This window comes from Kribbella sp. NPDC055110 (assembly GCF_053607525.1).
On the sequence record NZ_JBSGTS010000032.1, the window covers coordinates 1 to 57,671 of the forward strand.

A 57,671-nucleotide genomic window follows, 5' to 3' on the forward strand; every position below is an offset into this window, starting at 1 on the left:
ATGGGGCCTCCCGGTCTGGACTGAGGAGCGGAGGGAGCGAAGCGACCGGAGCGACGAGGGAAGACCGGGAGTCACAGCCCCATGACCCGCCGCGCCGGAGGCGTGGCATCCAACACAGCATGCCCTCAACCCTACTTCTGCGGGGACATGGCAGGCTTTGGGGTGTGACTGACCACACCGACCGTCTCGCGGATGCCCGGCTCTACCTGTGCACGGATGCGCGCGAGAAGCAGGGCGACCTCCAACAGTTCCTGGACGCCGCGCTGGCCGGCGGCGTGGACATCGTGCAGCTCCGGCAGAAGGAGATGGAGGCTGCCGACGAGCTGGCCGCGCTGGAGGTGTTCGCGGACGCGTGCCGGCGGCACGGCAAGCTCCTGGCCGTCAACGACCGCGCTGACATCGCGTTCGCCGCGGGTGCCGACGTACTGCACCTGGGGCAGCGTGACCTGCCGGTGCATGCCGCTCGCGCGATCGTCGGGCCCGGTCCGATCGTCGGGCGCTCGACGCACACGTTCAGCCAGGTGAACGCCGCGGTCGACGAGGTGGGTTCGGACTACTTCTGCGTCGGGCCGACCTGGGCGACGCCCACCAAGCCGGGGCGGCAGGCCGCCGGTCTGGACCTGGTGTCGTACGCGGCCGGCCGCAAACAGTCGAAGCCGTGGTTCGCGATCGGCGGCATCGACCTGGAGCGGCTGGACGACGTACTCGAAGCGGGCGCAACACGCGTGGTCGTCGTACGGGCGATCACCGAGGCGGACGATCCGGGGGAGGCGGCCGCCGCGTTCAGCCGGAGGCTTCGGTGATCAACAACCCGAAGGCCGCGCGGATCGTCGCGGTCGTCGTGATCGCCATGCTCGTGATCACCCTCGCGGCGTCGCTGTTCGGTTGTGCGGCCGACAAGAAAGCAGACGTCGACCCGACCAGCGGACTCAAGTACGTCGCCGTGGCGGACCTGCCGAAGGAGGGGCAGGACACGCTGAAGCTGATCGACCAGGGCGGCCCGTACCCGTACAGCCGCGACGGTGTGGTGTTCGGCAACCTCGAGAAGATCCTGCCCAAGCACGACCGCGGCTACTACCACGAGTACACCGTGAAGACGCCGGGGGAGAAGGACCGAGGCGCCCGCCGGATCGTGACCGGCAACGACGGCGAGCGTTATTACACGGACGACCATTACAAGTCTTTCCGCCGGATCGCGGAAAACGGGGGAACTTCATGAGCTCGCTGAGCAAGCTGTTGACCGAAGGGCTGCGGCCCGGTGTCTACCGCTGGCGATCCGCCCCGGACGCTGCCGACGTACGCCGGGATGCTGCCGCCGCCGGGTTCGGGTTCGTCCTGCTCGACACCGGGGAGATCCACGACAAGACCGGGTTCCTCGACCTGTGCGCGACCGCGTTCGATCTGCCGCGCTGGTTCGGCCGGAACTGGGACGCACTGGCCGACTCGCTGAGCGACCGGTCGACGGGCGCACCCGAGGTCGTGCTGTGGACCGGCCTGCGGCACCTGCTCGAACACGACCACGACACGGTCGACGTCGCACTGCAGATCTTCGCCGAGGACACCACGAACTCCGGCCAGCTCCGCGTGCTCATCGCCGAGAAGGAAACGCCCGACCTCCTGAGCTCACTGCCGGTCCTGTAGCTGCTCCGTCAGTTCGCCGAGGTCCGCTGCGAACAACAGATTGCGGCCGCGGTTGCTCTCCCGCACCCAGTCCGCGAGCGGCTTGCTCGCCGCGACCCGCTCCGAGATGTCGCCGACGACGGCCAGGCCCATCTGGTACGTCACGAACTTCTGCGTGATCGCCCCGGCCCGCCCACTGCTCAGCTCGAAGAACTCGTCCCCCAACTGCTCCGGCGAGAACGCGATCCACTCGGCCTGGTGCGCGTAGTGCGCGTCGACGATCAGTTGCACGGCGTCGCTCTCGTCTCCGAGCGTCGTGTCGCTCACGTGGACCTGCACTCCAGCCAGTAGCACCATGTACCCCAAAATACCGTAAGCTCCTCGATTCGGCTATTTATAGGGAATTCTAAGGAAATGCCTTACGCTGAGAAGATGGCCCAGGAGCTGTATTCGGTGGAGCAGGTGGCCAACCAGTTGGGCCTGCACGTCCGTACGATCCGGAACTACGTCCGCGACGGGCGGCTGAAGGCGGTGCGGATCGGGAAGCAGTACCGGATCACCCGCGAGGACCTCGAGGAATTCACCGGTACGCCGGCCGCCGTGATCGCCGTCGACCGCTCCACGCGGCACGTCGAGGCGTCCAGCATCGTCCACATCGACGCGGTCGACCGCGCCACCGCCGACCGCCTCAGCACCCACATCCACGGTGCCCTCAACCAGCCCGAGGCGGTCCACCTCAAGGCCGAGACGATCTACGACGAGGAGCGCGCCGTCCTCAAGGTCATCGTCCTCGGCAACCTTCCCGCCACCGCAGACCTCCTCCGCCTGATCAACCTGCTGGCGGATCAGTAGTCAGACGACGCGCGAGGTCGCCGCGACCGCCAGGTCGGTGAGGGCCTTACGGGCGGTGTCGTCGGCCAAGGGGGCCTGGTCGAGGGCGTCGAGGGCGTCCTCGGTGCGCTCGGTGATGAGGTCTTCGCAGGCCTGTACGGCGCGGGAGTCCTGGAGGATCTCGCGGAGCAGTTGGATCTCGTCGTCGTCGAGGTCCGGCCGCCCGAAGAGCCGGTCGAACTCGGTCAGCTGGATCTCCGACGCGTGGTCGACGGCGTACGCGATCAGGACCGTCCGCTTGCCCTCGCGCAGATCGTCCCCGGCCGGCTTGCCGGTGAGGGCGGGATCCCCGAATACCCCGAGCAGATCGTCGCGCAACTGGAACGCCTCGCCCAGCGGCAGCCCGTATCCGGACAGCGACGAGATCAACTGCGCGTCCCCGCCACCCAGCGCAGCACCGACGTGCAGGGGCCGCTCGATCGTGTACGTCGCCGACTTGTACCGCAGCACCCGCAGCGCCAGATCCATGTCCGACTCGCCACTCGCCTGCGCGAGCAGATCGAGGTACTGCCCGGCCGTCACCTCGACCCGTACGGCGTCGAAGTACCGCTCCGCCCGGGCCAGGGCCGCCGCGTCGAATCCCGACGTGTGCAGCAGCTCGTCGGCCCAGATCAGGCACAGGTCTCCGAGCAGGATCGCGGCGCCGACGCCGAACCCGACCGGATCCGCGCCGTGTCCCGATTTCGCGGACCGTTCCCGCTGCAGCGCCTCGAACCGGCGATGGGCAGCTGGCGCGCCCCGCCGTACGTCCGAGGAATCCATCACGTCGTCGTGCACCAGCGCGCTGACGTGCAGCATCTCCAGGCTCGCCGCGGCGGTCAGGATCGGTAGCGCCGGGTCGCCGCCCGCAGCGCGGAAACCCCAGTAACAGAAGGACGGACGCAGCCGCTTGCCGCCGCTGGTCGCGTCCCGCGCGGCCTGTACCTGCTCGGCCAGCTCCGGCCCGATGGCGCCCAGCCGCTCCTCCTGCCGGTCGAGGAACTCACTGAGCGCCCGCTGGATCCCGCCCGGGATGTCCACATCGTCCACGTCTCGGAGCGTAGTCGGTGGGCAGACGCCAAGGCTCACCGCGGGTAACCTGATCGCCATGGCCAACGGTCTTCCCTCGACGCTTCCCGGCGGTGCGCCGACGATCCGCGAGCTGCTCGCGTCCGGAGACCGATCCTTCTCGTTCGAGTTCTTCCCGCCGAAGACCGCCGAGGCGGAGGAGGTGCTGTGGCGGTCGATCCGCGAGATCGAGCAGCTGCGGCCGACCTTCGTCTCGATCACGTACGGCGCCGGCGGGACAACGCGTGACGGCACCATCCGGGTCACCGAACGGGTCGCGCAGGACACGTCGCTGACGCCGCTCGGGCACCTGACCTGCGTCGCACACTCCCGCGACGAGCTGCGCTCCGTGATCGGCGCGTACGCCGGATCCGGCGTACGCAACATGCTCGCGCTCCGCGGCGACCCGCCGGGCGGTCCGAACCAGCCGTGGGTCGCGCACCCCGAAGGCCTCAACCACGCCATCGAGCTGGTCGAGCTGATCCGTTCGCTCGGCGACTTCTGCGTCGGCGTCGCTGCCTTCCCGGACAAGCACCCGGAGGCGACCTCGCTCGAGGCGGACGCGCAGGTGCTCGCCGCGAAAGCCCAGGCCGGCGCCGACTACGCGATCACGCAGATGTTCTTCGGCGCCGACGACTACTTCCGGCTCGTCGACCGGGCCGCCGCGCTCGGCTGCGACATCCCGGTGCTGCCGGGCATCATGCCGGTCACGAACATCAAGCAGATCCAGCGGATGGCCGACCTCACCGGTATGGCGCTACCGGCCGCCGTCACCGAGCGGCTGCTCGCCGTCGAGGACGACCCGGCCGCCGTCCGCGAGGTCGGCGTCGAGATCGCGACCGAGCTGTGCGAACGCCTGCTGGCCGGCGGCGCACCCGGCATCCACTTCATCACCCTGAACAGATCCACCGCGACGCGACAGGTCTTCCGCAACCTCACAGCCGCCGTCGTATCCTGACGCAATGGCTGACCCGTCGGACCTGTTGATCGACCGCACGCTCGTCCTGCTCCGGCACGCGAAGGCGGTGCCGCCGGAGACCAGGCCGGATCTGCCGGACCTCGACCGCCCGTTGGCCGACCGCGGCCGCGCCGACGCGGGCGCCGCCGGCCGGCATCTCGTTGCCCAAGGCATCGAAGCCGACCTGGTCCTGTGCTCGCCGTCGAAGCGCACCCGCGAGACCTGGAAGTACGTCGCCGAGGCCGGCGTCACCGCGAAGGACGTCTGGTACGACAAGCGGATCTACAGCGCCGACAGCGAAGGGCTCCTCGACGTCATCCACGACGCGCCGGCCGAGGCCCGCACCGTGATCGTGGTCGGCCACGCGCCGGGCATCCCGTGGCTCGCCGACGAGCTGGCCCTGGACGGCACCAGCCCCGAGCGCGTCGAGCTCACCCAGAAGTACCCGACCTCCGGCCTCGCGATCCTGCACCTCACCACCCGCTGGGCCGACCTCTCGGCCAACGACGCCGACCTCGTCTCGTACGTCGTACCGCGCGCCTGACCGTTACGTCCGAAGAAGTGAGGGTGCGCACCCGCACTTCTTCGGACGTAAGCGTCAGCGTCAGGGTAGCCAGCGGGTGGTGCTGTTGACGGTGATCAGGCGCTGGGTGGCGCGGGTGAGTACGACGTACAGCGCCCGTACGCCGCCCAGTGTGTCGCTGACGATCCGGTCCGGTTCGACGACGACCACGGCGTCGTACTCGAGGCCCTTGGAGTCGAGCGGGCTGACCGCGACCACCCGCGGATCGTTCAGCTCGGCGAGCACCGGGTCGACGACCGGGCGGAGCGCCGGCGGCACGATGACGCCGACGGTGCCCTCGACCAGCTGCAGCAACTCCACGGCCGCGTCACCGGCCGCCTCGGCGACCTTGGCGGCGTCGAAGATCCGGTGCTCCGGCTCCACTCCGGTACTGCGAACCGCGTTCGGCAGGTCCGCGTCCGGGATCGACTGCCGGATCACCTCACCGGCGAACGAGTAGATCTCAGCCGAGTTCCGGTAGTTGGTGGACAGCCGGAACGCATGCCGCTGCAGGTGCGACAGCATCGAGTCCATCGCGGCCCGCGCCTCGTCCGGATCCGGCCAGGAGCTCTGCGCAGGATCGCCGACGATCGTCCAGCTGGCCTGCGGCCCGCGCCGCGTGACCATCCGCCACTGCATGGGGGACAGGTCCTGCGCCTCGTCCACCAGCACGTGCGCGTACTCCTCCGGCTCCTCCGCCTCCCGTGCCGCCGCGGCCCGGGTCCGACGCTCGGAGGTGGTCAGTACTTCGTTGACGCCGTCCGACAGCCCTTCGAGCCAGTCGAACTCTTCGTCGGTGTTCTCCACGATCGGAGGACGTCCCAGGAACTCGGTCAGCTCGTCCAGCAACGCCACGTCGGCAATGGTGAACTCGTCGGTCGTACGGATCGCGGTAGCGAGTGCGTCGACCTCAGCGGGGGTCAGGTCGTTGCGGGCCCATCGCTGGAGGCGGCGTGGGTCGCCGAGCCACCGCAGTACCGCTTCTGGGGTCAGCATCGGCCACCACTGGCTGAAGAACGTGCGGAACGCCGGGGTGTCGGTGACGCGGTCGCCGAACGCCTCGCGGTCGCCCAGAGGCCCGTTGCGCAGGTCCTCCGGGAACCGCTGCCACAGTGCCGCGATCAGACCCTTCCGGGCCTCAGCGGCGGCCCGGTTGCGGACGGTACGGCGCAGCGCGTTCCGCCGTACGTTGTCGAGCTGGTTGGCGTCCAGCTCGACCGTGGCGCCGCCGATGAACACCCGCAGGTTCGTGGGCGCGTTCGGCACCCGGTCGCGGGCAGCACGTGACAGCACCGCACGCATCCGCAGCGAACCCTTGACGGCAGCAGCTGCGGCGTTGTCGACCGCAGTGGCCTTCACACCGTCGACCAGCTCGCCCACAGCCCGCAGCGAGACCGTGTTCTCCCCGAGGCTCGGCAGCACCCGCTCGATGTAGGCCATGAACGCGGCTGACGGTCCGACGACCAGTACGCCGCCACGCTCGAAGCGCCTGCGGTCGCTGTACAGCAGGTACGCCGCCCTGTGCAGGGCGACCACTGTCTTGCCGGTGCCCGGTCCGCCGCCGATGACGGTGACGCCACGGGCTGGTGCCCGGATCGCCTCGTCCTGCTCAGCCTGGATGGTGGCGACGATGTCGCGCATCGTGTGCCCACGGGCCCGCGACAGCGACGCCATCAGCGCGCCCTCGCCCATCACCGGCAGGTCCTCCGGCGCCCGCTCCGGCGCCAACAGGTCGTCCTCGAGGCCGACGATCCGCGCGCCCTTGTTCCGCAGGACGCGGCGCCGGACGACCTTCTGCCGGTCCGTTGGGGTGGCGCGGTAGAACGGCTCGGCCGCAGGCGCGCGCCAGTCGATCACCAGCGGTTCGTACTCCGCGTCGCGCACACCGATACGCCCGACGTACAGCTTCTCGAGCGCGTCCGCGGTCGCCGCGGCCGCCTCGTCGTCGCCGTGGTCGGAGTCGAGCCGGCCGAAGACCAGGCCTTCGTGCTCGGCGTCCAGCTCGGCGATCCGGCGCGCGGCCGCGAACACCAGCACGTCGCGCTCGTACAGACCGGTCTGCTCCTCGTCGCGGACCCGCCCGACGTTCTGCGCCTGGCCGCGCTGGTGGCCTTCGACGGCGATCCGGGACGCGGACCGCGCGGCCTCCTCGACCCGGCCGTACACCCGGTCGACATGCTGTTGCTCCGCCGCCAGCTCAGCCCGCTCCACGGTGTCATGGTCGTCATGGGTGTCGTGATCGGCTGATGTGGGGGTTTGATCCACCGAGGTCCTCTCTACGGCCGGGACCCGCCCCGACTCAGAACACAGGAACAACCAATCTTAGTTGGCCTCCTTGTCCAACCCCACAGCGGTCTCAGGCCTTCCCGATGGCGTCGGCCACGATCGCGGCGCCGAGTGTGGTGGCGGGCACACCGGAGCCCGGGTGCGCGCCCGCGCCGACGCAGTACAAGCCCTTCACCGGTGACACGTTGGTGGCCCGGCGGCGGGCGGTCCTGTAGCCCTCCCAGGCCACACCCGCCCACCAAGACGGTGACGTCTGCCGTGACACCACGTTCTCCCGGACAGGCAGGCCACGGGCGACCAAGAGGTCCAGTACGTCGTCAGTCGGGTAGCCGTGGACCAGCACGGACCAGGCCTGGTGCCCGGCGGGTGCTGTACCACCTGTGCGGACGACTACGGGCGGTGTCCCGTGCAGCACGGTCTCGAACGGCAGCTGCGGCACCGGATCCTTCAGACCGAGATGTACGACGTACGCCGCCTGCGCCTGGTGCGTGGACAGGATCCGCTTGCGGGCTTTCTTGGCGACCGGATCGTCGACGAAGGACTCGTACAGGATCCTTGGGTCCACGTCGCTCACGACGATGTCCGCGAGCAGCTCCTCACCGTCAGCGAGCCGTACGCCGGTCACTGCCCCACCTGCGGTCGAGACGGCGACCACCTCTGCACTGGTGCGCACCGTGATCTTCCGCTCGCTGGCGCGTTGCACCAGGGCGTCGGCCAGTGCGCCGAATCCACCTGCGATCGTCCAGCGCCCGAAGGTGCGCTCCAGGTACGACCAGACGCCGACGTACCCCGGTGTGAGGCTGGCGTCCGATCCGCCTTGGGCTGCGAAGTGCCGTAGTACCGCACGGGCGCGGTCGTCGGTCAGCTCGCGCTGCGCGACCTTCTCCAGCGACTGCCACGGCTTGAGGGCGCGAATGGTCTTGATCGGCAGCTTGTCCTCGAGCGGTGGCTCCAGTGACGTCTTGCGGAGGATCTGCCAGGTCTCGCCGTACGCGTCGACCAGTGCGGTCCACTGCTCGGCCACAGGTGCACCTGCCAGGTCGGTCCAGGCTTCTTCTTGTGCACCGCGGTCGCTGACGGGCAGGTCGAGCACGGAGCCGTCAGAGAACATGTGGCGACGTGGCTCGGACACCGGGTCCAGCTGCACCAGACTCTCGATCGGACGGCCGCTCTTGCGGAACAGGTCGCGCAGCGCGGCCGGCAGCGTCGTACTGGCGGCTCCGGCGTCCCAGGTGAACCCGTCCGCCTGTACGCGGCCGAGCGCGCCGCCCAGGTGCTCGTTGCGTTCGCAGATGGTCACCTGGTGACCGAGCTTGGCCAGCCGCACAGCACTCGCGAGACCGGCCAGACCGGCACCCACGACAATCACATTCGCCATTAGGCAACACTTTTCTCTCGCCAAGCCCTGAATCTGACATACCCGCGCCGGATGAACCTGAACGCGAAGTACACCGCGATCAGTCCGAGGATCAGCAGCACCCCGGCGATGACGAGCGCGACCTCCGGGTGGAAGGCGGCCAATGACATCACGCCGGCGACCGCGACGTCCTCCCCGGACGAGGCGGCGATGTTGGTGACCGGCTCGGGGGAGGTGTTGATCGCGAGCCGCAGACTCGCCTTCACCGCGTGCGACAGCAGCGCCACCACGCCGCCGGTGGTCGCGATCAGGGCCTGCTGCAGCGTGCTCGCCTGACCGGACATCAGCGCGGCCAGGACCGCGCCGATCACGGGCCGGACGACGGTCGAGATCGCGTCCCAGGCGGAGTCGACGTACGGGATCTTGTCGGCGACGAACTCGACCGCGAACAGCGCACCCGCGACGATCAGGACCGGGGTCGTGGTCAGCGAGTGCGGTACGTCGCCGGCGCCCGCGAACCGGCCGAGCAGACCGAGGATCAGCACGCAGGCATAGGCGTTCACCCCACTGGCCCAGCCTGTCGTGACGGCCAACGGCAGCGCTTCCATCGTGGTACTCCGTAACCCTCGGCACCGGCATGATTTCGTCAGTATCGAACTCGACAACGTGAGTTTTGGTTAACCGTTGACATCCGCGTCGCCCCGACCCACAGTGACTAGGCTGCCAGTCTGTGTGACCGGCACCCGCCCTACGGGTTCAGGAGAACAATCATGCTGCGTCGTCCGAAGATTCTTGCCGCACTCGCTGCGGTAGCGCTGCCGGCCGCCCTGGTCGGCGTGTCGTTGGGAGGTCCACCAGCCGCGGCCGCACCGCCTGATGCCGCCTCGGCGTTCAGCCAGGCCGCCGCGAAGTACGGCGTACCGGAGCCAGTCCTGCTGGCCGTCTCGTACGCCGAGTCCCGCTGGGACGACCACGCCGGTGCTCCGAGCACCACAGGTGGCTACGGCCCGATGCACCTCACCTCGCTGGGGGACTCCGAGGTCGAGGACCTGTCCGGTAAGCAGAAGGTCGCCACGGCCGAGTCGCTGCAGACGCTGCAGAAGGCGTCCGACCTGACCGGCATCGACGAGAGTGCGCTGCGCGAAGATGCCACCGCCAACATCAGCGGTGGTGCCGCGGTGCTGGCGTCGTACCAGAAGTCGCTCGGCCTCCCGGTCGGCGCGGAGACCTCGCCGGCCGAGTGGTACGGCGCGGTGGCGTCGTACGCCGAGGCCCCGGACAAGGTCGGCGCGGGCGGTTTCGCCGACGACGTCTACTCGATCATGGCCAAGGGCGCGGCCCGTACGACGAACACGGGCCAGCAGATCGTGATGCCGGCGCTCGCCGTGACGCCCGACAAGTCGCAGATCGCCAAGCTGTCGCTGCCGGCCGGTGTGCAGCCCTCCACCTCCGACGTGGAGTGCCCGCCGACCCTCGGCTGCGAGTGGCTGCCCGCGCCGTACTCGGAGTTCGGTGCCGGCGACTACGGCAACCACGACCTCGCCAACCGACCCAAGACCGGCAAGATCGACTACATCATCATCCACGACACCGAAGGCACCTGGCAGGGCGTGCTGAACCTGGTGCAGGACCCGACGTACGTGAGCTGGCAGTACACGATGCGCTCGTCGGACGGCCACGTCTGGCAGCACGTGAAGGCCAAGGACGTCGCCTGGCACGCCGGCAACTGGTACGTGAACATGCACAGCATCGGCATCGAGCACGAGGGCTTCGCGGCCCAGGGCGCCACCTGGTACACCGAGTCGCTGTACCGCAACTCGGCCAAGCTGGTGCGCTACCTGGCCGTCAAGAACAACATCCCGCTCGACCGCGCGCACATCATCGGCCACGACCAGGTGCCGGGCACCGTCCCGTCCACGGTCCGCGGCATGCACTGGGACCCGGGACCGTACTGGGACTGGGAGCACTACATGGACCTGGTCGGCGCGCCGATCTGGGGTAAGTCCGTGCTGCCGGTGCGCACCGGGTCGATCGTCTCGATCAAGCCGGGCTTCGCCGACAACGTCCAGGTAGTCAACAGCTGCGACACGGCCGGTACGCCGTGCAAGCCGCAGGGCACCAACTTCGTCTACCTGCGCCAGGCGCCGGACGACAACGCTCCGCTGGTCAAGGACCTCGGTCTGCACCCGGACGGGTCGAACGGCACCACCCAGGTCTCCGACATGGGCTCCCGGGCCGCAGCGGGTTCGGAGTACGTCGTGGCGCAGCGGGACGGCGACTGGGTAGCCGTGTGGTACCTGGGCGCGCTGGCCTGGTTCAAGAGCCCGGCGTCCGCTCCGGACGCGTTCGCCAAGCCGGGTCTCGTCGTGAAGCCGAAGGCCGGGCTCACGTCGGTGCCGGTGTACGGACGCGCGTACCCGGAGAAGTCGGCGTACCCGGTCGGGATTCCCTACCAGACGGTGACGCCGCTGCAGTACTCGATCGGTGCGGGGCAGGCCTACCCGGTGGGTGACCTGAACATCGAGACCGACTACTACCGTGCGGTGACGTTCGCCGGGGAGCCGCCGGCGGACCACGTCCAGGTGCTCGGGACGGACAAGTACTACCAGATCTGGTTCGGCCACCGGATGGCCTACGTACGGGCCGCTGACGTGGATGTGCGGCCTGCCATTTAGTCTGTCTGCCGTGATCGACGAAGCCGTTCAGCTCTTGCTGGACGGCTTCGTCACGTCGATCCGGGAAGTCGCAGCCGTGGAGGCGGTCTGGCTGCACGGCTCACTGGCGCTGGGGGACTACCAGCTGGGGCGCAGCGATCTGGACGTGATCGCGGTCGTCTCCGCATCACCTTCGGCAGCTGTTGCTGACACGCATCGAGAGCTGATCCGCGCGGACCCGCTGGCCGCCAAGCTGCACTGCTCCTACATGCACACGTCCCAGTTGGCCGATCTCTCGGTCCGGCACCCGACGTTCGCGCAGGGCCGGTACTTCGACCGCCCGGTGACGCCGGTGACCCGCCGAGAGCTTGCCATCGGCAACCGCACGCTCTACGGCCCGGCGCCGTCGGAGCTGCTCCCGCCGACGACCGACGAGGAACTGTTCGCGTTCATCCGCCGCGACCTGCGCGAGTTCTGGCTGCCGGCCACCCGGAAGCGGAGCAACTGGTACGCCGACATCTGGGTCGACCTCAGCCTGCTCACGATCGCCCGCGCACACGTCACGCTGGCCACCGGCGACCTCATCACCAAACGCGCCGCCTTCGACGTCCTGCCCCGCCTCGGGGCGCCCGCCGACGTCGTCGAGGACATCCGGCGCCGCCGCTACGGGACCGACGTGCGGACCGGTCCCTGGTGGCGGCACACCCGCGCCGGCCTCACCCGGCGCTTCGTGCGGACCACAATTCCCGCCGTACTCAGTTCACCGTAATCGGCGTGCCGGCGGTCAGCTCGAGGAGTTCGGCGTACGTCGTCGGGAACACCGAGTGCGGGATGCCCGCGGCGGCCCAGATCACCGGGTACTGCTCGAGCGAGGTGTCGACGTACGTCGGGACGCGGCCCGGATGCCCGACCGGGGCGACGCCACCGATCGACTGACCGGTGTGCTCCTTGACGAACTCCGGCGTGGCCCGCTTCAGCTTCGCGATCCCGAGCTCCGCCGCGACCTTCGCGGTGTCCACCCGGTGCGCACCCGAGGTCAGGATCAGCACCGGAGCGCCGTCACCGTTGAAGATCAGGCTGTTGGCGATCGCCCCGACCTCACAACCCAACTCCGCCGCCGCAGCCGCCGCAGTCGGCACCGCCTCATCCAGAATCACGATTTCCCCGGTCGCACCAGCCGCCGCCAGCACGTCCGCCACCTTCTGCACACTGGGATGACTACTCACCCCGTGAGCTTATGCGCGCACCTCCCCAATGTGTGGGTGAACAGCGGGCCCGTGAGACAGGTTCTGGTGGGTTGGAACCTGGTATTCCCTGTCCGGCGCCCCCAGAAGGTGTCTCTTCCCCCGACAACCGGCCGACCGTGACACATCGGACGGGAGAGCTGTTTAGGCGAGGGCGGCAGCGCCGAACGAGACGTTGAAGCGGTCGCACCAGATGGCGACGCTGCGGTAGGTGTTCAGGTTCAGGTCGTGGGGGAGCGCGTAGTTCTGGTTGCCGTGGTTGGCCTTGAGGCTGCCCAGGTTGCGGTACTGGCCGTCGTCGAAGACGTGCCAGCCTGCGCGGCCGGGCGTCACCTCGGCGTCGCTCAGCCAGACCTTGAGGTCGGGGCCGTCGGAGGTGTCGAGGTTCTCGATCCGGAGGATCCGGCTGCCGTCGGCGAGGGCGAGTACGGCGACCGTGCCGGACGTCCGGTGTTCGTGCGTGATCAGCTTCCCGGTCAGCAGAACCTTCGGCTGCTGGGTCGGCCTTTTCGGCTCGACAGAAACTGTCGGTGGCGTGGTCGACGATGAAGTCGTGGAGATCGGAACAGCGCCGGGCAACGCCTCGTCGACGACCTTGTCGGTGACGAGCCGCCACGGCTGGAAGAGCGGCAGCGCGACCGCTGCCACCACGACGGCGACCGCCGCCGCGGCGATTCCGGCTGTCCGTTTCTGCACCGTTCGTCCCTCCGTTGCTGGATCTCCAGTCTGGCGGCCGGACCGGTCGCCGGGCGGCGCGCCGGGATTACGGGCCGTTGACGATTGTCGGCGGGCGGCGCTACGCTTCCATTGTTCGAACAGATGTTCGATTACCTCGGCCCCGGTTTCGTCGGGAGGCCGGACCGAGGTGAGCCGGGCAGCTGGACGGCTCCGGTGCGGAGTTGCGGCCGCATCGGAATCCGGTGGTCCCGGCGGGCCGGGCACCGGGGTGGTCCTCGACCCCCACCCCGTGCCCACCCGCCGGGCCGCCGGCTCGGGGCCCGGCCCTCGACACCGCATCGGAGCAGAGCCAGACCGGAAGCAAGCGCCGGGTGCGAACAGGAGGCGATGGAGCATGTGGGAGTTCGACGACGCCGTCGAGGTGCACACGGTGCCCGTGGACGGTGTGCAGACCCCCGACCAGTTCCTCTGGCGCGGTCGCCTCTGGCGGGTCCGCACCATCAGGTCCCAGTGGACCGAGACCGCCGCCTGGTGGGAGCGCGGCGTGATCGGCACCGGCCACACCCACGACCCGCGCGCCTACGCCGGTTCGCTCGCGCGGATCGATGCGGCCACCGTCGCCGAGGCGTGCTCAGCAGCCCGTACGACGTCGCGTCCGACCCGGACGCACACAGCCGGCGTGGCAGCGGCGGCCAACCCCCGTTCGCGCCCCGCTGCCACGCTCCCCGCCTCGGACGACAGGACCCCGGCCGCGGTCGGAGTGCTGGACGCGGACTGGGGGCCGGAGCGAGCGGTCTTCCGCGTCGAAGCCGGTTGCGGAAGGCACGGACGGCAGGAGACGTTCGATCTCGCCCACGACCCGGACTCGGGCCGTTGGCAACTGGAAAGGGTGACCGACCGATGACTGTTTCACCGGTATCGCCGGCCGCGGCCGGCGCGGCCAGCCGAGAGCTGTCCCGTGCCCGCGCCGCCCTGGCCGAGGCAACGGAGACCAACGACCACCTGATCCGCTACTCGAGTGCGCACGTCGCGGCGCTCCGGGTCGCGGCGGCGGTCCTCGCCGTCCGCGCCCGGCCGGTCCGCTCGAGCAGAGGCCGCCGGGTCCAGCGCAACGCCTGGGTGCTGCTCGCCGAGGTCGCGCCGGAGTTCGGCGAATGGGCCACGTTCTTCGCCGCCGGCGCCGCCCAGCGCGCCGCCGCCGAGGCCGGCCTGGCGCGCGCCGTCAGCACCCGCGAGGCAGATGACCTGGTGCGCGCCGTCGACACGTTCTACACCCAGGTGGAAGCCAGCCTGCGGCTCTCCACCACCCCGGTGCTCACCGCGACCACCGACCCCCAGTCCGTCCTCACCCAACCCTGGATGCAAGCCAGCTAGGGGGTGCCTGACACGCCCTGGACTCACCCCGCAGTGAGGAGATCCCGACCGTGAGCGAAACGTCGAGAGGCCTGGGTGAGGACCTGTGTGGCCGCGTCCACGCCCTCACCGATGCCGAGTGCTACCTGCCGGACACGCACTACCCACGACCCCACCAGGCGCTGTCCGGCGAGTCCTGGCACGACGGCCTGTGCACGCGGTGCGCCGGCTCCGGCATCCACTCCGAGATCCGGTCCGGCGTTCAATCCGACTTTCTGTGTCCCACCTGCAACGGCACCGCCTTCGAGCCGCTGACCCTCCCCGACACCTACCAGCCCGGCTGAGTCACCGAAAGGTGTCCAGAAAGGTGTTCAAAGGTCGGCCGGACAGCGTCTAAGGTCGGCGGGGTGAGCGGACTTCCGGTGTTGGATGTCGAGGAGCAGCGGGTTCTCGGGAGCTTGCTGGAGAAGCAGAGCACGGTGCCGGCGTCGTACCCGTTGACGGCGAACGCGTTGCGGACGGCGTGTAATCAGACCAGCAACCGTGAGCCGGTCGTCGACTACGACCAGGGCACCGTGGAGCGGACCGCACGGTCGCTGCGCGATCGGGAGCTGGTGCGGATCGTCTGGGCGGACGTCGGGCGGCGGACCTTGAAGTACCACCAGATCCTCGACGAGAAGCTCGAACTCGAGGAGGACGAGCGGGCGCTGATCACGGTGTTGCTGCTGCGTGGCGCCCAAGCGCCGGGGGAGCTGAGGACGCGGACCGAGCGGCTGCACAAGTTCGAGGACCGGAGCGACGTCGAGGCGTGCCTGCGACGGATGGCCGCGCGCCCCGATCCGCTGGTGCGTGAACTGGAACGTCGTGTCGGGCAGCACGATCGCCGCTGGATCCACCTCCTCGGCCCCGTGTCCGAGGCGGAAGCGGTCGCCGTCGTCGAGAGCGTCGACCGCGACACGGTCATCGCCGACGGTGCGGACGAGCGTGATGCCCGCGTGCGTTCGGCGTACGACGCCGTTGCGACGACGTACGCGGACGAGTTGCTGGACGAGCTCGATGCGATGCCGTTCGAACGCTGGCTGCTCGACCGGGTGATTGCCCACGCCAACGGTCAGCCGATCGTGGAGGTCGGCTCGGGCCCAGGTCACGTCACGGCGTACCTCGCCGACCATGGCGCGGATGCGACCGGTGTCGACCTGTCGCCGGAGATGGTTGCCGAGGCTCGTCGGCGCTTCCCACACCTGACATTCGAGGTCGGGGACCTGCGCCGCCTCGGCCGTCCGCCGACGAGCTCCGGGTGGGCGGCGGTTCTCGGCTGGTACTCGCTCATCCACCTGGCCGCGTCCGAGCTTCCCGATGCGATCTCCGCGTTGACGCGGCCGCTCGACCCGGGCGGTTGGCTGGTGCTCGCCCTGCATGCCGGCGAGGAGATCAGCCACGTCGACGAGCTGCTCGGCCACGAGGTCAACCTTGACTACGTCCTCCACGACCCGGCGTACATCGTGAGCGTGGTCGAAGCCGCCGGCCTCACCGACACGGAGTGGTACCTGCGCAGCCCGATCACGACCCGCGCCGAAACCACCCGCCGCCTGTACGTCATTGGCCGCACCCCGTCCTGAGGCAGCAGCTCTCTCTGAATGCTGCCGCAGCTGGACCGGTCGGTGTGTCAGGCCTTGGCGTACGTCTCCGCTGCGAGCGACTCGAACTCCAGGCCGACCGCCGGATCGTTGCCGACGACCCACGCGTCGTGCCCTGGTTCGATGACGTACGCGCTCCCCGGCGCCAGGCGTGCCTTGGTGCCGTCGTCGTGGACGACCTCCATCTCGCCCGACAGCAGGGTTCCGACATGGCGGACCTGGCATGCGTCGCCGCCGATGACCGGACGGATGCACTCGGACCAGCGCCAGCCGGGCTGGAAGGTGATCCGGGCGACACTCGCGCCCGGCAGTTTGACGACGTCGACGCTCGTCTTGTCCGGTGAACGGTGCTCGTCCGGCTCGTCGAAGGACTTGCTGAAGATGGCCATGATCCCTCCCTGGTGATCGGCTGTCCCCTCGCACCAGAGCGTCGCGCTGCGGCGGGCCCGGCGATAGATCCCAGCAGTTATGGACCGCTTACGACAGCGGGCGGGCGGTCGGCGGGATGGACGAGGTGGAGTGGAAGTAGGGTGTGGCGCGGTGGGGTGGTGATGGGGTCCGGCTGGAGGGTTGATGGTGGAGCGGCGGCGGCGCAGCGTGCGGACGGCGTTGGTGGGAGAGGCGCTGCGGGTCGCGTTGGCGGACCGTGCGCGCACCGATCCCAACGCTGGACTGGACCGTGCCGGATCGGACCGTGCTGGACTGGACCGTGCTGGATCTGAGCGTGCCGGCCTGGACATCGTCGATCTGGGTGGCGGGACCGGCGGGTTCGCGGTTCCGTTGGCGGTCGAGGGACATCGGGTGACGGTGGTCGACCCGAGCCCGGACGCGCTGGCCTCGCTGGAGCGCCGCGCCCGGGACGAAGGCGTGAGCGAACTGGTCCGCGGCGTTCAGGGTGATGCGGCCGAGCTCCCCGGGCTGGCAGGGGAGTCGAGCGCGGACGCCGTACTGTGCCACGGCGTGCTGGAGGTCGTCGACGATCCGGTACAGGCGCTGCAGGCGATGGCATCGGTGCTGCGAGAAGGCGGCGTACTGAGTCTGCTGGTTGCGCAGCGCAACGCGGTCGTCCTGGCCCGGGCGCTGGCCGGTCATCTGGCTGAGGCCCGGATCGCGCTGGAGGATCCGGACGGGCGCTGGGGTGCGTCCGATCCGATGCCGCGGCGGTTCGACGAGGCCGGGATCACCGGGCAGTTGGCGGATGCCGGGTTCAAAGTGCATACCGTGCACGGCGTCCGGACCTTCGCCGACCTGGTGCCGTCCGCGTTCGTCGACTCCGAGCCCGGGGCCGCCGACTCGCTGGCCGAGCTCGAGCGGGCGGCCAGCCGGCATCCGGCGTTCCGCGCCCTCGCGACCCAGCTGCACATCCTCGCCACCCGCTGAGCACCAACTGAGCCTGGCCACCAACTGGGCCATCCGTTGACGAGTTCGCGACGGAGGGTGACGAGTGGGCTACCTCCGGCACGGTGAGCGAGTGGTTGCTGTCAACCGGCTGTGAGCGACACGCCGAAGGACACAGGTTTGGGACCGGCCTGGCCGGGGCAGTTGCCGGACCGTGACGCGCTGGACAGCCGGTCAGGGTTTCGTGTGGCGCGGGCGCGGCCTAGACTGAAGGTGGCCTATCGAGATCGCGCTCATCATGGAGGGATCGACGGTGCCCCTCTCGGAAGAAGAGCAGCGCCAGTTCGAGCAGCTCGAACGTGCCCTTGCTGCGGAAGACCCGAAGTTCGTTTCCGCCATGCGTGGGACCAATGTGCGCTTGTACTACAAGCGCCGGGCAGTGCTTGCCGGCGTTGGATTCGTGCTGGGCATCGTGGTGCTGATGACCGGCGCGATCATCCCCAACACGATCATCGGAGTCATCGGCTTCGTGATGATGGTGGCTTGCCTGTACATCGCGGCGCTGAGCATGAAGCGAATCAGCAACGCGGGAGAGTCCGACGACATCCCGCCGCCGTCTCCGCCGACCAAACGGCACCGGACCAAGCACGACTCGTCCGGCAGCTTCATGGAGCGCATGGAAGACCGCTGGCGCCGCCGCCGCGACGAGGATCTCTGACCGCACCGCCGACTCAGGCCCAGAACCACACCCGTGCCCTGGTGGAACGGGTGTGGTTCTTTTTGCGGCAGCACCAGCCCGGCCGGCGGCCCGCTCGGTGCACGGGTCCAACGCCACCCGCTGTAGCAGGTAGTCAGTTGTTGTGTGCGCGCTTCGGGAGTAGGAATGAGCGGAGACGGGCCAGCAGCAGATCGAACTCGTCCAGGAGATCGGACGCCTCGGTCGTGCCTCGGCTGAGGTACCACCGCCAGGACGGCGGTAGCAGCCGCGCCCGCCAGCGACGCCTGGCCCGAGTCCTGGACCAGAGCGCTTGCCGTACGGCGGTTGCGTCGTCGCGAAGGTCCAGCTCGGAGTCCGCGTCCCCGGCGTACCGCAAAGCCTCGATGCCGCGGGCCAACCGGCGCGCGGCCGGGTGGGTCTCCTCGGGAAGCTGGGACGTCAGCCACTGACCGGCCTGCCGTGGCGTCGAGATGTCGGACCAGTCGAGGCCCAGATCCCGCGACGTGTCCCGGATCTCCGCCCACAACCCTTCGGCTCCGACACGTCCCGGCGGTCTCAGGAAACGCCGTCGCCGGGTCAATGTCCGCACCAGCCAGGGGATGCACAGCAGCAGGACGACACCGAGCCCGCCGGCGATCGCCTTGCCGCCGCCGTTGGTGAACCAGTTGCCGGAGTCAACGATCGCCGTACCGTTGTCGTTCGGCAGGTTCGGGTCGGTCTTCGGCTTGGTGATCCCGGGGGTCTCCCGGCCGCCCGGCGTCGACGGCACGCTGGTGGGCGCGGTCGTCGGGCTGGTCGGACCCTCGGTCGAGGCGACCGTCCAGTTCGGCGTGGCCGCGACCCGGGCGGACGGCGTCGGCTCGAACCGGACCCAGCCGATGCCCTGGAAGTACAGCTCCGGCCAGGCGTGCATGTCGTGCATCTTGACCGTGAACTGACCGTCCTTGCCGGCCGTTCCGGGCAGGAAGCCGATGCCGACCCGGGACGGGATCCCGACGATCCGCGCCATCAGTGCCATCCCGGTGGCGAACTGCTCGCAGTACCCTTCCTTGTTGTTCAGCAGGAAGTCCTCGAGCGCGGACATCCCGCTGCCCTTGGCGTTCTGCGTGCTGTAGGTGAAGCCGCCGGCGGTGCGGAACCAGTTCTGGATCAGTACGGCCGCCTCGAACTTGTTGTCCTTGGCTGCCGCGGCGATCTCCTGCGTCTTCTGCTTGATGCTGGCTGGCGTCTTCTGCGGCACGACCATCGTGTACTGGTCCGGGGCGCCGGTGGTGATCGAGTCGTGCAGCTGGTCCGGCGTCGGCTGCAGGTCGTACGACGTCAACTTGTACTTCTTGCCGCCGACGATGGACCCGTTCGACGAGACCACGTCCAGCGCGCCGGCGTCGTACCGCCAGTCACGCTTCAGCGAGATCGAGTGCAGCGGGTACGGGACCGGGACGAATTGGGAGCGGAACGTCCGGGTGACGTCGATCTCCATCGAGGTCTGCTGGACCTTCGTCAGGTCACCGGTGTAGCCGGGCGGCGGGGTCAGGTCGCTGCCGGTCAGCTTGTGCCCGGGGGAGCGTGGCGCGATCCGCCAGGTGTTGCCGTCGAACAGGTCGAGCGCGGTCAGCCGCAGGTACGTCCCGCCGCTCGGGCCGCCCTTGTAGGTGAGCGCGACGACGTTGTCGCCGCGTTTCAGGTTCTTGCCCATGTCCAGCATCGGGTCGGTCGACGAGATACTCGCGCCGATCCCGCTGCCGGTACCGCCGCCGGCCAGGCCGTTGCCGATGACACCTTCCGGCAGCGTCGGCAGCAACGCGGGCAGCAGTGCGGCGATCGCGACCACGGTCAGCCCGATCCGCCGGCCGGCCTGACCGAGCGCCGACGCCTCGACGGGCTCGGCCGCGTCGAGGTGCGAGACGCCCGAGATCCGGCGGCCCCAGCGGCTGAGCCGGCTGCGGCCCTCCGCGGACAGCAGCACGATGTAGCCGATCGCCGGCGGGATGAACAGCAACGCCGGCAGGCCGCCGTGCACGGTCGCGGCCGGCACCGTGTACATGATCAGCAGCAGCAAGCCGGACCACGCGGCCTGCCGGAGCTGTACGGCGATGACGTGGATCAGGAACCCGGTCGCCGAGATCACGGACACCGCGAACAGGGTGAGGTGCGAGTCCTGGGGGAGCGGTGCGCTGAACCGGTTGATCGAGTCCATCGCGTCGACCAGCTGGGAGTTGAACTCGATCGCCGTCGCCTTCAGCGGGAACAGCCCGAACTTCATCGTGCTGTGCAGGAAGAACAGCGACAGCAGCTCGATCAGCACGAGCAGCTGGACGATCGGTACGACGATCCGCGGTGTGCGCAGGTTCTGCAACAGGACCCCGACCCCGGTCACCAGCGCACACAGGAACGCGCTGATGAACAGGAACGGCCCGGAGAACACCGGCGTCAGCACCAGCGACCCAAGAACAGTCGCTCCCCAAGCAGCAATAGAAATCCGCGCGTGGCCGGTCATCGGGCCTCCCGTCCTGGACTGAGGAGCGGAGGGAGCGAAGCGACCGGAGCGACGAGGGAAGGGCGGGAGCTACAGCCCGATGACCCGCCGCGCCGGAGGCGTGGCATATGTGCTGTCATGCGATCCTTCCGCTTCTCAGTCCTAGGCCGGACCACACGGTGGGGAGGTGGTCGCCGCGGCGGACTCTGGCTACTCGCCAGCCGTTGCGGCGCAGTTCGTTCTCGGTGGCGTCCGTGGCGGCGGTCAGGCGGGCCGCCTTCTCGGTCGCTTCGGCGCCGACGGCCCAGCTGGCGGCGTCGAGGACCAGCGCGACCCCGGTCGCCTGGCTGGTCCGCCACCGGTTCAGGGCGGTGACGTCCTCGGCTCCGCAGGCGCCGAGGATCGCGATCACGAGGCTCGGCTCCTGTGCGTGCCGGTCGACGGTCAGCAGCGGCCCGAGCTCGGCGTACTTGTGCTCCTCGACGGTCGCGCACTCGGTCAGCAGCTGCTGCTGCGTGAGCGGCTGGTGCACCGCCGCGGAAGTCCTGTGGGTGATCGCGGACAGCGTGGTCGGCCCGCCGAGCATCGTGGTGACGTAGCCGCGCCGCATCCGGTCGATGCCGATGGAGGCGGCCGCGCTGACCGCCCACTCCAGGCTGGACGACGGACCATGCCCGTGGTGCGAGATCACCCGCGCGTCCAGGAACAGGGAGCACCGGCTCTGCCAGGGCTGCTCCTCGCGACGGACCATCAGCTCACCGCGCCGCGCGGTCGACCGCCAGTGCACCCGGCGCAGGTCGTCGCCGTCGCGGTACTCGCGGACCGTCGCGTCCTCCTCGCCGGCGGCCGCGATCGCCCGCGGCCGGTTCTCACCCGACCCGGCCCGGTCCGCGCCCAGCCGAATCTCGGGAAGCTTGTAGACCCGCGGCGTCACGAGTAGGTGCTGGCTGCGCGTGAACGTCCGGCTCGTCTCCACCAGCCCGAACGGGTCGGCCACCGTCAGCATCAACGGCCCGACCTGAAACAGTCCGCGTACGTCGGACTTGACCGGGTAGGTGACCGTACGACGCCAGTTCGGGCTCACCCGGTCGACGACGAACCGCGGCCGATGACCTAGTACATAAGGAATACGGTCCTCGAGCAGCAGCAGCCCCGCGGGCATCCGGCCCTGGTTGCTCAGTGTCAGCTCCACCGTCGCCTGTGTTCCGACCGGCACCTGGTCCGGCGCGAGACTGCGCCGTACCTGAAGCCGCAGCCGTGTCCGTCCCACGACGAGCGCCGCCACGACGGGCAGCGCGGCCAGGAGGATGCCGACGCGCAGCAGGTCCTTCTGGCCGAGCAGGAGCGCGCACAGTGAGGCAGTGAGACCGGCCGCGACGAACGCCCGCCCTCTGGTGGTCAGTCCGCGCAGTGCCTGCCGCATGTCTCAGTCCCGGCGGGTGCGGGGGAGCGGCACGCTCGCCACCAGCCCGGAGATGATGTCGGCCGCGCCGCGCCCACCGAGATGCGCTTCGGCCGCAGGCAGCACACGGTGCGCGAGCACCGGTACGGCGAGCTCCTGGATGTCGTCCGGCAGCACGAACTCCCGTGCGTCGAGAGCGGCGGCCGCACGGGCCGCGCGGATCAGGTGCAACGTCGACCGCGGGCTGGCGCCCAGACGCAGCTCCTGCGAGCGACGGGTCGCGCCGACCAGCGCAACGGCGTACTCCTTCACCGACTCGGACACGTGCACCGACTGCACCGTCTTCACCAGCCGGAGGATCTGCTGGCCGTCGGTCACCGGCTGCAGGTTCGCCAGCGGGTCGTCGGCCGCGTGCCCGTCCAGCATCCGCAGCTCGGCGGCCGGCTCCGGGTAGCCCATCGAGACGCGGGCCATGAAGCGGTCGCGCTGCGCCTCGGGCAGCGGGTACGTGCCTTCCATCTCGATCGGGTTCTGCGTCGCGATCACCATGAACGGCGCTTCGAGGTGGTACGTCGTGGTGTCGACGGTGACCTGGCGCTCTTCCATGGACTCCAGCAGCGCGGCCTGGGTCTTCGGCGAGGCCCGGTTGATCTCGTCGCCGACGACGATGTTCGCGAACACCGCGCCGGGCTTGAACTCGAAGTCGCGGATCTCCTGGTTGAAGACCGAGACGCCGGTGATGTCCGACGGCAGCAGGTCCGGCGTGAACTGGATCCGGCGCACGGTGCAGTCGATCGACTTGGCCAGTGCCTTCGCCAGCATCGTCTTGCCGACGCCCGGTACGTCCTCGATCAGCAGGTGTCCCTCGGCCAGCAGGACCGTGATGGCGACCTCGACGACGTCGGTTTTGCCCTCGATCACCTGCTCGATGGCCCGGCGGACACGGCCCGCCACCTCGGACAGCTCGTCGAAGTCCCCGGCTCCTGCCAGCGGCGAACTGGTCGCGGTGGTGCTCACTCGGTGTCCTCCCCATTCGTTGACTGCCGACACATTCTCACCCGCTGTAGGGGTCGGGCCTAGAGCCGCGGGAGTTTCGTTACCTGGCGTTTCGGTGTTCATCTCGGGGTTCATCGGCACACGCCCTCACGGCGGGGTCGGAAACTTGCTCCCCCCAAGCGTACGGGCGGCAAAAGCAGTGCGTGCGGCGTACGACGCTCCGACCGCCCGGAAGGTTCACGCACATTCACCCCGACCGGTTCATCTCCGAGCCGACTTTGAGAACCCACCAACCACATTTCCCCGCGGAATCTGGTTGGTGGGTTCTCAAAGTCGCCTCGAAGGCGGCTCGGTGGAGCCAAGTGGAGGAAGGGCGGTGGAGGGAAGTGGAGGGGGAGGCGGTTGAGGCGGCAGCGACACGCGGGAAGGCAGGCGCGGATTCACGCGGCGCGGGGGCGGAATGGGGCGGAAGTTGGTTGACGGTGGTGGAAAGTGGAGTAAGGTGGAGCGCAGTGGAACTGAAGTGGTGGAAAACACCCGCCTGAGTCGGAGAGTCCGCAACGGGGAGGTGGAGCGTGTTCCTCGGAACGCACTTCCCCAAGCTCGACGACAAGGGACGGCTGTTCCTGCCGGCGAAGTTCCGGGACGAGCTGGCCGACGGTCTGGTGATCACGCGTGGACAGGAGCGATCGCTGTCCGTGTGGCCGGAGCGTGAGTTCGTCCAGCTGACCGAGCAGTTGAAGCAGGCTCCGATCACCAACAAGGGTGCGCGGGACTACCTACGGATGTTGTTCGCCGGCGCCTCGAACGAGATGCCGGACAAGCAGGGCCGGGTCACCATTCCACCGATGCTGCGCGACTACGCGTCACTGGATCGCGACTGCGTCGTCATCGGGGCGATGAACCGGGTGGAGATCTGGAACACGGAGAACTGGAACCGGTACTCCCAGGAGCAGGAGCAGGCGTTCGCCGACCTGTCCGAGGAAGTACTGCCAGGCATCTTCTGAACTTCAAGCTGAACAGTGTGCGAGGACCGCGACACACCGACCGTCCGGTGAGATCACGGGTCCGACTTCCGACCTGGAGTGTTGGCGTCACTTCCCCGGCGCCAAGACCAGCAGGTACTTCCCCGGAAGGCGTACCCGCGATCTGACCGGACGGTCTTGTCTACGCACAACACATGACCTGCGGGGGCAGGGTCGCTCCCGCAGTGCAGAGAAAACAGTGCGCAGGGAAGTGACGGGAAGGGTCGAGATGGACGCTGCGGAGCGGCATGTGCCGGTGATGCTGGAGCGCGTTGTCGCGCTGCTGGCGCCGGCGCTCGCGCGTCCGGGTGCCGTCGTCGTCGACGCCACCCTCGGCCTCGGTGGTCATTCCGAGGCGTTCCTGCGGCAGTTCCCCGAGGTCCGGCTGATCGGCCTCGACCGGGACCCCGCCGCGCTGCGCCTGGCCGGCGACCGGCTCGCGCAGTACGCCGAGCGGACCACCCTCGTGCATGCGGTGTACGACGAGTTGCCGCAGGTGCTCGCGGACCTCGACGTACCGGCCATCGACGGCATCCTGTTCGACCTGGGCGTCTCGTCGATGCAGCTGGACGAGGCCGAGCGCGGCTTCGCCTACGCGCAGGACGCGCCGCTGGACATGCGGATGGACTCGACCGGCCCGACCACGGCGGCCGACATCCTCAACACCTACAGCGCGGCCGACCTGGCCCGGATCCTGTTCCAGTACGGCGAGGAGAAGTTCGCCCGCCGGATCGCGGACCGGATCGTCCGGGAGCGGGAGACCGAGCCGTTCACCAACAGCGCGCGACTGTCCGAGCTCGTGCGCAACGCGATCCCGCAGGCGGCCCGCCGGACCGGGGGACACCCGGCGAAGCGGACCTTCCAGGCGTTGCGGATCGAGGTGAACGGCGAGCTCGACGTACTGCGTCGCGCGCTGCCCGCCGCCCTCGGTGCGCTGGCGCTGCACGGCCGGATCGTGGTGATGAGTTACCACTCGCTCGAGGACCGGATCACCAAGCAGTCGTTCGCGCCGGGCACCAAGTCCGACGTACCGGATGACCTGCCGGTGATCCCGGCCGGGCACGAACCGTATCTGAAGCTACTGACCCGGGGCGCCGAACGGCCGACCGAGGAGGAGGTCGCGGTGAACCCGCGCGCCGCCTCAGCTCGGGTCCGTGCCGCCGAGCGGATCCGGGAGAGGGGACTGGTGGCCTGATGAGTACTGTCTTCAGCCCGCAGAAAGCGCGGGTGACGCCGGTCCCGGCCAAGAAGTCGCAGCCGCGGCTGCGAGTGGTGTACGGCGCGCCGTTCCGGCCGCCCCGGATGCCGTTCGTCATCTTCGTGGTGTCGCTGCTGGCCGCCGGACTGGTCGGTCTGCTGCTGCTGAACACGCAGCTGCAGAGCGGCACGTTCGACATCACCAAGCTGAGCTCGCAGGCCGACCAGCTGCGCGACCAGCAGGAGCAGCTGGAGAAGCAGGTCCGGACGCTGGAATCGCCGCAGAACCTGTCCGACCGCGCGCTGCGGCTCGGCATGGTGCCGAACCCGAACCCGGTGTTCCTGCGGCTGTCCGACGGCCGGGTGCTCGGCGTACCGGCGGAAGGCAAGGCCGGGGCCGGTACGGCGATGTTCGGCCCGGGCACGCCGACCGGCAAAGCGACCACCAAGCCGGTCACGCCGGTGAAGCCTGTGACACCGGTGAAGCCAGTGACGCCGGTCAAGCCGGTGACTCCGGTGAAGCCGCAGGCCGGTACTGCCAAGCCGCCCACGAGTACGACCAAGCCGCCGACCGGCACCACGAAGCCGCCGGCCACGACGAAGAAGCCCGCCACGACCACACGGGGATGATCGGATGACGGACCGACGGGGAAACGAGCCGCCACCACGTAAGCGTGGTGCCGCACCGGGCCGGGGCAACCCGCCGAGCAAGGCTCAGCCCCGTCGTCCATCCGCTACGGACAGTGGCCGCACCACCCCGCCACGCCCCGAATCCACCCGCGAACGCCTCCTCCGCAAAGCCGAGGAGGAGCGCCGCGCGGACGCACCGCGGACACGTGCCGAAGGCCGGCCGCGTCCCGCCGGCGAGGCCCGGAAGGCACCTGCCAAGAAGGTTGCGGCCAAGAAGGTTGCCGCGAAGGAGGCCGCAGCCAAGAAGGTCGTCGCGAAGAAGGTTGCTGCGAAGAAGGTTGCGGCGAAGAAGGTTGCGGCGCGGACGACCGGTGGGCGGCCGGTCAAGAAGGTGGCGGCGAAGCGGCCGGTCAAGAAGGGCTCCGGGAGGAAGCGGCCGCCGCAGAACAGGCCTGCGCCGCGGCCCAAGAAGCGGAAGGTGAAGAAGGCGCCGCGGATGTTGCGGCTCGGCCGCCCGGCGCTGCGGCTCCGGATGACGTTCGGCGTGATGGCGTTCGTACTGTCGCTGTTCGCCGGGCGCCTTGTGCTGCTCCAGGGTGTGGACCCGGACAGCTACGCGCAGGCGGCGACCAAGGAGAACGCGCGCTCGTACACCCTGCACGCGAACCGCGGCACCATCGAGGACCGCAACGGTGTCGAGCTGGCGGTCACCGAGGACGCGGTCGCGATCACTGCGGACCCGCAGCAGACCAAGCCTGTGGCGCAGCAGCTGGCCGCGATCCTGGCCCCGAAGCTGACCGGTACGACGACTGCGAAGCTGGTCGCCGCGATGTCCGGCACCGGCCGCTTCACGTACCTCGCGCGCCAGGTGAGCCCGACGATCTGGACCGCGATCCAGGCCGAGATCAAGGCCGCGAACGCGCCGATCGCCGAGCAGAACAAGGGGAAGCCGAAGGAGCAGCAGCTCCCGATGCTGGCCGGCCTGTACACCGAGGAAGACCCGATCCGCAGCCACCCGAACGGCAGCATCGCCGCGACCGTGGTCGGCGTGACCGGTGCCGACGGCAAGGGCCTGTCCGGGCTCGAGTACGGCCTGAACGACAAGCTGTCCGGCAAGGACGGCCAGGCGATGTACGAGGTCGATGCCAAGGGCAACAAGATCCCGAACGCGAACCACACGGTGCAGGAGCCGAAGCCCGGTCTCGGCGTACAGCTGACCTTGGACACCGACCTGCAGTTCTTCGCGCAGAAGCGGATCGAGCAGGCTGTGAAGCAGTACAAGGCCAGCTCCGGCACCGTCGTCGTGATGGACGTGAAGTCCGGCGAGCTGATGGCGATGGCGAACTACCCGACGTTCGACCCGAACAAGAAGTACAAGTCGTCCGACCTGAACAACCCGGCGCTGGAGCGCAGCTACGAACCGGGCTCGGTGCAGAAGGTGGTCACGATGGCCGCCCTCGCCGACGCCGGGATCATCGACCTGAACACCAAGCTGCAGGTCCCCGGCAGCATCGACGTGCAGCGCCGGATCATCAAGGACCACTGGTCGCACGCCACGATGAACCTGACCATCTCCGGGGTGATCGCGAAGTCGTCGAACGTCGGCACGATCATGGCCGCGCAGAAGATGCCGGTCGCGCAGTTCGTGAAGTACCTGCATGACTTCGGCTTCGGCGAGCCGACCGGGCTGAACTTCCCGGGGGAGACCAAGGGCCTGCTGACCCCGGGTGACGAGTGGCCCGAGCTGACCCGGTCGAACGTCGCGTTCGGCCAGGGCCTGTCGGTGAACGCCGTGCAGGAGGCCGCCGCGGTGAACGCGGTCGCGAACGGTGGCGTCTACGTGCCCCCGAAGCTGGTCCGCAACTACGTCGACGCGAACGGCGCCACGGTCCCGAACCAGACCGCGCCGGCCCGCCGGGTGGTCAGCGAGAAGGCCGCCAAGGAGGTCACGACGATGATGGAGGCGGTGACCGCGAAGAAGGGCACCGCGCCGCAGGCCGCGATCGACGGCTACCTGGTGGCCGGCAAGACCGGTACCGCGCAGCAGGTTGTTCCGGGGACCGCCAAGTACGGTGCCTGGGCGACTTCTTTCGCCGGATTCGCTCCTGCGGACAACCCACGGTTCGTGACGTACGTCGTACTCCACGATCCCCAGGGCGCCCGGGGTGGTGGTCTCCAAGGAGGACCGGTGTTCCGAGACGTGATGAGCTACGCGCTGCAGAAGTACGTCGTCCCGCCGACGGGAGCGCAGCAGCCGAACATCCCGCTGACCTGGACCTCATCGAAGCGGTGACGCCCAGTCCGGTGGAAGGCAGCTTGGTGACGCAGGGTCAGATAGGAGTGACGGGGTCCGGAGCGGTAGCCTCAGGGCCCGTGTCCACCCCTACCGCCGCCGGCGGCGCGGTCGCAGCGATCAGGCCTCGGCACGTCGTGCCGGTCAGCCTCGCCGACCTCGCGGCCGTCGCGCACGCACAGGTCCCGGCGCAGAGCTCGATTCCTGGGCGGCCGGCGACCGTGACCGGCGTGTCCCTCGACTCGCGTTCCATCCATCCCGGCGACCTGTACGCCGCGCTGCCCGGAGCGGTCACGCACGGCGCGGAGTTCGTCGCGAAAGCCCAGCAGGCGGGCGCGGTCGCCGTACTCACCGATCCGACCGGTGCGGAACGGGCAGCGGCAACCGGTCTCCCGGTGCTGGTCGTCGACAATCCGCGGAGCGTCCTCGGCGCAGTCGCGTCCCGGATCTACGGCGAGCCGACCAGTGAACTCCGGTTGCTCGGCGTGACCGGCACCAACGGGAAGACGACGACCAGCTTCCTGCTGGATTCCGTACTGCGGGAGCTCGGTCCGACCGCTCTCATCGGGACGATTCAGACGCGGATCGGCGACGAGGTCGTGAAGAGCGTCCGGACCACTCCGGAGGCCACCGACCTGCAGGCGCTGTTCGCGGTGATGCGGGAGCGGGCCGTCGCGTGGTGCTCGATGGAGGTGTCCAGCCACGCGCTGGCGATGGGCCGCGTCGACGGTGCACGGTTCGCGGTCGCCGGCTTCCTGAACCTCACGCAGGACCATTTGGATTTCCACAAGACGTTCGAGGACTACTTCCAGGCGAAGGCCTCGTTGTTCACCCCGGAGCGGTGCGATGTCGCGGTGGTGACGATCGACGACGAGTACGGGCGCCGGCTCGCCGCGCAGACCGTCGTACCGCTCGTCACCGTGTCGACGAAGAGTGATGCCGACTGGACGGTCGCGCACCGGCACCGCTCCGAGCACGGTACGACGGTGCTCGACATCCAGGGGCCGAACGAGACGCTGACCGTGGAGATCGTGCTGCCGGGTGACTTCAACGTCGCCAACGCGCTGCTCGCGACGGCGATGCTGCGGCAGGTCGGCGTACCCGCCGAGGCGATCGCGGCCGGGTTGCGGACCGCCGCCGTACCAGGGCGGATGGAGACGTTCACCCGGGCGGACGGGCTGGCGGTGATCGTGGACTACGCGCACACGCCGGACGCAGTCGCGCTGGCGCTGCGGGCCGCGCGGACCGCGACCAAGGGCCGGCTGTTCGCGGTCATCGGCTGCGGCGGTGACCGGGACCCGTGGAAGCGGCCCGCGATGGGCGCCGAGGCAGCCAAGGCCGCGGACGTCGTGATCGTGACCGACGACAACCCGCGCAGCGAGGACCCGGCCGCGATCCGCGCCGCCGCGCTCGCGGGAGCCCGGGAGGCCGTTCCGGACGCCGACCTGCACGAGATCGGTGACCGCCGGCAGGCGATCGCGTCCGCGATCGAGCTGGCCGGGCCGGGCGACACCGTGGTCGTTCTCGGCAAGGGTCATGAGACGGGCCAGGACGTCGGCGGTGTGATCCACCCGTTCGACGACCGCGAAACTGTGCGTGAGCTGTTGGAGGCAGACCGGTGATCCCTGTCAGTTGCGGCGAGATCGCCGACGCCGTCCGCGGCGAGCTCGTGGGTGTCGAGCCCGCGGCCGTTGTGGACGGCGCGGTGGTGATCGACTCACGAGCTGCCGGACCGGGTGGTCTGTTCGTCGCCCTGCCTGGTGAACGCGTTGACGGCCACGACTTCGTCGATACGGCGACCGCGGCCGGCGTCACGGTCTCGCTCACCACGCGGCCGATCGAGGGCAGCCCGTGCATCGTCGTCGACGACGCGCAACGCGCCCTCGGCGACCTGGCGCGTCACGTGATCGGCAAGCTGCCCGATCTGACCGTGATCGCGTTGACCGGTTCGTCCGGCAAGACCAGCACGAAGGACCTGATCGGGCAGCTGATCAGCCCGTACGGCGAGACCGTGGTGCCGGAAGGCTCGTTCAACAACGAGATCGGGCACCCGCTGACCGCGCTGCAGGCGACCGCGTCGACGAAGTACCTGATCGCCGAGATGGGGGTCCGGAGCCTCGGGGACATCACGTACCTCGCCGGAATCACGCCGCCGAAGATCGGGCTGGTGCTGAACGTCGGCACCTCGCACATCGGCAAGCTCGGGTCCCAGGACAACATCGCGCTGGCCAAGGGCGAGCTGATCGAGGCCGTCAAGCCGGGCGGCACCGCGATCGTGAACGCCGACGACCACCGGGTCGCCGCGATGCGCAGCCGGACCCAGGAGAAGGTGCTGACGTTCGGCGAGGCGCCGGAGGCGGAGATCCGGGCCAGCGACGTGAAGATCGACGGCGAGGGCCGTCCTGCGTTCACGCTGCAGATCGGCGATTTCAGCGCCCCGGTTCAGCTGCGGTTCATCGGCGAGCACTACGTCTCGAACGCGCTGGCCGCCGCGGCGGTCTGCCTCGCGATCGGCCTGACGGCGGAGCAGATCACCGACGGTCTGAACGCTGCGGAGCGGGTGTCCGCGGCGCGGATGGAGCTGACCGAGCGGCCGGACGGGGTGACGATCATCAACGACGCGTTCAACGCGAACCCGGAGTCGACCCGCGCCGCCTTGAAGTCCCTGGCGGCCATCGGCCGGTCGCGTGGTGCGCGCACGTGGGCGGTGCTCGGCGAGATGCTCGAGCTCGGCGACACCTCGGCCGACGAGCACGATGCGATCGGCCGGCTGGTCGTCCGGCTGGATGTGAACCGGCTGCTCGTCGTCGGCGAGGGCGCGAAACCGATCCACCTCGGCGCCTCCCTGGAAGGTTCGTGGGGCAACGAGTCCGCGTTCGTCGCGACCATCCCCGAGGCGCTGGAGCTGCTGCGCGCAGAGCTCCGCGCGGGTGACGTCGTACTGGTGAAGTCCTCGAAGGCGGCGAAGCTCCGCAGCCTCGCGGACGCGCTGGTGGAGGGCGTCCAGTGATTTCGATCCTGTTCGGCGGTGCCGTCTCGATGGTGCTGACCCTGCTCGGCACCCGGTACGCGATCAAGTGGCTGGCCAGCCACGGCTACGGCCAGGAGATCCGCGACGACGGCGTGAAGTCGCACCAGATCAAGCGCGGTACGCCGACCATGGGCGGCACGGTGTTCATCGCCGCGACCATCGTCGGGTACTTCGCGGCGAAGCTGTTCACGATGACGCCGCCGAGCGCCTCCGCGGTCCTGGTGCTGTTCCTGTTCGCCGGCATGGGCGCGGTCGGCTTCCTGGACGACTTCATCAAGATCTTCCGGCAGCGCAGCCTCGGCCTGCGCAGCAAGGCGAAACTGGCCGGTCAGACGATCGTCGCGGTGATCTTCGCGGTGCTGGCGCTGCAGTTCCCGGACGAGCGCGGGCAGCGGCCTGCGTCGCCGTTCATCTCGTTCATCCGCGACATCGGCTGGCTGGAACTGCCGGTCATCCTGGTGATCATCTGGATCCTGCTGCTGATCGCCGGCATGTCGAACGGCGTGAACCTCGCCGACGGCCTGGACGGCCTGGCCACCGGCGCGTCGATGATGGTGTTCGGCGCGTACACGCTGATCTGCATCTGGCAGTTCAACCAGTCCTGCGCGACCGCGCAGGGCGTCGGCGCCAAGTGTTACGAAGTACGGGATCCGCACGATCTGGCGGTGGTCGCGGCCTCGCTGACCGGCGCGTTGTTCGGGTTCCTGTGGTGGAACGCGTCGCCGGCGAAGATCTTCATGGGCGACACCGGTTCGCTGGGACTCGGCGGGGCGCTGGCCGGCATGGCCGTGATGACCCGGACCGAGCTGCTGGTGCTGCTGCTCGGCGGCCTGTTCGTCGTCATCACCGCGTCGGTCATCCTGCAGGTCGGCTACTTCAAGATCACCAAACAGGCCACCGGTGTGGGCAAACGATTGTTCCTGATCGCGCCGTTGCATCACCACTTCGAGATGCTCGGCTGGGAACAGGTGAACGTGGTGATCCGCTTCTGGATCATCCAAGGGTTGTTCGTGGTGATCGGACTCGGGGTCTTCTACGCGGAATGGGTCACAGGATGAGTCTCGAGTCACGCACCGATGACGGTTGGGCGACCACCCGGTTCGTCGTCCTCGGCTTCGGTACGGCGGGCTACGCCTGCGCCGACTCCCTGCTCCAGGCCGGCGCCGAGCACCTCGTCGTACTCGATGACCGCGACACCGAGGCGCTCCGCGAGAAGGCCCAGATCCTCGAGACGCTCGGCGCCACGATCACCCTCGGCCCGGGCAGTACGACGGAACTCCCGAAGGACGTCGACGTCGTCGTCACGTCGCCCGGCGTACCGCCGCACGCGCCGCTGCTCGCGCAGGCCGCTGAGCGGGACGTTCCGATCTGGAGCGAGATCGAACTGGCCTGGCGGCTGCGGGACCCGGCCAACGCCGCGCCGTGGCTGTGTATCACCGGGACCAACGGCAAGACCACGACCGTACAGATGCTGACCGCGATCCTGCAGGCGGCCGGCCACCGGGCCGTTGCCGCGGGCAACGTCGGGCTGCCGTTGCTCGAGGCCGTGATGGATCCCGAGCCGTACGACGTGATCGCGGTCGAGCTCTCGTCGTACCAGCTGCACTTCACGCACTCGATGTCGGCGCACTCGGCCGCCGTACTGAACATCGCGCCGGACCACGTCGACTGGCACGGTTCGCTCGAGGCGTACGCCGCCGACAAGGGCCGGATCTACGAGAACTGCCAGGTCGCGTGCGTGTACAACGTCGCGGACCCGGCCACCGAGCACCTGGTTGAGGAAGCGGACGTGATCGAGGGCTGCCGAGCGATCGGCTTCACCCTCGGTACGCCGGGGATCTCGATGCTCGGGCTGGTCGACGACCTGCTCGTCGACCGGGCGTTCGTGGAGCAGCGTCAGACGTCGGCACTGGAGTTGGCTTCGATCAACGACATCACGCCGCCCGCACCGCACAACGTGGCGAACGCGTTGGCGGCCGCGGCGCTGGCCCGCGCGTTCGGAGTACCGGCGACCGCGATCCGCGACGGGCTGCGCGGGTTCCGGCCCGACAAGCACCGGATCGCGCACGTCGCGGACGTTGCCGGAGTCAACTATGTCGACGACTCGAAGGCCACCAACCCGCATGCCGCACAGGCGTCGCTGCTCGCCTACGAGCACGTGGTGTGGATCGCCGGCGGTCAGGCGAAGGGCGCGACGTTCGACGACCTCGTCATCGCAGCAAGCGGGCGTTTGCGCGCCGTCGTACTGCTCGGCCAGGACAAGGATGTGATCGCGCAAGCTCTGGAGCGACACGCACCGGATGTCCCGAGGATCGTCGTCGAGTCAACGGACACTGGAGCCATGGAGATCGTGGTGGGGGAGGCAGCGAAGCTCGCACTGGTGGGTGACACCGTGCTGCTCGCGCCTGGCTGCGCATCCTGGGACATGTTCGCCAACTACGGAGCCCGCGGCGACGCCTTCGCCGAAGCCGTACGCCGACTGGGGTGATCGCGTGACGTCGATCGCAGATCAGCCGGACCAGAAGAAGCAGACCAGCGAGCGCGCGTGGATCGCCGCGATCAAGGACGTGCTCGACCGGCCGCTGACGTCGTACCACATCGTGCTCGGCGCGACCGGCCTGCTGCTGGTGCTCGGCCTGATGATGGTGCTGTCGGCGTCCAGCGTGCTGTCACTGCGTGTCAACGGGAACAGCTACACGATCTTCATCCGGCAGCTGATCTGGGTCGGCGTCGGCCTGCCGATGGCGTACGTCGCCTCGCGGATGACGCCGCGGCACTTCCGGATGCTCTCGTACGTCGCGCTGCTCGGGTCGATGTTCCTGCTCGTGCTGACCTACATCCCGGGCCTCGGCGTCGGCGTGAACGGCAACACCAACTGGCTGAACCTCGGCGGACCGCTGCAGATCCAGCCGAGCGAGTTCGCGAAGCTGGCGATGGTGATGTGGTGCGCGGACCTCTATGCGCGCAAGGAGAAGCTGCTCACCCAGTGGAAGCATCTGCTGGTCCCGATGGTGCCGGTCTGCGGTCTGGTGATCGCGCTGGTGGTCGGGCAGCACGACCTCGGTACGGCGCTGGTGCTGATGGCCGTGATGATCGGCATGATCTGGATCGTCGGCGCGCCGACCCGGCTGTTCGTCGCGACCATCGCGGTGGTCGGCTCGGTGGCGGCGTACTTCGTGAACGCGGAGCGGTACCGCCTCGACCGGGTGACGTCCTTTCTGGACCCGTTCGCGAACCCGACCACGGTCGGCTGGCAGGCGTACCACTCGTTCTACGCGCTCTCGACCGGCGGCTGGTGGGGCGTCGGGATCGGCAACAGCCGGCAGAAGTGGAGCAACCTGCCGGAGGCGCACACCGACTTCATCTTCTCGGTGATCGGTGAGGAACTCGGCCTGGTCGGGTCGCTCACCGTACTCGCCCTGTTCCTCACGATGGCGTACGCCGGCGTGCGGATCGCGACCCGGAACACCGAGCCGTTCGTCCGCTATGCGGCGGCCGGGATCACCATCTGGATCATGGCGCAGACGCTGGTCAACCTCGGCGCCGTGATCGGACTGCTACCCATCGTGGGTATCCCGCTCCCGCTTTTGTCGTACGGTGGTTCCGCACTGCTGCCGACGCTGATCGCGATCGGCATGCTGCTGTCCTTCGCGAAGGCCGAGCCCGGCGCGCAGGCCGCCCTGAAAGAAACCCGGCGACCTCGTTTCGGCTGGTTGCCTTCGCGACGTATGTAGTTCACATGAAACCGCGGGAGCGTTGGAAGCCTTGCCCAGCATCGTTCTGGCCGGTGGCGGTAGCGCCGGCCACACCTCACCCCTGATCGCCACCGCAGACGCCCTGCGCCGGATCGACCCGACGATCGAGATCATCGCCCTCGGGACCGAGCGCGGCCTCGAGACGCGCGTGATCCCCGAGGCCGGGTACCGGCTGGAGCTGATCCCGCCGGTGCCGCTGCCGCGCAAGCCCACGCCCGCCCTGTTCGCCGTACCGGGCAAGATGCTGTCCTCGGTGAGCGCGGCCCGGAAGGTGCTGGACGAGGCGAAGGCGGACGTCCTCGTCGGCTTCGGCGGCTACGTCTCCACCCCCGCGTACGTCGCCGCCTGGCGGCGGAAGACCCCGATCGTGGTGCACGAGGGCAACGCCGTGCCGGGGATCGCGAACAAGTTCGCCGCCCGGTACTGCACCGAGCACGTGAAGACGTCGTTCCCGGGCACTGACCTGCCGCACGCCGAGTACGTCGGGCTGCCGATCCGGCGGGCGATCTCGACGCTGGACCGGGCCGCGCTGCGCGCCGAGGCCCGCCAGTTCTTCGGCCTCGACCCGGACGCCCCGACACTGTTCGTGACCGGCGGGTCGCAGGGCGCACAGCGGATCAACAAGTCGGTCTCGGGCGCCGCCGCGGACCTGCAGGCGGCGGGCATCCAGGTGCTGCACGCGATCGGCCCGAAGAACACCCTCGAGGTGCCGCAGACCGGTCCGCTCCCGTACGCCGTACTGAACTACGTCGACCGGATGGACCTCGCGTACGCCGCCGCGGACCTGGTGGTCTGCCGCTCGGGCGCGAACACGGTCACCGAGGTGTCCGGTGTCGGCCTGCCCGCGATCTACGTTCCGCTCCCGATCGGTAACGGTGAGCAAAGGCTGAACGCGAAGCCGGTGGTGGACGTAGGGGGAGGTGTGCTGATCGACAACGCCGAGTTGAGCGTGGACTGGGTGCGCGCGAACGTGCCGCAACTTCTGCTCGACCGCGAGCGTCTGACAGCCATGTCCACAGCTGCGACCGGTGTGATCCGGACCGACGCCGACGACCGATTGGCGCGGATCATTCTCGATGTGGTGAGGTCTGCGTCGTGATCGTCACCGCACCTGACACGCTGCTGCCGGCCGAGAAGCTGGGCAGGGTGCACTTCGTCGGCATCGGCGGCGCCGGAATGTCCGGGATCGCCCGGATCATGGCGTCCCGCGGGATCGAGGTGTCCGGCTCGGACGCCAAGGACGGCAAGGTGCTCGCCGCGCTCCGGGCGCTCGGCGCGACCTGCTGGGTCGGCCACGCCGCCGAGCACGTGAAGGACGTCGACACCGTGGTGGTGTCGACCGCGATCCGCGAGACCAACCCCGAGGTGGTCGCCGCCCGCGCGGCCGGGATCCCGATCCTGCCCCGGGCCGCCGCGCTCGCCTCGGTGATGGTCGGCCGCCGGACGATTGCGGTCGCCGGCACCCACGGCAAGACGACGACGACGTCGATGCTGACCGTCGCGCTGCAGCACTGCGGCGCCGACCCGTCGTACGCGATCGGCGGCAACCTGAACGAGTCCGGGTCGAACGCCCACGACGGCACCGGCGACCTGTTCGTCGCTGAGGCGGACGAGTCGGACAAGTCGTTCCTGACCTACGCGCCCGAGGTGTCGATCGTCACATCGGTCGAGCCGGACCACCTGGACAACTACGGCGACGAGGCCAGCTACCGGAAGGCGTTCGAGGAGTTCTGCGCGCGGGTCCTGCCGGGCGGGTTCATGGTGATCTGCCAGGACGACGCGGGTGCTCGCGCGCTGGCGTCGTACGCGCGGGACCGCGGGATCGACGTCCGGACGTACGGCGAGGCCGAGGACGCGGACCTGCACGTCACCGAGATCACCGCGACCGGGGCAGTCCAGTCCTTCGTACCGGTGTACCGCGGGCGCAAGCTGCCGATCGTGCAGCTGCAGCAGGCGGGCAAGCACAACGCGCTGAACGCGTCGGCGGCACTGACCGTCGGGCTCGGGCTCGGGTTCTCCGCGGCCGACCTGGCCGAGGGGCTGGCGTCGTTCACCGGCACCGGTCGCCGGTTCGAGTTCAAGGGTCTCGAGGACGGCGTGCGGGTCTTCGACTCGTACGCGCACCACCCGACCGAGCTCGCCGTCGACCTGACCGCGGCGCGCCAGGTGGCGGGGGAGGGGCGTGTGATCGCGTGCTTCCAGCCGCACCTGTTCAGCCGGACCCGGATCTTCGCCACCGAGTTCTCCGAGTCGCTGGCGCTGGCCGACGAGGTCGTGGTGATGGACATCTTCGCGGCCCGCGAGGACCCGGAGCCCGGTGTCACCGGAGCCCTGATCGCCAACCACGTGCCGCTGAAGCCCGAGCAGGTGCGGTTCGAGCCGTCGTGGTCCGCCGTACCGCAGGTGGTCGCGGACCTCGCCCGGCCGGGCGACCTGGTCGTGACGCTGGGCGCGGGTGACGTGACCCTGATCGGGCCGGAAGTCGTTGGTTTGCTGGCCGAACGCGCCAGTGCTCGTGAATCAGCCCGCGAGCCTTCCGAGGCAACGCCGGTACCTGTGGTGGAGTAAAAGGGTGGGGTTCGTTGAATGAGCCAGAGCGTCGATCTGGCTCGGGCACAGCAGAAGTTCGCGCGCCGGCAACGGCTGGTGCGGTGGCGGAGCTGGTTGCCCTGGGCCATCGGCGGCGGACTGGTCGTGCTGGCCGGTCTGGTCGTCTGGCTGTTCTACTTCTCCTCCGCGTTCGCGGTCTCCGGGGTCCGGATCAGCGGTGCCGACACGGTGCCGGTGGCAACGATCGAGCAGGTCGCGGCCGCGCCGACGGGCACGCCGCTGGCGAAGGTCGACCTGCGGTCGATCGCGGACCGGGTGCGGACGATTCCGGCGGTGGCGGACGCGCAGGTGACGCGGGCGTGGCCGCGCAAGATCGTGATCGTCGTCACCGAACGGGTCCCGGTCGTGGTGGTCACCGACGGCTCGCGGTACGAGTTGGTGGACGCGACCGGTACGACGTACCGCACGGTGCCGGACCGGCCGGCCGGACTGCCGGAGGCGAAGGTGACCGGGGTCCGGCGCGACGTCACGATCCACTCGGTGGTGACGGTGTCGGCGGCCCTTCCGGACACGCTGCGGGCGCAGGTGGGGACGATCTCGGCGGCGTCGCCGGACTCGATCACCCTCAACCTCAGCTCCGGGGTCAAGGTCGTTTGGGGTAGTTCCGATGACAGCGAGCGCAAGGCCGAGGTACTCAGCGTGCTGATGAAGCGGCAGGCGAGGGTGTACGACGTCTCCGCGCCCGATCTCCCTGTCACCAAAGGCGAAAAGCGTTGACAGGTCACATCTGCGATGCGCGGCGAGGCGCGTGGATTTTGGCTGGAAGCGTCCCGTATCGTGCGGCGTAATCTAAAGTTGACATAAGTCTAAGCATGTACTTGAGGTTCAGTCTTTTCGCTGGACAACGGGAAAGCAACGAGGCGAGAGGCGCGGACGTGGCGGCACCGCAGAACTACCTGGCACTCATCAAGGTCGTCGGTATCGGCGGGGGCGGCGTGAACGCTGTCAACCGGATGATCGAGCACGGTCTGAAGGGCGTTGAGTTCATCGCCATCAACACCGACGCGCAAGCGCTGTTGATGAGCGACGCGGACGTCAAACTCGACATCGGCCGGGAGGAGACCCGCGGCCTCGGCGCCGGCGCGAACCCGGCGATCGGCCAGAAGGCCGCCGAGGACCACTCCGAGGAGATCGAGGAGGCGCTGAAGGGCGCCGACATGGTCTTCGTCACCGCCGGCGAGGGCGGCGGCACCGGGACCGGCGGCGCGCCCGTGGTCTCCCGGATCGCCCGCTCGCTCGGCGCGCTGACCATCGGCGTGGTGACCCGGCCGTTCTCGTTCGAGGGCAAACGGCGCGCGACCCAGGCCGAGGACGGCATCGCGGCGCTCCGCGAAGAGGTCGACACGCTGATCGTCATCCCGAACGATCGGCTGCTCACCATCTCCGACCGCGCCGTGTCCGTGCTGGACGCGTTCAAGCAGGCCGACCAGGTGCTGCTGCAGGGTGTTTCCGGTATCACCGACCTGATCACCACGCCCGGCCTGATCAACGTGGACTTCGCCGACGTCAAGGCGGTCATGTCGAACGCCGGCTCGGCGCTGATGGGCATCGGCTCGTCGCGCGGCGAGGACCGCGCGGTCGCGGCCGCCGAGGCGGCCATCTCCTCGCCGTTGCTGGAGGCAAGTATCGAGGGTGCGCACGGCGTCCTGCTGTCGATCGCCGGCGGATCCGATCTCGGCCTGTTCGAGATCAACGAGGCGGCCCAACTGGTCTCGGAGTCCGCGCACTCGGACGCGAACATCATCTTCGGCGCGGTCATCGACGACGCCCTCGGCGACGAGGTGCGGGTCACGGTGATCGCGGCCGGGTTCGACGGCGGGATGCCGAAACGCCGCGAACAGGCGATGAACCAGGCCCGGCCGCAGTCGTCGCGCCCGGCTTCGCAGAGCTATTCGGCCCCGATGTCCGGCGCCACGACACCCCCTGCAGGCCAGCAGTTCGGCCAGCCGGGCACGGCTCAGCCGCCCGCGCAGCCCGCTCCTCAGCAGCAGCCCGCGCCGAACCAGCAGCCGAACCAGGCGCCGAACGCTCAGACGTTCGCGCAACCGCCGGCCGGCAACTCTCCGTCCAACGCCACGCCGACCACCCCGCCGATGCCGACCAACGACACGGTGCCGGTGCCGGTGCCCGCACCGACCGAGTCGCGGCCCGGCCCGGGGACGACGAATTCCGCCCGCCCGCAGGCAGGTGACGGCGTCCGCACCGTGCAGTCCGGCCAGCAGTCGGCCCAGCCGGCTCCGCACACCCCGGCCTCCCCGTCGACCCAGCACTCCTGGCCCACCAACGGCCCCAGCAACGCCACCACCCCTGCGCAGCCGAGCCAGCCGGTCAAACCGAAGAAACCCGAACCCGAGGAAGACCTAGACATCCCCGACTTCCTCAAGTAACCCCCGCACGCGCTGCGCCGCCGCACCGCACCGCACCGCGAAACCAACTTTGAGAAGCCACCAACCATTCTCCGGATGGAGAAACGGTTGGTGGCTTCTCAAAGTTGTGTGGGAGGTGTGGGAGGGGCCGGTAGGGTTTGGGGGTGTTCGGGTTTGACGAGGTTCGCCGGGGTGTTCGCTTCGCTTTTACCGATCGGTTCGGGGGCGCCAGCCGGCCGCCGTACGGCGAGTTCAACCTCGGGAGCGCGTCGGGTCCGGATGTCGACGGGGTGATCGCGAACTTCGGGCTGATCGCGGCCGAGTTCGGGGTGCCCGTGGAGAACGTGGTGCGGGTCAGCCAGGTGCACGGCCGTGACGTTCACGTCGTACGGGCGGACGACGAGCTTCCCACCCGGCCGATGCCGAAGGCCGACGGTCTCGTGACGACGCGATCGGATGTGGTGCTCGCGGTTCGCGCGGCCGATTGTCTGCCGGTGCTGCTGTCCGGCGACGGCGTGATCGGCGCCGCGCACTCCGGACGCAAGGGCATGTACGTCGGCATCGTCCCGGCGACCGTCGACGCGATGCGGGAACTCGGCGCGTCGACGATCACCGCCGTACTCGGACCGTATGCGTGCGGGAAGTGCTACGAGGTCCCCGACGAGATGCGGGCCGAGGTCGCGGAGCGGGTGCCGGCGTCGTACTCCGAGACGACTTGGGGGACGCCCGCGATCGACGTAGCCGCCGGTGTGAAGGCACAACTGGCCGAGCTCGGTGTCGAGGTGGTCGACGCGACGGCCTGCACGATCGAGTCCGAGAACCTGTACTCGTACCGCCGCGAAGGTCCCGAGAGCGGGCGGATGGCCGGACTGATCAAGCTGGTCGCACCGTGACCACACGCGCCGACGAGCTCCGCGCGAATCTGGAACAGGTGCAGGAACGGATCGAGAAGGCCTGTCAGGCGGCCGGGAGAGCCCGGGACGAGGTCACCCTCGTGGCGATCACCAAAACCTTCCCAGTCAGCGACGTACGGGCGCTTGCAGGCCTCGGGATCCGCGACGTCGGGGAGAACCGCGAGCAGGAGCTCAAGTCGAAGGCCCCCGAGTGCCCGGACCTGCGCTGGCACTTCGTCGGCCAGTTGCAGTCGAAGAAGTCCCGTTCGATCGCCCGGTACGCATCAGTTGTGCACTCCGTCGACCGGTCGGCACTCGTCGAGGCGTTGTCCAAGACCGCGGTCGCCGAGGAGAAGACGTTGCGCTGCCTGATCCAGGTGAGCCTCGCGGCGTACGGGTCCGCGGACGCGGCGACCGGCGCGAGCCGGGGCGGTGTCGCGCCCGCCGACGTACCGGAACTGGCCGCGGAGATCGCGACGGCCGACGCGCTCGAACTCGGGGGAGTGATGGCCGTCGCTCCGCTCGGTTCGGACCCGGAGGAAGCCTTCGCCGGACTGCACGAGGTAGCGTCGCGACTACGCTCCGAACATCCCGGCGCCGACTGGATCTCGGCCGGGATGACCGGCGACCTGGAGGCCGCGATCAAGCACGGTGCGACACACGTGCGGCTCGGGCGTGCATTACTCGGTACGCGCTCCCTGCTGGGTTAGTGTCGACATCGAGCGGGTTTTGCTTCCTGCTCACTGTGTTGTCGGGTAGTCGTCGAACCGGATCGAGGTGCTGGAGGGCCATGAGCGGCGCACTGCGCAAGATGGGTGTGTACCTCGGCTTGGTCGAGGACGGGGAGCGCTACAACGCGCGGTACGACGACGAGTACGACGACGACTACGAGTACGAGGAAGACGCCGTCGACGGGGACTCCCACGAGACCGAGCCGGTACCCGCCGGCCGGGAGAGCCGCGAGCCTCGCACCGAGCCCCAGTTCCAGGGCCGCGAGGACCGTCAGGACCAGAGCGGCGCCACGGTCAGCAAGTTCCCAGACCGGCGCGGAGTCGCGTCGTCCCCGGAGGTTACCGAGTTGGCCCGCATCACCACCGTGCACCCGCGTAGCTACAACGAGGCGCGCGTCATCGGTGAGCACTTCCGCGACGGCACGCCCGTCATCATGAACCTGACCGAGATGGACCACTCCGACGCCAAGCGGCTGGTGGACTTCGCGGCCGGCCTGATCTTCTGCTGCCGGGGCTCGATCGAGCGGATCACGACCAAGGTGTTCCTGGTCTGCCCGCCGAACGTCACAGTGGCCGCCGAGGAGAAGGAAAAGATCGCTGCGGACGGGTTCTACAACCAGAGCTGAGGCCGGCGCTTTCGCCGTCTTCTACACTCGTTGACGACATGGATGCTCTTGCGCTCGTCCTCATCGTTCTCTACTGGGTACTGCTCGCCTTCTTCCTGGTGCTGGTGGCGCGGTTCGTACTCAGTCTGATCGTCATGTTCGCTCCGCAATGGCACCCCAAGGGGCCGTTGCTGCTGTTCTTCGAGTTGATCTACTCGATCACCGATCCGTTCCTGAAGCCGCTGCGGCGGATCCTGCCCCCGATCGGGGCCGGCGGAATCCGGATCGACCTGTCCATGCTGATGCTGTTCGTCATGGTCTCGGTCGCGATGGCCATCAACTCGACGGCCCTTCGATCGTTGTAAGGGTGAAGACCGTGAAGACGGGGTAGGTAGAGCCCGGATTCCGTCATAAGACAACGAAGCGATAACGTGATCTACTGAGTCGCCAAGGCGAGGGCCACGGGGACTCCGCCAAGACACAGACAAACGAGGTGAAAGATGCCGCTGACGCCGGATGACGTCCGCTCGAAGCAGTTCACGCCCGTCCGACTACGGGAGGGCTACGACGTCACAGAGGTCGATTCCTTCCTCGACGAGGTGGAAGCCGAGCTCGAGCGACTTCTCGCCGAGAACGAGGAGCTGCGGGCCAAGCTCGCGGCGGCTCAGCGCGCTGGTGCTGACCAGCAGCGACCGGTCGACCAGACCGCCGCGCTGCCGCCAGTCGTGCAGCAGCCGAAGCCCCCGGTCGTGGTCGAGAAGCCCGAGGAGAAGCCCCCGGTGGTGGCGGCTCCGACCGCGGCTGCGGCGGCCGGCACGGTGGGTGACGCCTCCAGCTCCGCGGTGCGGCTGCTGGAGATGGCCACCAAGCACTCCGACGACCTGGTCCAGGAGGCGAAGGACACCGCCGACAAGATCATCGGCGAGGCCCGCGCCAAGGCGGAGCGCCTGGAGAACGAGGCGCGCGGCAAGGCCGACCGGATGACCGGTGAGGCCCGCGCCCGCGCCGAGAAGCTCGACGGCGAGATCGCCGAGCGCCGCGCGCAGATGCTCGGCACGCTGGAGAAGCAGAAGGGTCAGCTCGAGCGCACGATCGACGACCTGCACGCTTACGAGCGTGAGTACCGCAGCCGCCTGAAGACGTACTTCACCGAGCAGCTGAAGGCGCTCGGCAACGGCGACGACACGCTCAGCCCGCGCAACGGCTTCCGGCCGGAGGCGCGTGCGCAGGCGCACGGTCACGGCGTCTAAAGAGACGTAACCGAAGGGGCGGTGCTTTCCGGCGGCACCGCCTCTTCGCCATGTCTGGACACCTTTGACTGAGGGTCCTGTCCTGGTGACAGGTAGTCAGTTCCGGACAGGAACAACCTTCGGCGCGAGCCCCCTTTGTTGCGGGCCCGCGCCGTTCGGCTGCCTGGGTCAGGCCTTGGTCAGCCAGTAGGTGAGTTGCAGATCCTCTTCGGTGCCGGTGACAACGTCCGCCTCCGAGGGGGCGGACTGGCTGAGTTCGACGGCGAGGACCTCGCGGGCGATCTCGTCGGCGTGCTTGCCGAGGGCATCGGTCAGCTCGGTGTCGGTCGAGGTCAGCCAGACCTTGATCCGGTCCGAGACCTCGAGGCCGGCGTTCTTCCGGGCCTCCTGCAGGGTGCGGACCACCTCACGGGCCAGCCCGGCCTGCTTGAGCTCCGGCGTGACCTCGAGGTCGAGGGCAACGGTCTCGCCCTGCTCGTTGACCACCGACCAGCCTTCCTTCGGCCGCTCGGACACCAGGACTTCGGCCTCGCCGACCTGGACGTCCTCGCCGTCGACCACGACGGTCGCCGTACCCGACTCCTTCAACGCGGCGGCCAGCGCGCCCGCGTCGGCAGCAGCGATCGCCGCCGCGACCACCGGGGTCTGCTTGGCGAACCGCTTGCCGAGCTCCCGGAAGTTGCCCTTCGCGGAGAACTCGACCAGATCCGCACCCGCCGAGGACAGCGGCGCGACCGTGCCCACGTTGAGCTCGTCGGCGATCTCCTGCAGCAGCTCGGGGGACAGGTCCGCGATCGCAGCCGACCCGACCAGCGCGCGGGCCAGCGGCTGCCGCGTCTTCACCTTCGCCTCGGCACGGGCCGACCGGCCGAGCTCCACGACCCGGCGCGCCATCGACACATGCTGCGCCAGTACGTCGTCGATGAGCGTCTCGTCGTACGTCGGGAAGCTTGTCAGGTGCACCGATTCGGGCAGGCCGGACGAGACCGGGCGGAACACGTCCTGCCAGACCCGCTCGGTGACGAACGGCGTCAGCGGCGCCATCACGCGGGTGAGGACCTCGAGCGTCTCGTGCAGGGTGGCCAGCGCGCTCGCGTCACCGGACCAGAAGCGGCGGCGGGAGCGGCGGACGTACCAGTTCGAGAGCACGTCGACGAACGAGTTGATCAGCAGACCGAGCCGCTGCGTGTCGAACGCGGCGTACGCCTCGTCGGTGTCGCGGACCAGCCGGTGCGTCTCGCTGACCAGCCAGCGGTCCAGCACCGAACGCTCCGCGACCGCGGGTGCGTCGGCGGGCGACCAGTCGGCCAGTCGCGCGTATAGGGCGTGGAACGCGACCGTGTTCCAGTAGGTGAGCAGCACCTTCCGGACGATCTCGTTCAGCACGTTCGGCCCGATGCCGCGCGCCTTCCACGGCGACCCGGACGCGGCCATGAACCAGCGCACCGCGTCCGCGCTGTGGTCGTCCATCAGCGGGATCGGCTCCAGGATGTTGCCCAGGTGCTTGGACATCTTCCGGCCGTCCTCGGCGAGGATGTGCCCGAGGCAGACGACGTTGCGGTACGACGACTCGTCGAAGACCAGCGTGCCGATCGCCATCAGCGTGTAGAACCAGCCACGCGTCTGGTCGATCGCCTCGGCGATGAAGTCGGCCGGGTAGGTCTGCTCGAACTTCTCCTTCGACCCCTCCGCCCACGGATAGCCCCATTGCGCGAACGGCATCGAGCCTGAGTCGTACCAGGCGTCGATCACCTCGGGCACGCGGCGTGCCTCCTGACCGCACTGAGGGCAGTCGAAGGTGATGTCGTCGACGTACGGACGGTGCGGGTCGGTCGCGCTCAGGTCGCGGCCGGCCAGTTCACCGAGCTCCGCCAGCGATCCGACGCACACCTGGTGGTCTTCGCCGCAGCGCCAGATCGGCAGCGGCGTACCCCAGTAGCGGGAGCGGGAGACGGCCCAGTCGATGTTGTTGCGCAGCCAGTCGCCGTACCGGCCCCACTTGACCGAGTCCGGGTACCAGTTGGTGTTCCCGTTCTCGCGGAGCAGGGCGTCCTTCACCTGGGTGGTGCGGATGTACCAGGACGGGAGCGCGTAGTACATGACCGGCGTGTGGCAGCGCCAGCAGTGCGGGTACGGGTGCTCGTACGGCACGTGCTTGAACAGCAGGCCGCGGTCCTTCAGGTCCTTGACCAGCGTCTCGTCGGACTTCTTGAAGAACTGCCCGCCGACCAGCGGTACGTCGGCGTCGAAGTGACCGCTCGCGTCCACCGGCTTCACCACCGGCAGGTTGTACGCACGGGCCACCGCGAGGTCGTCGGCACCGAAAGCGGGGGACTGGTGCACCAGACCGGTGCCGTCCTCGGTGGTGACGTACTCCGCGAGTACGACGTAGTGCGCCGGCTCGTCGAACGGTACGAGCTCGAACGGCCGCTCGTACGTCCACCGCTCCATCTCGCGACCGCCGTACTGACCGGTGACCGTCCAGCCCTCGCCGAGCCGGTCCAGCAGCGGCTTGGCGACCACGAGCGACTCGGTGCCGTCGGTGGCGACGACGTACTCGACGTCGGGGTGTACGGCGACCGCAGTGTTCGAAACGAGTGTCCACGGGGTCGTCGTCCAGACCAGCAGCGACGCCTGGCCGGCCAGCGGACCCGAGGTCAGCGGGAAGCGGACGTAGACCGACGGGTCGATGACGGTCTCGTACCCCTGGGCGAGCTCGTGGTCGGACAGGCCGGTGCCACAGCGCGGGCAGTACGGCGTGATCCGGTAGTCCTCGACCAGCAGGCCCTTGTCGTGGATCTGCTTGAGCGACCACCAGACCGACTGCACGTACTCCGGGTCCATCGTCTTGTACGGGTGCTCGAGGTCGACCCAGTAGCCCATCCGGGTGGTGAGCTCGTTGAACGCGTCGACGTGCCGCAGCACGGACTCACGGCACTTGGCGTTGAACTCCGCGACGCCGTACGCCTCGATGTCGGCCTTGCCGTTGAAGCCGAGCTCCTTCTCGACCGCGACCTCGACCGGGAGGCCGTGGCAGTCCCAGCCGGCCTTCCGCTCGACCCAGAACCCCTTCATGGTCCGGTAGCGCGGGAACACGTCCTTGAAGACGCGGGCCTCGATGTGGTGCGTGCCGGGCATGCCGTTCGCAGTCGGCGGGCCCTCGTAGAACGTCCACGGCTGACCGCCGACCGACTGTTCGAGGCTCTTGGCGAAGGTGTCGTGCTCGTCCCAGAGCGTCAGCACCTCCCGCTCGAGCGCGGGGAGGTCGACCTGGGCGGGAACCTGCCGCCACGGAGTGTTTCCGGCCATCTTTGTGCGTCCTTCGTCACGTCCTGCTACTGGACGAGGGACGAAGTGCCGGGCCTGTCGCCTGGCTACCGCGCGGTACCACCCTCCTTGGCAACTCTCTGCGAGTTGCCCACTTCCTTAACGACACGCTGCCGGTTCTAATAGGTCCCTACGGACTGTTCTTCCGGCGGCTCCGGGGTGATGGCCCCATCATTGCCTTGCGGTTCGCAGTCACGAGTGTACGGCGTCGTACCAGGTGACTACGAATCGTTAATCAATGGTGTTGCGAGAATTCGGGTATGAGAATTCTCGTGCGGGTGAAGCCTGGGGCTTCCAGGACGGCGGTCGGCGGCCGGTACGACGGTCCGTCGGGGCCGGCGCTGGTGGTCGCGGTGGCAGCCCGTGCGGTAGAAGGACAGGCGACGAAGGCTGTCCTGACGGCGGTCGCGGCGGAGTTCGGCGTACGGCGCTCCGCGGTGACGTTGGTACGTGGTGCGACCAGCAAGGACAAGCTGGTCGAGGTCGAGGGGGAGGCGAACGACATCCGGTCGCGGCTCGAGCAACTGCTCGGTTGACCTGCGACTGTTACGGACAGTGACGTCCGCAATGCGGTTGTGACGCGCAGAACATCGAGCGGACTTGAAGAACCGACTACCGTATGTCCACGGTCTGCGCGTCGGGCTGGCACGCGGTGTTCGCGTGGCCTACTGTCTTGCGACCAGTCCGCTTCAGTCTCCGACGGAAGGCAGGGGGTAGCTGACCATGGCTACATCGGCACGGAAGAATTCCGCCCCCCAACGTTCTGCCACGGCCAAGAAGACGGCCAAGAAGAGCGCCGCCGGCCGGCAGTCCGAACCGGTTCAGAAGACGACGGCTCGCAACGGTACGGCGAAGACCTCGCCGGCCAAGAAGACCACCGCGGTGAAGAAGTCGTCACCGACCACCGCGGCCAAGAAAAGCACAGCGGCTAAGACCCCTGCCAAGCAAGCTCCGACGAAGAGGGTGGCCATGAAGACGAACGAGAACAGGACCCCGGCGACGGCGCCGGCGAAGTCCGCTGCACACACGGCCGAGACCTTCAAGGTGAAGCCGGGCGAGGACCCGTGGACCGCTGCCGAGCTGGCCGAGTTGCGCGCCGAGCTGGAGGGTGAGGTCGAGCACCTCACGCAGGAGATCAAGGACGCCGAGCAGGAGATCGCGGGCCTGTTCCGCGACGGCAGCGACGGCGCCGGCAACGACCAGGCGGACGTCGGCTCCACCACGCTCGAGCGGTACCACGAGCTGACGCTGGCCAACAACGCCCGGGACATGCTGAACCAGATCGAGTTCGCGCTGACCCGGATCGACGACGGCACGTACGGCGTCTGCGACAACTGCGGCAACGCGATCGGCAAGGGTCGGCTCCAGGCGTTCCCGCGTGCGACACTGTGCGTCTCATGCAAAGAACGTCAGGAACGCCGCTGAACGACCCCGCCTCGTCCCACCAGGTGGAGGACGCAGACACCCCCGAACCGGCCGATAACCCATCGGCCGGTTCTCCGTCGTCCACGGGCCCTCTCGGGGAAGATGCGGGGACCTCCTCCGCTCCTTCTCCGTCGGCCGATGTCGCCGCCAACAGCGGCGAGGCCGGCGTGCGGTCGTGGAAATGGACTGTGGTGTTCGGTGGGGTCGGGCTGGTGATCCTGCTCCTGGACCAGGTGACCAAGGCGATTGCTTTGGCGCATCTGACGCCGGGGGAGCCGGTGAACGTGATCGGTTCGCTGCTCAAGTTCAACCTGATCCGGAACTCCGGCGCCGCATTCAGTCTCGGCGCCGGCTACACGCCGTACATCAGCGCGATCCAGATCGCCGTGGCGCTCGGCGTGGTCTACCTGTCCCGCAAGCTCGGTTCGGCGGGCTGGGCGGTCGCGTTCGGGCTGCTGTTCGGCGGTGCGGTCGGGAACATCCTGGACCGGATCTTCCGCGAGCCGTCGCCGTTCCACGGGCACGTGGTCGACTTCCTGCAGACCCCGCACTGGGCGATCTTCAACGTCGCGGACATGGCCGTGACGTCGGCCGCCGTACTGCTGGTGATCCAGACGCTGCGCGGGATCAGGCTCGACGGGACCCGGGAGCACCGCCAGTGACATCTGGGACATCTCGGACCGTCATGGTGCCGGACGGTCTCGCGGGGGAGCGGCTCGACGCGGCGCTGTCCCGTCTCTTCGGCGTGTCCCGGACGAAGGCCGCCGAGCTGATCGAGTCCGGCCTGGTCCAGGTCGACGGGGCCACGGCGCCCAAGTCGTCCCGGGTCGCGGCCGGCGTACTGCTCGACGTCGAGCTGCCGGCGCCGCCGTCCGAGGTGACCGTCGTACCGGAGACCGTCGACAACCTGCGGATCGTGTACGACGACGACGAGATCGTCGTCGTGGACAAGCCGGTCGGCGTCGCCGCGCACCCGTCGCCCGGGTGGACCGGCCCGACCGTGATCGGGCACCTGGCCGGCGCGGGTTTCAACATCTCCACGAGCGGCGCCGCCGAGCGCAAGGGCATCGTGCACCGGCTGGACGTCGGGACGTCCGGGTTGATGGTGGTCGCGAAGACGGAGTACGCCTACACCGTCTTGAAGCGCGCCTTCAAGGAGCGCACGGTCAAGAAGATCTACCACGCGCTCGTGCAGGGCCACCCCGACCCGTTCACCGGTACGGTCGACGCGCCGATCGACCGGCACCCGAACCACGACTACAAGTTCGGCGTGGTGGCCGGCGGCAAGCCGAGCATCACGCACTACGAGACCCTCGAGGCGTTCCGGTACGGCACCCTCCTGGAGATCACCCTGGAGACCGGCCGCACGCACCAGATCCGCGTGCACATGTCCGCGATCGGGCACCCGTGCTGCGGCGACCTGACGTACGGCGCCGACCCGGTCCTCGCCGAACGCCTGGGCCTCACCCGCCAGTGGCTGCACGCGATGCGCCTCGGCTTCACCCACCCCGGCACGGGCGAGTACGTCGAGTTCACCTCGAAGTACCCCGACGACCTGGACCACGCGCTCGACCTCCTGGTCGACACCCAGTGACACGCTGATCCGCCCCACTAAGTCCAACCCAGCGAAGGAGTTTGCGCAGGTGTCTACATATGTTTCCGGTCTGGACCTGAGTCGTCGTTTCTACGATCAGGCAGTCCGGCCGATCCTGGCATCTGACTTTGCCGATCTTCGGCACAGCGCAGCGCTGATCGGACGCGGTTCAGAGGTGCTCGGTTTCGATGACGAGATGTCGACCGACCACAACTGCGAAGCCCGCGTGGTGCTCTTTCTCGACGTCGAGGACCACGACGCCTATGGCGCGGCCCTCGACGACGCGCTGAGCAAGAGCCTGCCGACGACCTTTGGCGATCGGCCGACGGCGCACGAGGTTCACTCCTTGCGCGATTATGTTCGGCGGAATCTCGATTTCGACGTCGAGCGCGACATCGAGATGGAGGACTGGATCACCTTCTCGGAGCAGCGGCTACTGATGCTGACAGCGGGTGAGGTCTATCACGACGAGGTTGGCTTGGAGGCACTCCGCCAACGGTTTGCCTACTACCCCCACGACCTGTGGTTGTACCTGCTGATGGCCGGCTGGTGGCGTATCCATCCTGAGGCGAACCTGGTCGGGCGGGCCGGCTCGGTCGGCGACGAGCTCGGCTCGGCGGTGATTGGTTCCCGGATCGTGCTGGATGTGATGCGTCTCTGCTTCCTGATGGAGCGTCGGTACACGCCGTACTCGAAATGGCTGGGTACGGCGTTCTCTCGCCTGACCTGTGGCCCGCAGCTAAGGCCGCTGCTTTCGGAGGTGCTCCGGACGACGAGCTGGCAGGACCGGGAGAACGCGCTGCTGCCGGTCTACGAGAAGCTGTCGGAGATGCACCATGGGCTGGGTGTCACCGACCCGGTAGCAACCGAGATCGTCCAAATGTGGGACCGGCCGTTCAAGGTCCTGTGGGGAGACTTCCCGGCAGCGTTGCGTGACCGGCTCGAGGACCCGGCCGTGAAGGCGCTGGCAGCGCAGTGGCCGGTCGGAGGCGCCGACCAGTTCCGCGAGATGATGACACCGCCGTCGTATCGCGGCCGGTTGCGCCGGGTGTTCGAGTAGTCAGCGCATCCGCGAGAGGACAGTCACGGCGGGGTCTGGGCCAGTCACAAGTCTCTCTGCCCGCGCGAACGCGCGACAAGCAGACGAAAGCTTAGGGACCCCCCGGATCGCATCGACTACAGCTGCGGCCCGAAGCAGTGACCCTGGGAGGACTTTCCCCAGCCCGAGGTACTCGACCAGAGCGCCGCTGCGACCAGCGTCGGTCACTGGGCCGGATACTGACAGGACAAGGGAGGGCACGCCCGCTGCCGCAGCCTCCTTCACGGTATTGAACCCACCGTGCGAGATCACCAGCGCGGCCCGCTGAATCAGCGGGAGCTGTGGTGCCTCTGGACAGTGAATGACGTTCTCGGGCAGTTCGCGGGGGACCGTGGAACTCCCTGTTGCCAGAACTACCTGATGGTCCGGCAACTCTGCTGAGGCTTGTGCGACGACGTCGAACGCGTGGTCGTGAGTGCCTCCCTCGAGGCGTTCGGTGCCGAAGGCGCAGTACACCAGCTTTCGTCCGGGATCGAGCTTCTCCCAGGCGAAGTCAACCGGGGGACGCCGACTGTCGATCAGCAGGCCCAGCCGATGGATACCGCGAAGCCGGGTACGGCGGAAGTCGAATGCCGTGCTGGTGAAGACGAACTCGTCGGCGTCCGGCGGACGGGGGAGCGGATACGGCGGCAAGCTGACCGGTGCTGGTGGACGGGCGAGCTGGACGCCGTACTTGCCCGCCAGCTGCGACAGCGAGGTGACGAACGCGTGTTGAACGGAGAGGCGGGTCGACGCTGTTCGCGCTTGCCGTCGGCTCGCGTACAAGAGCGCCGACCATGCGAGTAGCAGCCGAGCTGATGAAAAGCTCCTTCCCGGAACAATGCTCGAGTTGACCGGCGGCACATGGAGATCGAGCCGGTTGGGCAGGTCTGTGCACAACGTACCTGCCGGGATGTGGAGCAATTTGGCGAGCAGGGCCGCCTGCGGTACATATCTGTCGTACAGGATCGCCGGCCGGTGGCTGGCCGCGATGGTATCGCCCAGCCTGGCCCAGACCGTGGTCATCTGCTGGGCCCACTCCTCTGTAGACCGCGCTGACGGCAAGGGCAGGACTACGACTTGGAAATCGAGATCGAGATGCTCGAGCAGCCGTACAGCGGGAAAAACCGTCGTGACCGTGCTGGCGAAGTCGACCAGCACATACCGCACGATGGCGCCGCTGGCCTCCAGTTTGGACGCCAGATTTGTGGTCGGCACCACGTGCCCGTAATTGAGCGGAACGACGATCCAGACAGTACTGATCCGACTCCGCATCAGCTGGGCGGTCGCCGGATCGTCGCGATCATCGCGAGTGCATCACGCATCCCGCCAATCGTTGCCCTCAGTGAACGCTGAGCAATGTATTGGCGGGCATCCTGACCCGGCGCTGCCAGTCGAAGCAAGTCCCGGGCCTCGAGCGAGAGTTGGTCCCACACATCGATCGGCAAGCGTCGCTTGGCCAGCCGATCGGTCGCGGCGACCCTGAGAAATTCGATGCTTGCGACATCGGCGGCGGCAAAGAGTGCGGCACCGGACTCCTGTCTCGCTGACGACAGCTGCATTGCTCGGCGTCGCATCGCGCTGGTGATCGAGAGCGCTGCGCCGGCGACGGACCGGTACGCGATCGGGGAGACGTCATCGATCAAGGAGTAGTTGAAGCTGAGCATCGGCCGGATCTGTTCCGACCGGTTCGCCGTACCGCGATGGATCATCCGCTGGTCCCGGATCACGACAGTGCCGGGTGGAACAGTCAATCGTCGCGAATCCCGCTCCGCCGCCAGCCGGACCCATTCGTCGAATGAGAGCGGAACGTCACGGAGAAAGGCATCGGGGTCCAGCGTGGCGGAGTGAACTGATACGGGTTGGTGAGTTCCTGGCCAGACTTCGGTCGGTCCCGACTCTTCACCGACCTCCGTGAGGTAGAGGTTGCAGGTGAGGTCGAAGGTGCCCACGTCCCGGTGCGGGAGCTGATCGGCGGAACCGGGCAGGCAGATGTCCGACCCGGCAAGCCGGAGGGCCCAATGCCGCTGGTCGCCGATACGATCGCGGATGCCGTCCAACACTGCCAGGACCGGCGCGGCGGCGATCAGATCAGCGGCGAGGAAGTCCGTCGTGGACGGGAGCAGTCCGTTCCATCGGTGCTCCCCATGATTCGCCATGCCAGAGCCTGTCGTTCTGGCCCTGTGCTGTTTGGCATCGAAGAAGCGGTTGAAAGCCTCGGCTACCTGGGCGAGCCGGTCGCCCGTGACAGCACGTTTCACAACGCAGTATCCATCTCGGAAGAAATCCTCGACCCTTGCCGCGGTTCCTGCCCGAGTGGTGATGTCAGGCGTCGCGCTAGACATGCGCAGACTCCAGCAGCTCGACACCGCGGGCCATGGGCATCGCCAGTGCGCCGAGCATCACCGGACACATGAACCGCTCGAGGCCTGGCACAACGACTGTCGTGACGACAATGCCCTGGACCGAACCGGTCCATTCGCGGTGGTACGCCGTCAGACCTGATCGGTGAAGTACGCTCGCCAACTGCAGGAGCTGCTCCGACGAAGTGCCGACCGCAGCCTCGTGATCGTGATGCTCGGCGTCCAGCGGAACGGTCGGCAGTTCGTCGAACGGAAGATCGAGGTGGTAGATCCGGTCCAGGACCGGCCACGGAGCGAAGATCTCGCCGCGTTCCAGACGCGAAGGTTGCAGGTCTTTCCACTCGGTGATGTACAGGATCTGCAACAGCTCACTAAGCGCCCGCTCGGCCGCATAATGTGACGAGAGGGAGCTGCCGCCGCCGAACTTGCCGACCCGGTCGGTACCTCCGGAAACCGCGAAGTAGGTCGGAACGCCGAGATCCGTGGTGAGCCGGAGCAGTAGCGGATCTGCGCCGTCCAGCTCCGTGATCTGCCGTCTGAGCGTGGCGAGGTCCTCGGGTAACGACTCTGGGCGGACGACTGCAATCGACACGGCGGGAGAGTTGCGGTCCGTGGGTGCCTGGCCGGTGGCGAGGCTCAGGAGAGCAAGTGAGATCGCGTCACGCTCGAAGCACTCCAGCAGCCCATGCAGCAGTGCGTCTTCGAGGGCCATACCGCTGGCTGATCCCGTGGTGCTCGCGTACTTCACGTACGCCCAGTACTTATCCTGGGCGTCGCCCGCCGAGGGCCGCTCGGAGAAGGCCGGGTTCGCGAATACCGCCGGATACCACATCTCCGCATCGCCACGAATTTCTTCGAATCGGACGCAAGCAAGCAGCGAATCGCTGCAGTCCTGTGCAAGTCGATGAAGATGATGCTCTTGGGCCAAGGCTTTCTGTCTCACCATATCTGACGCGGGCATCAATTGCAGCGAATCGGTTTCGTATCGAGTCGCGGTGGCAAGCTGGAAATGCTCCAGCGCCTCGAAGAGGGCGCTGGCCTCGCACTGCATGCCGACACCTTTTCCAGCCCCGGTGCAGACTTGGTTCCCGTCGGGATCATGGACGTCGAGGAACGTTACGCCGAACTGGTCGGATGTGATGAACTGCGGCGTGAACCGCAACCCCAGCCGGGCCGCCTCCGCGTAGCCGTGTCGGACGGCCACTTCCAGGTCCGCCGATCGTTCTGCCTGTGCTCTACTGTGCGCCACTCGCACTGGTCCACCTCCGTTGAGTCATGCCGGTAGCCCGAGCGCTGCCAGCTGTGGGCGATGCAACGGGTGCGCGGGCGGGCCGGCTAGCGGCCCGCCCGCGGTCGTTCCTTAGCGAGCCGATCCGGCCGGCGAGAACCTGCTACGCAGGCGGGCCTTCGCGCCGGTGGTGAATGAGCTGAACAGTCGGGTCATCTCCGAGTGCTCAGCCGCGGCCACCGTCAGAGCCGCAGACCGATCGATCAGGTGTTCCTTGGTGGAATCGGCGTCCGATGTCGGTGACTTGACAACGGCACCCCATTCTCCATATCCCATGAACGACACCTCCGTGATGTGGATGAAACGATGGGCGCCCATCACCGAGTGACACATGAGAGCGTATGTTGACCGCGGGGCGTGGTCAATGAGTTTCCGGCGAGTTGCACTTTGTTGCAATTAAGTTGCCAATAGCAAATGATTGCCACGACTACAAGTTCGGCGTGGTGGCCGGCGGCAAGCCGAGCATCACGCACTACGAGACCCTCGAGGCGTTCCGGTACGGGACCCTCCTGGAGATCACCCTCGAGACCGGCCGGACCCACCAGATCCGCGTGCACATGTCCGCGATCGGGCACCCGTGCTGCGGCGACCTGACGTACGGCGCCGACCCGGTCCTCGCCGAACGCCTCGGCCTCACCCGCCAGTGGCTGCACGCGATGCGGCTCGGCTTCACCCACCCCGGCACGGGCGAGTACGTCGAGTTCACCTCGAAGTACCCCGACGACCTGGACCATGCGCTCGACCTGCTGGACGACTGAGTTCTCGGCCTACTCTGAGGGTATGGAGGGGTCTCAGCGCGCCCGGGCGGGGCATGGGCGATTGCCGGCTGAGGTGACGAGCTTCGTCGGGCGCCGGCGTGAGCTGGCGGAGACGAGACGGCTGTTGTCGAGCAGCCGTCTGCTGACGCTGACCGGGGTCGCGGGGGTCGGCAAGACCCGGCTGGCGGTGCGGATGGCCGCAGAGGTACGACGTACCTTCGACGACGGGGTCTGGTTCGTCGAACTGGACGCGTTGCGGGACCCGGACCTGCTCGGCCACACCCTGGCCGAGGCGCTCGAGCTGATCCAGGTGTCGGCCAACCCCGACGCGGACCTCACGGAGTTCCTCGAGGACAAACACCTGCTCGTGGTGCTCGACAACTGTGAGCGCGTGGCGGAGGCGTGCGCCGTACTGGTGAGCAAGTTGCTGGCGGCCGCACCGCGGCTCCGGATCCTGGCCACCAGCCGGCACATCCTCGGAGTCGAGGGCGAGCAGATCCTCACGGTGGTGCCGTTGCCGACGCCTCCGCCCGAGGTGCAGTCGGCGCACGCGGATCAGTACGACGCCCTGGCGCTCTTCACCGATCGGGTCCGGGCCGTGGTGCCCGAGTTCGGCATCGACGAGTCCAACCGGGCCGAGGTGATCGCGGTCTGCCGCCAGCTGGACGGCGTGCCGCTCGCGCTCGAGCTCGCGGCGGTCTGGATGCGCACGTTGTCGTTGCCGCAGATCCTCGAGCGACTCGCGGACCGCGTCCAGCTGCTGCTGGGCGGCCGTCAGCTGGATCCGTCACACCCGCAGGCGCTGGAGGCAGCGATCGGCTGGAGCTACGACCTGTGCTCTCCGGCCGAGCGGCTGCTCTGGGAGCGCCTGTCGGTCTTCTCCGGTGGGTTCGACCTGGACGGCGCCGAGGCGGTCTGCGCGGGTGACGGCATCGAACGCGAGGACGTGCTCGGCCTGGTCGCCGGTCTGATGAACAAGTCGATCATCACGCGCACCGCGGCGGCCTCCCCGGTGGTCGCCGGATACGACATGCTCGTGACGATCTCCCAGTTCGGCGCGACGCGGCTGGGCGATCAGACCCGTGCGTACCAGTTCCGGCACCGCGACTACTACCGGGCGCTGACGGCCCAGTGGGCGACCGACTCGTTCGGTCCGCAGCAGGGCGACTTGTTCCTGCGGACGCGGCGTGAGCACCACAACCTGCGGAAGGCCATCGAGTTCTGCCTGGCAGAGCCGGGCGAGGAACCGGTCGCGCTGGAGCTCGCGGCGCCGATCTGGACCTTCTGGTTCGCAGGCCTCCTCCGCGAGGGCCTGCGCTATCTCGTCCGCGCGATCGACGCCGCGCCGGAGCCGACGCGGAGCCGCGCGTTCGGCCTGTGGGCGGGCTGCCAGCTCGCGATGTTCCTCGGCGAGGCGGAGCTGTTCGCAAGCTGGTTGGCAGAATGCGCGGAACTCGCCGAACGGTACGACGACGGTCGCCTGCGGGCCGGGGTGGCCGAGGTGTCGGGACACGGGATGATCTACGAGGGCCGGCTGGACGCCGCCATCGGCGAACTGGAGCGGGCGCTCGCCGGATTCCGCGCGGCCGGGGACCTGCACGGTGAGTTCAACTGCCTCCATCTGTTGTCGTTGGCAACCTTCTTCCTGGAGGACGCCAGGGTCGAGGACTTCAGTCACCAGGCGTACGCACTGGCCGAGTCGCGGGGCGCCGTCCGGTCGACGGCGTACGCGCTCTGGGCGGTCGGCATCGTGCAGTCGCGCGACCATGACCAGTTCGAGTCGGCGACCCGATCTTTCCGCGACGCGATCAGGTCGTTGCGGCCGCTGAACGACCGGACCGGGATCGGCTTCTGCGTCCAGGCCCTGTCCTGGTGCGCCGGGTCGGCGTCGCCGGACGAGTGGGCCGCGCGGTTGATGGGTGCGTCGCGGGCGGTGTGGCGCAGCGGGGTCGTCGTCAAGGAGACGACGCCGTACAGCCGCCTCGACGACCTGACCGGGGAGCGGATCCGGGCAGCGATCGGTGCGCCCGCGTTCGGCGCCGCGTTCGCGCGCGGAGCGGCGTACACGTTCGAACAGACCGTCGCGCTCGCGCTGGGTGCGGAGGACGGACGCGATCAGCGTGGAACGCGCCGGACGGGACACCGGCTGACGCCGCGCGAGCACGAGGTCGCCGTCCTGATCGGCGAGGGCCTGAGCAACCGGGAGATCGCCGCCCGGCTGACCGTCTCCCGGCG

At 68.6% G+C, this 57,671-nt stretch carries 53 protein-coding genes and 2 pseudogenes (1 of these 55 running past the window's edge); 39 read left to right on the forward strand and 16 right to left on the reverse strand.

Annotated elements, in window-relative coordinates; translation table 11 throughout:
* Positions 1–164: 164 nt before the first annotated feature.
* The 3 genes from thiE to ACWF0M_RS33655 are packed head-to-tail and all read left to right on the forward strand — an operon-like array spanning position 165 to position 1,641.
* Positions 165–803, forward strand: a complete 639-nt coding sequence (thiE, locus tag ACWF0M_RS33645; protein ID WP_452239783.1) for a thiamine phosphate synthase — start codon at positions 165–167, stop codon at positions 801–803.
* Positions 800–1,219, forward strand: coding sequence for a ribonuclease domain-containing protein (locus ACWF0M_RS33650; RefSeq protein WP_452239784.1), 420 nt, complete (start codon positions 800–802; stop codon positions 1,217–1,219). Before thiE ends, ACWF0M_RS33650 begins: the two co-directional genes overlap by 4 nt.
* A complete protein-coding gene (locus ACWF0M_RS33655) occupies positions 1,216–1,641 on the forward strand; it encodes a barstar family protein (RefSeq protein ID WP_452239785.1) in 426 nt (141 codons plus the stop codon). Before ACWF0M_RS33650 ends, ACWF0M_RS33655 begins: the two co-directional genes overlap by 4 nt.
* On the opposite strand, the gene ACWF0M_RS33660 is transcribed toward ACWF0M_RS33655, so the two are convergent.
* On the reverse strand, positions 1,624–1,977 hold the full coding sequence (locus tag ACWF0M_RS33660; RefSeq protein WP_452239786.1) for a DUF4180 domain-containing protein: 354 nt from the start codon (positions 1,975–1,977) through the stop codon (positions 1,624–1,626). The two genes, ACWF0M_RS33655 and ACWF0M_RS33660, sit on opposite strands and share 18 nt — an antisense overlap.
* A gap of 57 nt (positions 1,978–2,034) precedes the next feature.
* Between ACWF0M_RS33660 and ACWF0M_RS33665 the strand changes: the two genes are divergently transcribed.
* Positions 2,035–2,472, forward strand: a complete 438-nt coding sequence (locus tag ACWF0M_RS33665; RefSeq protein WP_452239787.1) for a helix-turn-helix domain-containing protein — start codon at positions 2,035–2,037, stop codon at positions 2,470–2,472.
* Here ACWF0M_RS33665 and ACWF0M_RS33670 read toward each other — a convergent pair whose 3' ends face one another.
* The gene (locus ACWF0M_RS33670) at positions 2,473–3,540 is read right to left on the reverse strand and encodes a polyprenyl synthetase family protein (RefSeq protein WP_452239788.1); all 1,068 of its coding nucleotides are present in this window, start codon (positions 3,538–3,540) and stop codon (positions 2,473–2,475) included. It abuts the gene before it with no gap.
* 58 nt (positions 3,541–3,598) lie between these two features.
* On the opposite strand from ACWF0M_RS33670, the gene metF reads away from it, so the two are divergent.
* Positions 3,599–4,516: a methylenetetrahydrofolate reductase [NAD(P)H] gene (gene metF, locus ACWF0M_RS33675; RefSeq protein ID WP_452239789.1), complete on the forward strand. Its 918-nt coding sequence runs from the start codon at positions 3,599–3,601 to the stop codon at positions 4,514–4,516.
* A 4-nt stretch (positions 4,517–4,520) separates the two neighbouring features.
* Entirely contained in the window at positions 4,521–5,060 is a 540-nt protein-coding gene (locus tag ACWF0M_RS33680; RefSeq protein ID WP_452239790.1) for a SixA phosphatase family protein, read from the forward strand.
* Between the two features lie 60 nt (positions 5,061–5,120).
* Here ACWF0M_RS33680 and ACWF0M_RS33685 read toward each other — a convergent pair whose 3' ends face one another.
* The 3 genes from ACWF0M_RS33685 to ACWF0M_RS33695 all read right to left on the reverse strand — a co-directional run bounded on the left by ACWF0M_RS33685 (position 5,121) and on the right by ACWF0M_RS33695 (position 9,329).
* A complete protein-coding gene (locus tag ACWF0M_RS33685) occupies positions 5,121–7,343 on the reverse strand; it encodes a HelD family protein (RefSeq protein WP_452239791.1) in 2,223 nt (740 codons plus the stop codon).
* A 91-nt stretch (positions 7,344–7,434) separates the two neighbouring features.
* Positions 7,435–8,742 carry a phytoene desaturase family protein gene (locus ACWF0M_RS33690; protein ID WP_452239792.1) on the reverse strand — a complete coding sequence of 436 codons (1,308 nt, stop codon included), beginning with the start codon at positions 8,740–8,742 and terminating at the stop codon, positions 7,435–7,437.
* Positions 8,742–9,329, reverse strand: a complete 588-nt coding sequence (locus tag ACWF0M_RS33695; RefSeq protein WP_452239793.1) for a DUF4126 domain-containing protein — start codon at positions 9,327–9,329, stop codon at positions 8,742–8,744. The genes ACWF0M_RS33690 and ACWF0M_RS33695 overlap by 1 nt, the downstream gene beginning before the upstream one ends.
* A gap of 162 nt (positions 9,330–9,491) precedes the next feature.
* On the opposite strand from ACWF0M_RS33695, the gene ACWF0M_RS33700 reads away from it, so the two are divergent.
* Together ACWF0M_RS33700 and ACWF0M_RS33705 are read left to right on the forward strand one after the other, a co-directional pair.
* Complete coding sequence (locus tag ACWF0M_RS33700; protein ID WP_452239794.1) at positions 9,492–11,396, forward strand: N-acetylmuramoyl-L-alanine amidase; 1,905 nt, start codon at positions 9,492–9,494, stop codon at positions 11,394–11,396.
* A 10-nt stretch (positions 11,397–11,406) separates the two neighbouring features.
* On the forward strand, positions 11,407–12,144 hold the full coding sequence (locus ACWF0M_RS33705) for a hypothetical protein (protein WP_452239795.1): 738 nt from the start codon (positions 11,407–11,409) through the stop codon (positions 12,142–12,144).
* On the opposite strand, the gene ACWF0M_RS33710 is transcribed toward ACWF0M_RS33705, so the two are convergent.
* Together ACWF0M_RS33710 and ACWF0M_RS33715 are read right to left on the reverse strand one after the other, a co-directional pair.
* On the reverse strand, positions 12,131–12,601 hold the full coding sequence (locus ACWF0M_RS33710) for a YbaK/EbsC family protein (RefSeq protein WP_452239796.1): 471 nt from the start codon (positions 12,599–12,601) through the stop codon (positions 12,131–12,133). The genes ACWF0M_RS33705 and ACWF0M_RS33710 overlap by 14 nt on opposite strands.
* 162 nt (positions 12,602–12,763) lie before the next feature.
* On the reverse strand, positions 12,764–13,315 hold the full coding sequence (locus ACWF0M_RS33715) for a DM13 domain-containing protein (RefSeq protein WP_452239797.1): 552 nt from the start codon (positions 13,313–13,315) through the stop codon (positions 12,764–12,766).
* 376 nt (positions 13,316–13,691) lie between these two features.
* Between ACWF0M_RS33715 and ACWF0M_RS33720 the strand changes: the two genes are divergently transcribed.
* The 4 genes from ACWF0M_RS33720 (at position 13,692) to ACWF0M_RS33735 (ending at position 16,269) form a co-directional block, all read left to right on the forward strand.
* Positions 13,692–14,201, forward strand: coding sequence for a DUF6504 family protein (locus tag ACWF0M_RS33720; RefSeq protein WP_452239798.1), 510 nt, complete (start codon positions 13,692–13,694; stop codon positions 14,199–14,201).
* Positions 14,198–14,671 carry an SAV_6107 family HEPN domain-containing protein gene (locus ACWF0M_RS33725; protein WP_452239799.1) on the forward strand — a complete coding sequence of 158 codons (474 nt, stop codon included), beginning with the start codon at positions 14,198–14,200 and terminating at the stop codon, positions 14,669–14,671. The genes ACWF0M_RS33720 and ACWF0M_RS33725 overlap by 4 nt, the downstream gene beginning before the upstream one ends.
* Before the next feature lie 50 nt (positions 14,672–14,721).
* Positions 14,722–14,994, forward strand: coding sequence for a hypothetical protein (locus ACWF0M_RS33730; protein WP_452239800.1), 273 nt, complete (start codon positions 14,722–14,724; stop codon positions 14,992–14,994).
* Between the two features lie 63 nt (positions 14,995–15,057).
* On the forward strand, positions 15,058–16,269 hold the full coding sequence (locus tag ACWF0M_RS33735) for a DUF480 domain-containing protein (RefSeq protein WP_452239801.1): 1,212 nt from the start codon (positions 15,058–15,060) through the stop codon (positions 16,267–16,269).
* A gap of 47 nt (positions 16,270–16,316) precedes the next feature.
* Here the strand turns inward: ACWF0M_RS33735 and ACWF0M_RS33740 are convergent, their stop codons facing one another.
* Positions 16,317–16,676, reverse strand: coding sequence for a cupin domain-containing protein (locus tag ACWF0M_RS33740; RefSeq protein ID WP_452239802.1), 360 nt, complete (start codon positions 16,674–16,676; stop codon positions 16,317–16,319).
* A gap of 184 nt (positions 16,677–16,860) precedes the next feature.
* Between ACWF0M_RS33740 and ACWF0M_RS33745 the strand changes: the two genes are divergently transcribed.
* Positions 16,861–17,667, forward strand: a complete 807-nt coding sequence (locus ACWF0M_RS33745; protein ID WP_452239803.1) for a methyltransferase domain-containing protein — start codon at positions 16,861–16,863, stop codon at positions 17,665–17,667.
* 271 nt (positions 17,668–17,938) lie between these two features.
* The gene (locus ACWF0M_RS33750; RefSeq protein WP_452239804.1) at positions 17,939–18,343 is read left to right on the forward strand and encodes a DUF3040 domain-containing protein; all 405 of its coding nucleotides are present in this window, start codon (positions 17,939–17,941) and stop codon (positions 18,341–18,343) included.
* Between the two features lie 133 nt (positions 18,344–18,476).
* On the opposite strand, the gene ACWF0M_RS33755 is transcribed toward ACWF0M_RS33750, so the two are convergent.
* From ACWF0M_RS33755 to ACWF0M_RS33765, 3 genes are all read right to left on the reverse strand, one after another.
* Positions 18,477–20,780 (reverse strand): transglutaminase family protein, encoded by a 2,304-nt coding sequence (locus ACWF0M_RS33755; protein ID WP_452239805.1) that lies wholly within the window; start codon positions 20,778–20,780, stop codon positions 18,477–18,479.
* A 175-nt stretch (positions 20,781–20,955) separates the two neighbouring features.
* On the reverse strand, positions 20,956–22,242 hold the full coding sequence (locus ACWF0M_RS33760; protein ID WP_452239806.1) for a DUF58 domain-containing protein: 1,287 nt from the start codon (positions 22,240–22,242) through the stop codon (positions 20,956–20,958).
* 3 nt (positions 22,243–22,245) lie between these two features.
* Complete coding sequence (locus ACWF0M_RS33765) at positions 22,246–23,238, reverse strand: AAA family ATPase (RefSeq protein ID WP_452239807.1); 993 nt, start codon at positions 23,236–23,238, stop codon at positions 22,246–22,248.
* 554 nt (positions 23,239–23,792) lie between these two features.
* On the opposite strand from ACWF0M_RS33765, the gene mraZ reads away from it, so the two are divergent.
* The 18 genes and pseudogenes from mraZ to ACWF0M_RS33855 all read left to right on the forward strand — a co-directional run bounded on the left by mraZ (position 23,793) and on the right by ACWF0M_RS33855 (position 43,603).
* Positions 23,793–24,224: a division/cell wall cluster transcriptional repressor MraZ gene (mraZ, locus tag ACWF0M_RS33770; RefSeq protein WP_131341982.1), complete on the forward strand. Its 432-nt coding sequence runs from the start codon at positions 23,793–23,795 to the stop codon at positions 24,222–24,224.
* 247 nt (positions 24,225–24,471) lie between these two features.
* Positions 24,472–25,437, forward strand: coding sequence for a 16S rRNA (cytosine(1402)-N(4))-methyltransferase RsmH (rsmH, locus tag ACWF0M_RS33775; protein WP_452239808.1), 966 nt, complete (start codon positions 24,472–24,474; stop codon positions 25,435–25,437).
* Positions 25,437–26,069, forward strand: coding sequence for a hypothetical protein (locus ACWF0M_RS33780; RefSeq protein ID WP_452239809.1), 633 nt, complete (start codon positions 25,437–25,439; stop codon positions 26,067–26,069). The genes rsmH and ACWF0M_RS33780 overlap by 1 nt, the downstream gene beginning before the upstream one ends.
* 4 nt (positions 26,070–26,073) lie before the next feature.
* On the forward strand, positions 26,074–28,362 hold the full coding sequence (locus ACWF0M_RS33785; RefSeq protein ID WP_452239810.1) for a penicillin-binding transpeptidase domain-containing protein: 2,289 nt from the start codon (positions 26,074–26,076) through the stop codon (positions 28,360–28,362).
* An 80-nt stretch (positions 28,363–28,442) separates the two neighbouring features.
* Positions 28,443–29,984, forward strand: coding sequence for a UDP-N-acetylmuramoyl-L-alanyl-D-glutamate--2,6-diaminopimelate ligase (locus ACWF0M_RS33790; RefSeq protein WP_452239811.1), 1,542 nt, complete (start codon positions 28,443–28,445; stop codon positions 29,982–29,984).
* Positions 29,981–31,372 carry a UDP-N-acetylmuramoyl-tripeptide--D-alanyl-D-alanine ligase gene (locus ACWF0M_RS33795; protein WP_452239812.1) on the forward strand — a complete coding sequence of 464 codons (1,392 nt, stop codon included), beginning with the start codon at positions 29,981–29,983 and terminating at the stop codon, positions 31,370–31,372. Before ACWF0M_RS33790 ends, ACWF0M_RS33795 begins: the two co-directional genes overlap by 4 nt.
* On the forward strand, positions 31,369–32,451 hold the full coding sequence (gene mraY / locus ACWF0M_RS33800) for a phospho-N-acetylmuramoyl-pentapeptide-transferase (RefSeq protein ID WP_452239813.1): 1,083 nt from the start codon (positions 31,369–31,371) through the stop codon (positions 32,449–32,451). The genes ACWF0M_RS33795 and mraY overlap by 4 nt, the downstream gene beginning before the upstream one ends.
* The gene (gene murD, locus ACWF0M_RS33805) at positions 32,448–33,881 is read left to right on the forward strand and encodes a UDP-N-acetylmuramoyl-L-alanine--D-glutamate ligase (RefSeq protein ID WP_452239814.1); all 1,434 of its coding nucleotides are present in this window, start codon (positions 32,448–32,450) and stop codon (positions 33,879–33,881) included. The genes mraY and murD overlap by 4 nt, the downstream gene beginning before the upstream one ends.
* Positions 33,882–33,885: 4 nt before the next feature.
* Complete coding sequence (ftsW, locus tag ACWF0M_RS33810) at positions 33,886–35,127, forward strand: putative lipid II flippase FtsW (protein WP_452239815.1); 1,242 nt, start codon at positions 33,886–33,888, stop codon at positions 35,125–35,127.
* 31 nt (positions 35,128–35,158) lie between these two features.
* Positions 35,159–36,247 carry an undecaprenyldiphospho-muramoylpentapeptide beta-N-acetylglucosaminyltransferase gene (gene murG, locus ACWF0M_RS33815; protein ID WP_452239816.1) on the forward strand — a complete coding sequence of 363 codons (1,089 nt, stop codon included), beginning with the start codon at positions 35,159–35,161 and terminating at the stop codon, positions 36,245–36,247.
* Positions 36,244–37,716, forward strand: coding sequence for a UDP-N-acetylmuramate--L-alanine ligase (murC, locus tag ACWF0M_RS33820; protein ID WP_452239817.1), 1,473 nt, complete (start codon positions 36,244–36,246; stop codon positions 37,714–37,716). Before murG ends, murC begins: the two co-directional genes overlap by 4 nt.
* Before the next feature lie 18 nt (positions 37,717–37,734).
* The gene (locus ACWF0M_RS33825; RefSeq protein ID WP_452239818.1) at positions 37,735–38,475 is read left to right on the forward strand and encodes a cell division protein FtsQ/DivIB; all 741 of its coding nucleotides are present in this window, start codon (positions 37,735–37,737) and stop codon (positions 38,473–38,475) included.
* 158 nt (positions 38,476–38,633) lie between these two features.
* Positions 38,634–39,881, forward strand: a pseudogene (gene ftsZ, locus ACWF0M_RS33830) (cell division protein FtsZ); the annotation flags it as partial.
* Between the two features lie 407 nt (positions 39,882–40,288).
* Positions 40,289–41,017, forward strand: coding sequence for a peptidoglycan editing factor PgeF (pgeF, locus tag ACWF0M_RS33835; RefSeq protein WP_452239819.1), 729 nt, complete (start codon positions 40,289–40,291; stop codon positions 41,015–41,017).
* Positions 41,014–41,727 (forward strand): YggS family pyridoxal phosphate-dependent enzyme, encoded by a 714-nt coding sequence (locus ACWF0M_RS33840; RefSeq protein WP_452239820.1) that lies wholly within the window; start codon positions 41,014–41,016, stop codon positions 41,725–41,727. The genes pgeF and ACWF0M_RS33840 overlap by 4 nt, the downstream gene beginning before the upstream one ends.
* Before the next feature lie 80 nt (positions 41,728–41,807).
* Entirely contained in the window at positions 41,808–42,374 is a 567-nt protein-coding gene (locus tag ACWF0M_RS33845) for a cell division protein SepF (RefSeq protein ID WP_452239821.1), read from the forward strand.
* Positions 42,375–42,412: 38 nt separating this feature from the next.
* Positions 42,413–42,718 carry a YggT family protein gene (locus tag ACWF0M_RS33850; protein WP_130379857.1) on the forward strand — a complete coding sequence of 102 codons (306 nt, stop codon included), beginning with the start codon at positions 42,413–42,415 and terminating at the stop codon, positions 42,716–42,718.
* Between the two features lie 135 nt (positions 42,719–42,853).
* Entirely contained in the window at positions 42,854–43,603 is a 750-nt protein-coding gene (locus ACWF0M_RS33855; protein WP_130379855.1) for a DivIVA domain-containing protein, read from the forward strand.
* Between the two features lie 168 nt (positions 43,604–43,771).
* Here ACWF0M_RS33855 and ileS read toward each other — a convergent pair whose 3' ends face one another.
* Entirely contained in the window at positions 43,772–46,912 is a 3,141-nt protein-coding gene (gene ileS / locus ACWF0M_RS33860; RefSeq protein ID WP_452239822.1) for an isoleucine--tRNA ligase, read from the reverse strand.
* A gap of 278 nt (positions 46,913–47,190) precedes the next feature.
* Here ileS and ACWF0M_RS33865 point away from each other — a divergent pair, with 278 nt between their 5' ends.
* From ACWF0M_RS33865 to ACWF0M_RS33885, 5 genes are all read left to right on the forward strand, one after another.
* Positions 47,191–47,466: a DUF167 domain-containing protein gene (locus ACWF0M_RS33865; protein ID WP_452239823.1), complete on the forward strand. Its 276-nt coding sequence runs from the start codon at positions 47,191–47,193 to the stop codon at positions 47,464–47,466.
* Between the two features lie 433 nt (positions 47,467–47,899).
* A complete protein-coding gene (locus tag ACWF0M_RS33870) occupies positions 47,900–48,355 on the forward strand; it encodes a TraR/DksA family transcriptional regulator (protein WP_452239824.1) in 456 nt (151 codons plus the stop codon).
* Between the two features lie 167 nt (positions 48,356–48,522).
* On the forward strand, positions 48,523–49,017 hold the full coding sequence (gene lspA, locus ACWF0M_RS33875; protein ID WP_452239825.1) for a signal peptidase II: 495 nt from the start codon (positions 48,523–48,525) through the stop codon (positions 49,015–49,017).
* Positions 49,018–49,040: 23 nt separating this feature from the next.
* Positions 49,041–49,949, forward strand: coding sequence for an RluA family pseudouridine synthase (locus ACWF0M_RS33880; RefSeq protein ID WP_452239836.1), 909 nt, complete (start codon positions 49,041–49,043; stop codon positions 49,947–49,949).
* A gap of 49 nt (positions 49,950–49,998) precedes the next feature.
* A complete protein-coding gene (locus ACWF0M_RS33885; RefSeq protein ID WP_452239826.1) occupies positions 49,999–51,009 on the forward strand; it encodes a DUF4037 domain-containing protein in 1,011 nt (336 codons plus the stop codon).
* Here the strand turns inward: ACWF0M_RS33885 and ACWF0M_RS33890 are convergent, their stop codons facing one another.
* The 4 genes from ACWF0M_RS33890 to ACWF0M_RS33905 all read right to left on the reverse strand — a co-directional run bounded on the left by ACWF0M_RS33890 (position 51,010) and on the right by ACWF0M_RS33905 (position 54,954).
* A complete protein-coding gene (locus tag ACWF0M_RS33890) occupies positions 51,010–52,302 on the reverse strand; it encodes a glycosyltransferase (protein ID WP_452239827.1) in 1,293 nt (430 codons plus the stop codon).
* Entirely contained in the window at positions 52,302–53,372 is a 1,071-nt protein-coding gene (locus tag ACWF0M_RS33895; protein ID WP_452239828.1) for a phytanoyl-CoA dioxygenase family protein, read from the reverse strand. The genes ACWF0M_RS33890 and ACWF0M_RS33895 overlap by 1 nt, the downstream gene beginning before the upstream one ends.
* The gene (locus ACWF0M_RS33900; RefSeq protein WP_452239829.1) at positions 53,365–54,594 is read right to left on the reverse strand and encodes a YcaO-like family protein; all 1,230 of its coding nucleotides are present in this window, start codon (positions 54,592–54,594) and stop codon (positions 53,365–53,367) included. Before ACWF0M_RS33900 ends, ACWF0M_RS33895 begins: the two co-directional genes overlap by 8 nt.
* Before the next feature lie 156 nt (positions 54,595–54,750).
* Positions 54,751–54,954: a hypothetical protein gene (locus ACWF0M_RS33905; protein WP_452239830.1), complete on the reverse strand. Its 204-nt coding sequence runs from the start codon at positions 54,952–54,954 to the stop codon at positions 54,751–54,753.
* Positions 54,955–55,073: 119 nt separating this feature from the next.
* On the opposite strand from ACWF0M_RS33905, the pseudogene ACWF0M_RS33910 reads away from it, so the two are divergent.
* A pseudogene (locus ACWF0M_RS33910) lies at positions 55,074–55,436 on the forward strand (RluA family pseudouridine synthase); the annotation flags it as partial.
* A gap of 22 nt (positions 55,437–55,458) precedes the next feature.
* On the forward strand, positions 55,459–57,671 hold the 5' portion of the coding sequence (locus ACWF0M_RS33915; RefSeq protein WP_452239831.1) for an ATP-binding protein. The gene runs 97 nt beyond the window's last position; 2,213 of the gene's 2,310 nt are visible here — the first part of the coding sequence; the start codon lies at positions 55,459–55,461; its stop codon lies beyond the right edge, outside the window.

Coding starts and splice junctions, on each gene's coding strand:
- ACWF0M_RS33660 (WP_452239786.1), bottom strand. CDS start 1,977: ATGGTGCTACTGGCTGGAGTGCAGGTCCACGTGAGCGACACGACGCTC.
- ACWF0M_RS33655 (WP_452239785.1), top strand. CDS start 1,216: ATGAGCTCGCTGAGCAAGCTGTTGACCGAAGGGCTGCGGCCCGGTGTC.
- murD (WP_452239814.1), top strand. CDS start 32,448: ATGAGTCTCGAGTCACGCACCGATGACGGTTGGGCGACCACCCGGTTC.
- ACWF0M_RS33725 (WP_452239799.1), top strand. CDS start 14,198: ATGACTGTTTCACCGGTATCGCCGGCCGCGGCCGGCGCGGCCAGCCGA.
- ACWF0M_RS33680 (WP_452239790.1), top strand. CDS start 4,521: ATGGCTGACCCGTCGGACCTGTTGATCGACCGCACGCTCGTCCTGCTC.
- ACWF0M_RS33880 (WP_452239836.1), top strand. CDS start 49,041: ATGGTGCCGGACGGTCTCGCGGGGGAGCGGCTCGACGCGGCGCTGTCC.
- ACWF0M_RS33690 (WP_452239792.1), bottom strand. CDS start 8,742: ATGGCGAATGTGATTGTCGTGGGTGCCGGTCTGGCCGGTCTCGCGAGT.
- ACWF0M_RS33665 (WP_452239787.1), top strand. CDS start 2,035: ATGCCTTACGCTGAGAAGATGGCCCAGGAGCTGTATTCGGTGGAGCAG.
- ACWF0M_RS33855 (WP_130379855.1), top strand. CDS start 42,854: ATGCCGCTGACGCCGGATGACGTCCGCTCGAAGCAGTTCACGCCCGTC.
- ACWF0M_RS33890 (WP_452239827.1), bottom strand. CDS start 52,302: ATGCGGAGTCGGATCAGTACTGTCTGGATCGTCGTTCCGCTCAATTAC.
- ACWF0M_RS33740 (WP_452239802.1), bottom strand. CDS start 16,676: ATGGCCATCTTCAGCAAGTCCTTCGACGAGCCGGACGAGCACCGTTCA.
- metF (WP_452239789.1), top strand. CDS start 3,599: ATGGCCAACGGTCTTCCCTCGACGCTTCCCGGCGGTGCGCCGACGATC.
- ACWF0M_RS33785 (WP_452239810.1), top strand. CDS start 26,074: ATGACGGACCGACGGGGAAACGAGCCGCCACCACGTAAGCGTGGTGCC.
- ACWF0M_RS33720 (WP_452239798.1), top strand. CDS start 13,692: ATGTGGGAGTTCGACGACGCCGTCGAGGTGCACACGGTGCCCGTGGAC.
- ACWF0M_RS33905 (WP_452239830.1), bottom strand. CDS start 54,954: ATGGGATATGGAGAATGGGGTGCCGTTGTCAAGTCACCGACATCGGAC.
- ACWF0M_RS33850 (WP_130379857.1), top strand. CDS start 42,413: ATGGATGCTCTTGCGCTCGTCCTCATCGTTCTCTACTGGGTACTGCTC.
- ACWF0M_RS33745 (WP_452239803.1), top strand. CDS start 16,861: ATGGTGGAGCGGCGGCGGCGCAGCGTGCGGACGGCGTTGGTGGGAGAG.
- ACWF0M_RS33870 (WP_452239824.1), top strand. CDS start 47,900: ATGAAGACGAACGAGAACAGGACCCCGGCGACGGCGCCGGCGAAGTCC.
- ACWF0M_RS33760 (WP_452239806.1), bottom strand. CDS start 22,242: ATGCGGCAGGCACTGCGCGGACTGACCACCAGAGGGCGGGCGTTCGTC.
- ACWF0M_RS33700 (WP_452239794.1), top strand. CDS start 9,492: ATGCTGCGTCGTCCGAAGATTCTTGCCGCACTCGCTGCGGTAGCGCTG.
- ACWF0M_RS33780 (WP_452239809.1), top strand. CDS start 25,437: ATGAGTACTGTCTTCAGCCCGCAGAAAGCGCGGGTGACGCCGGTCCCG.
- ileS (WP_452239822.1), bottom strand. CDS start 46,912: ATGGCCGGAAACACTCCGTGGCGGCAGGTTCCCGCCCAGGTCGACCTC.
- ACWF0M_RS33845 (WP_452239821.1), top strand. CDS start 41,808: ATGAGCGGCGCACTGCGCAAGATGGGTGTGTACCTCGGCTTGGTCGAG.
- ACWF0M_RS33695 (WP_452239793.1), bottom strand. CDS start 9,329: ATGGAAGCGCTGCCGTTGGCCGTCACGACAGGCTGGGCCAGTGGGGTG.
- rsmH (WP_452239808.1), top strand. CDS start 24,472: ATGGACGCTGCGGAGCGGCATGTGCCGGTGATGCTGGAGCGCGTTGTC.
- ACWF0M_RS33825 (WP_452239818.1), top strand. CDS start 37,735: ATGAGCCAGAGCGTCGATCTGGCTCGGGCACAGCAGAAGTTCGCGCGC.
- ACWF0M_RS33895 (WP_452239828.1), bottom strand. CDS start 53,372: ATGTCTAGCGCGACGCCTGACATCACCACTCGGGCAGGAACCGCGGCA.
- ACWF0M_RS33865 (WP_452239823.1), top strand. CDS start 47,191: ATGAGAATTCTCGTGCGGGTGAAGCCTGGGGCTTCCAGGACGGCGGTC.